Annotated in this window: 46 protein-coding genes and 1 pseudogene; 13 read left to right on the top strand and 34 right to left on the bottom strand. The window is 59.7% G+C overall.

From position 1 onward, the window contains the following. Positions 1–253 precede the first annotated feature (253 nt). A complete protein-coding gene (gmhB, locus tag AC4PR2_RS14590) occupies positions 254–817 on the bottom strand; it encodes a D-glycero-beta-D-manno-heptose 1,7-bisphosphate 7-phosphatase (protein ID WP_070913927.1) in 564 nt (187 codons plus the stop codon). A 188-nt stretch (positions 818–1005) separates the two neighbouring features. Here gmhB and metN point away from each other — a divergent pair, with 188 nt between their 5' ends. The 6 genes from metN to proS all read left to right on the top strand — a co-directional run bounded on the left by metN (position 1006) and on the right by proS (position 6600). Further along, entirely contained in the window at positions 1006–2037 is a 1032-nt protein-coding gene (metN, locus tag AC4PR2_RS14595; protein WP_004932012.1) for a methionine ABC transporter ATP-binding protein MetN, read from the top strand. Then, positions 2030–2683 carry a methionine ABC transporter permease MetI gene (locus tag AC4PR2_RS14600; protein ID WP_004932010.1) on the top strand — a complete coding sequence of 218 codons (654 nt, stop codon included), beginning with the start codon at positions 2030–2032 and terminating at the stop codon, positions 2681–2683. The genes metN and AC4PR2_RS14600 overlap by 8 nt, the downstream gene beginning before the upstream one ends. 39 nt (positions 2684–2722) lie before the next feature. Continuing rightward, positions 2723–3538 (top strand): MetQ/NlpA family lipoprotein, encoded by an 816-nt coding sequence (locus AC4PR2_RS14605; RefSeq protein ID WP_041036453.1) that lies wholly within the window; start codon positions 2723–2725, stop codon positions 3536–3538. Between the two features lie 114 nt (positions 3539–3652). After that, entirely contained in the window at positions 3653–4057 is a 405-nt protein-coding gene (rcsF, locus tag AC4PR2_RS14610) for an Rcs stress response system protein RcsF (RefSeq protein WP_033649823.1), read from the top strand. Then, positions 4054–4761, top strand: coding sequence for a tRNA (N6-threonylcarbamoyladenosine(37)-N6)-methyltransferase TrmO (tsaA, locus tag AC4PR2_RS14615; protein ID WP_033649822.1), 708 nt, complete (start codon positions 4054–4056; stop codon positions 4759–4761). Before rcsF ends, tsaA begins: the two co-directional genes overlap by 4 nt. A 120-nt stretch (positions 4762–4881) precedes the next feature. Beyond that, entirely contained in the window at positions 4882–6600 is a 1719-nt protein-coding gene (gene proS, locus AC4PR2_RS14620) for a proline--tRNA ligase (RefSeq protein ID WP_337046874.1), read from the top strand. A 60-nt stretch (positions 6601–6660) separates the two neighbouring features. Here the strand turns inward: proS and nlpE are convergent, their stop codons facing one another. From nlpE to AC4PR2_RS14635, 3 genes are read right to left on the bottom strand one after another with little or no spacing between them, the layout of a single operon-like run. Beyond that, positions 6661–7344 (bottom strand): envelope stress response activation lipoprotein NlpE, encoded by a 684-nt coding sequence (gene nlpE / locus AC4PR2_RS14625; protein WP_033649820.1) that lies wholly within the window; start codon positions 7342–7344, stop codon positions 6661–6663. A gap of 29 nt (positions 7345–7373) precedes the next feature. Further along, entirely contained in the window at positions 7374–7787 is a 414-nt protein-coding gene (gene arfB, locus AC4PR2_RS14630) for an alternative ribosome rescue aminoacyl-tRNA hydrolase ArfB (RefSeq protein ID WP_028127523.1), read from the bottom strand. Between the two features lie 3 nt (positions 7788–7790). Beyond that, positions 7791–8339 carry a YaeQ family protein gene (locus AC4PR2_RS14635; protein ID WP_033649819.1) on the bottom strand — a complete coding sequence of 183 codons (549 nt, stop codon included), beginning with the start codon at positions 8337–8339 and terminating at the stop codon, positions 7791–7793. A gap of 214 nt (positions 8340–8553) precedes the next feature. Between AC4PR2_RS14635 and AC4PR2_RS14640 the strand changes: the two genes are divergently transcribed. Continuing rightward, complete coding sequence (locus tag AC4PR2_RS14640; RefSeq protein WP_004931993.1) at positions 8554–8754, top strand: YaeP family protein; 201 nt, start codon at positions 8554–8556, stop codon at positions 8752–8754. Further along, complete coding sequence (rof, locus tag AC4PR2_RS14645) at positions 8741–9004, top strand: Rho-binding antiterminator (RefSeq protein WP_004931991.1); 264 nt, start codon at positions 8741–8743, stop codon at positions 9002–9004. The genes AC4PR2_RS14640 and rof overlap by 14 nt, the downstream gene beginning before the upstream one ends. Before the next feature lie 50 nt (positions 9005–9054). Here the strand turns inward: rof and AC4PR2_RS14650 are convergent, their stop codons facing one another. From AC4PR2_RS14650 to rpsB, 25 genes are all read right to left on the bottom strand, one after another. After that, the gene (locus tag AC4PR2_RS14650; protein ID WP_084827234.1) at positions 9055–9369 is read right to left on the bottom strand and encodes a c-type cytochrome; all 315 of its coding nucleotides are present in this window, start codon (positions 9367–9369) and stop codon (positions 9055–9057) included. Beyond that, positions 9369–10700 carry a tRNA lysidine(34) synthetase TilS gene (gene tilS, locus AC4PR2_RS14655; protein ID WP_197658936.1) on the bottom strand — a complete coding sequence of 444 codons (1332 nt, stop codon included), beginning with the start codon at positions 10698–10700 and terminating at the stop codon, positions 9369–9371. The genes AC4PR2_RS14650 and tilS overlap by 1 nt, the downstream gene beginning before the upstream one ends. A gap of 56 nt (positions 10701–10756) precedes the next feature. Next, a complete protein-coding gene (gene dtpD, locus AC4PR2_RS14660; RefSeq protein ID WP_033635723.1) occupies positions 10757–12208 on the bottom strand; it encodes a dipeptide permease DtpD in 1452 nt (483 codons plus the stop codon). Positions 12209–12276: 68 nt separating this feature from the next. After that, positions 12277–14415: a lysine decarboxylase CadA gene (gene cadA / locus AC4PR2_RS14665; RefSeq protein ID WP_033649815.1), complete on the bottom strand. Its 2139-nt coding sequence runs from the start codon at positions 14413–14415 to the stop codon at positions 12277–12279. A 95-nt stretch (positions 14416–14510) separates the two neighbouring features. Continuing rightward, the gene (cadB, locus tag AC4PR2_RS14670; protein ID WP_033649814.1) at positions 14511–15854 is read right to left on the bottom strand and encodes a cadaverine/lysine antiporter; all 1344 of its coding nucleotides are present in this window, start codon (positions 15852–15854) and stop codon (positions 14511–14513) included. Between the two features lie 369 nt (positions 15855–16223). Beyond that, on the bottom strand, positions 16224–17777 hold the full coding sequence (gene cadC / locus AC4PR2_RS14675; RefSeq protein ID WP_060429307.1) for a lysine decarboxylation/transport transcriptional activator CadC: 1554 nt from the start codon (positions 17775–17777) through the stop codon (positions 16224–16226). An 89-nt stretch (positions 17778–17866) separates the two neighbouring features. Next, a complete protein-coding gene (locus AC4PR2_RS14680) occupies positions 17867–18256 on the bottom strand; it encodes a VOC family protein (protein WP_060388405.1) in 390 nt (129 codons plus the stop codon). 104 nt (positions 18257–18360) lie between these two features. Continuing rightward, a complete protein-coding gene (locus AC4PR2_RS14685; RefSeq protein WP_492175258.1) occupies positions 18361–20505 on the bottom strand; it encodes a lysine decarboxylase LdcC in 2145 nt (714 codons plus the stop codon). Between the two features lie 110 nt (positions 20506–20615). Then, entirely contained in the window at positions 20616–21575 is a 960-nt protein-coding gene (gene accA, locus AC4PR2_RS14690) for an acetyl-CoA carboxylase carboxyl transferase subunit alpha (RefSeq protein ID WP_019455765.1), read from the bottom strand. Between the two features lie 12 nt (positions 21576–21587). Then, positions 21588–25076, bottom strand: coding sequence for a DNA polymerase III subunit alpha (gene dnaE, locus AC4PR2_RS14695; RefSeq protein WP_019455764.1), 3489 nt, complete (start codon positions 25074–25076; stop codon positions 21588–21590). A gap of 82 nt (positions 25077–25158) precedes the next feature. Next, a complete protein-coding gene (rnhB, locus tag AC4PR2_RS14700; RefSeq protein ID WP_197804236.1) occupies positions 25159–25752 on the bottom strand; it encodes a ribonuclease HII in 594 nt (197 codons plus the stop codon). Further along, positions 25749–26897, bottom strand: a complete 1149-nt coding sequence (lpxB, locus tag AC4PR2_RS14705) for a lipid-A-disaccharide synthase (RefSeq protein ID WP_060441360.1) — start codon at positions 26895–26897, stop codon at positions 25749–25751. The genes rnhB and lpxB overlap by 4 nt, the downstream gene beginning before the upstream one ends. 3 nt (positions 26898–26900) lie before the next feature. Beyond that, positions 26901–27689 carry an acyl-ACP--UDP-N-acetylglucosamine O-acyltransferase gene (gene lpxA / locus AC4PR2_RS14710; RefSeq protein WP_060441359.1) on the bottom strand — a complete coding sequence of 263 codons (789 nt, stop codon included), beginning with the start codon at positions 27687–27689 and terminating at the stop codon, positions 26901–26903. Positions 27690–27692: 3 nt separating this feature from the next. Continuing rightward, positions 27693–28148 (bottom strand): 3-hydroxyacyl-ACP dehydratase FabZ, encoded by a 456-nt coding sequence (gene fabZ, locus AC4PR2_RS14715; protein WP_004931962.1) that lies wholly within the window; start codon positions 28146–28148, stop codon positions 27693–27695. 160 nt (positions 28149–28308) lie between these two features. Further along, positions 28309–29331, bottom strand: a complete 1023-nt coding sequence (gene lpxD, locus AC4PR2_RS14720; protein WP_048234602.1) for a UDP-3-O-(3-hydroxymyristoyl)glucosamine N-acyltransferase — start codon at positions 29329–29331, stop codon at positions 28309–28311. Between the two features lie 3 nt (positions 29332–29334). Continuing rightward, positions 29335–29832, bottom strand: coding sequence for a molecular chaperone Skp (skp, locus tag AC4PR2_RS14725; RefSeq protein ID WP_004931958.1), 498 nt, complete (start codon positions 29830–29832; stop codon positions 29335–29337). Between the two features lie 156 nt (positions 29833–29988). Next, on the bottom strand, positions 29989–32415 hold the full coding sequence (bamA, locus tag AC4PR2_RS14730; protein WP_060441357.1) for an outer membrane protein assembly factor BamA: 2427 nt from the start codon (positions 32413–32415) through the stop codon (positions 29989–29991). A gap of 35 nt (positions 32416–32450) precedes the next feature. After that, positions 32451–33806, bottom strand: coding sequence for a sigma E protease regulator RseP (rseP, locus tag AC4PR2_RS14735; RefSeq protein ID WP_070913929.1), 1356 nt, complete (start codon positions 33804–33806; stop codon positions 32451–32453). Between the two features lie 27 nt (positions 33807–33833). Continuing rightward, a complete protein-coding gene (cdsA, locus tag AC4PR2_RS14740; RefSeq protein ID WP_047729987.1) occupies positions 33834–34676 on the bottom strand; it encodes a phosphatidate cytidylyltransferase in 843 nt (280 codons plus the stop codon). A gap of 9 nt (positions 34677–34685) precedes the next feature. Next, complete coding sequence (gene ispU, locus AC4PR2_RS14745; protein ID WP_049198255.1) at positions 34686–35444, bottom strand: (2E,6E)-farnesyl-diphosphate-specific ditrans,polycis-undecaprenyl-diphosphate synthase; 759 nt, start codon at positions 35442–35444, stop codon at positions 34686–34688. Positions 35445–35721: 277 nt separating this feature from the next. Further along, positions 35722–36918, bottom strand: a complete 1197-nt coding sequence (gene ispC, locus AC4PR2_RS14750) for a 1-deoxy-D-xylulose-5-phosphate reductoisomerase (RefSeq protein WP_159318546.1) — start codon at positions 36916–36918, stop codon at positions 35722–35724. A gap of 157 nt (positions 36919–37075) precedes the next feature. Further along, positions 37076–37633 carry a ribosome recycling factor gene (frr, locus tag AC4PR2_RS14755; protein ID WP_004931943.1) on the bottom strand — a complete coding sequence of 186 codons (558 nt, stop codon included), beginning with the start codon at positions 37631–37633 and terminating at the stop codon, positions 37076–37078. Positions 37634–37752: 119 nt separating this feature from the next. Continuing rightward, positions 37753–38478, bottom strand: a complete 726-nt coding sequence (gene pyrH, locus AC4PR2_RS14760) for a UMP kinase (RefSeq protein ID WP_004931940.1) — start codon at positions 38476–38478, stop codon at positions 37753–37755. A gap of 148 nt (positions 38479–38626) precedes the next feature. After that, positions 38627–39478 (bottom strand): translation elongation factor Ts, encoded by an 852-nt coding sequence (gene tsf, locus AC4PR2_RS14765; RefSeq protein WP_033635739.1) that lies wholly within the window; start codon positions 39476–39478, stop codon positions 38627–38629. Between the two features lie 129 nt (positions 39479–39607). Further along, positions 39608–40333, bottom strand: a complete 726-nt coding sequence (gene rpsB / locus AC4PR2_RS14770) for a 30S ribosomal protein S2 (protein ID WP_016929891.1) — start codon at positions 40331–40333, stop codon at positions 39608–39610. Between the two features lie 345 nt (positions 40334–40678). On the opposite strand from rpsB, the gene map reads away from it, so the two are divergent. The 4 genes from map (at position 40679) to AC4PR2_RS14790 (ending at position 45596) form a co-directional block, all read left to right on the top strand. After that, on the top strand, positions 40679–41473 hold the full coding sequence (gene map / locus AC4PR2_RS14775) for a type I methionyl aminopeptidase (RefSeq protein WP_004931936.1): 795 nt from the start codon (positions 40679–40681) through the stop codon (positions 41471–41473). A 73-nt stretch (positions 41474–41546) separates the two neighbouring features. Continuing rightward, the gene (gene glnD, locus AC4PR2_RS14780; protein ID WP_443013533.1) at positions 41547–44210 is read left to right on the top strand and encodes a bifunctional uridylyltransferase/uridylyl-removing protein GlnD; all 2664 of its coding nucleotides are present in this window, start codon (positions 41547–41549) and stop codon (positions 44208–44210) included. A gap of 42 nt (positions 44211–44252) precedes the next feature. Beyond that, positions 44253–45077: a 2,3,4,5-tetrahydropyridine-2,6-dicarboxylate N-succinyltransferase gene (gene dapD / locus AC4PR2_RS14785; protein ID WP_004931932.1), complete on the top strand. Its 825-nt coding sequence runs from the start codon at positions 44253–44255 to the stop codon at positions 45075–45077. Positions 45078–45206: 129 nt separating this feature from the next. Further along, entirely contained in the window at positions 45207–45596 is a 390-nt protein-coding gene (locus AC4PR2_RS14790; protein ID WP_004931929.1) for a DUF3461 family protein, read from the top strand. Between the two features lie 57 nt (positions 45597–45653). Here AC4PR2_RS14790 and AC4PR2_RS14795 read toward each other — a convergent pair whose 3' ends face one another. The 5 genes and pseudogenes from AC4PR2_RS14795 to AC4PR2_RS14815 all read right to left on the bottom strand — a co-directional run bounded on the left by AC4PR2_RS14795 (position 45654) and on the right by AC4PR2_RS14815 (position 55817). Continuing rightward, entirely contained in the window at positions 45654–46106 is a 453-nt protein-coding gene (locus tag AC4PR2_RS14795; RefSeq protein WP_033654121.1) for a flavodoxin, read from the bottom strand. 33 nt (positions 46107–46139) lie between these two features. Next, entirely contained in the window at positions 46140–46910 is a 771-nt protein-coding gene (truC, locus tag AC4PR2_RS14800; RefSeq protein WP_033654120.1) for a tRNA pseudouridine(65) synthase TruC, read from the bottom strand. 60 nt (positions 46911–46970) lie between these two features. Continuing rightward, a pseudogene (pbpC, locus tag AC4PR2_RS14805) lies at positions 46971–49319 on the bottom strand (penicillin-binding protein 1C). Positions 49320–49368: 49 nt separating this feature from the next. After that, entirely contained in the window at positions 49369–55347 is a 5979-nt protein-coding gene (locus AC4PR2_RS14810) for an alpha-2-macroglobulin (RefSeq protein WP_492175266.1), read from the bottom strand. Positions 55348–55490: 143 nt separating this feature from the next. Further along, positions 55491–55817, bottom strand: coding sequence for a YqcC family protein (locus tag AC4PR2_RS14815; protein WP_033638567.1), 327 nt, complete (start codon positions 55815–55817; stop codon positions 55491–55493). 178 nt (positions 55818–55995) lie between these two features. On the opposite strand from AC4PR2_RS14815, the gene AC4PR2_RS14820 reads away from it, so the two are divergent. After that, a complete protein-coding gene (locus AC4PR2_RS14820; RefSeq protein WP_126180087.1) occupies positions 55996–57234 on the top strand; it encodes an MFS transporter in 1239 nt (412 codons plus the stop codon). Positions 57235–57671 lie beyond the last annotated feature (437 nt).

A 57671-nucleotide genomic window follows, 5' to 3' on the forward strand; every position in this document is an offset into this window, starting at 1 on the left:
ATTGTCTGATAAATTGTTAAAGAGCAGTGAGTTAGGCGCTTTCGCTTGCTAACTCGAGGTGGCGTATATTACGCTTTCCTCTTTCAGAGTCAACCCTAATTTTCAGGATTTTTTCTCTGCGACCCCCGGATACTCTGTGAAGTTGTTCACATGTTCCGTGTCGATGGAGGCGCATTATAGGGAGCCGGTTCAGAATGACAAGCGATAATATGCATTTTTTATCTGACCGCTCACTATTCATTCGTAACGCCTATTAAACCCGCTTTTTGATGGCTGCCGGCAGGTCCGCCAGGCTATTTAGCACCCAATCGGCCAGCTGCTCGCCCTGCTCCGTCACCGGCTTACCGGTACGCACCAGCACTTTGGTGCCGACGCCGGCCGCGATCGCCGCCTGCATATCTTCCGGTTTATCGCCCACCATATAAGAAGCGGCCATATCGATGTTCAATTCCTGCTGCGCTTGCAGCAGCATGCCCGGCTGCGGTTTACGGCAGTCACACACCTGACGATACTCTTCTACTACTGCCTCCGGATGGTGCGGGCAGAAATAGATGCCGTCGAAGTCGACGTCGCGATCGGCCAGCGACCAGTCCATCCACTCGGTCAGGTACATAAATTGGTCTTCGCTGAACTTGCCGCGCGCAATGCCGGACTGGTTGGTCACCATCACCAACGCGAAGCCCATCTTTTTGAGTTCGCGACAGGCGTCAATCACGCCGTCAATAAAGTGGAAGTTGTCGATTTCATGGACATAGCCATGGTCAACGTTAATCGTACCGTCACGATCGAGAAAAATTGCTGGAACGCTTTGTGTCACCGCTTTGCTCCTGAGGGCCTGTATACGCTGACAGTATCGCATGTTTTACCCCGCACTGAGAACGCCGGAGAACGTCGTTGGCCGTTGACTTAGACGTCTAGACGCCTTAACATCTGATCCATACCTTGGTTCCACGCCGAGGTTTACTTTTATCTAGCCACGGGCAACCACGCTAAAATAAGAAGAATATGATTAAACTTTCTAACATCACTAAAGTGTTCCAGCAGGGTTCGCGCACTATTACCGCGCTCTCTGACGTGACCCTTCACGTCCCTGCCGGGCAAATCTATGGCGTTATCGGGTCTTCCGGTGCCGGCAAAAGCACGCTGATCCGCTGCGCCAACATGCTGGAGCGCCCAACGTCCGGCCAGGTCCTGGTCGATGGTCAGGATCTGACCTCGCTGTCGGAAAGCGAACTGACGCGCGCCCGTCGCCAAATCGGCATGATCTTCCAGCACTTCAACCTGCTCTCTTCCCGCACGGTGTTCGGCAACGTGGCGCTGCCGCTGGAGCTGGACAATACGCCGCGCGCCGAGATCAAAAAGCGCGTGACCGAACTGCTGGAGCTGGTCGGCCTGGCGGACAAGCACGACGCCTACCCGGCCAACCTGTCCGGCGGCCAGAAACAGCGCGTGGCGATCGCCCGTGCGCTGGCCAGCAATCCCAAAGTGCTGCTGTGCGACGAAGCCACCAGCGCGTTGGATCCGGCCACCACCCGTTCCATCCTGGAACTGCTGAAAGACATCAACCGCCGTCTGGGCCTGACCATTCTGCTCATCACCCACGAAATGGACGTGGTGAAACGCATCTGCGACCAGGTCGCGGTCATCAGCCAGGGGCAACTGATCGAAAAAGACAGCGTCAGCGAAGTGTTCTCACACCCGAAAACCCCGCTGGCCCAGCAGTTCATTCAGTCCACGCTGCATCTGGATATCCCGGACGACTACGCCGCACGCCTGTCGCCGGAACGTCAGGGCGACCGCCAGCCGCTGCTGCGCCTGGAATTCACCGGCCAGTCGGTCGATGCGCCGCTGCTGTCTGAAGCCGCTCGCCGCTTCAACGTGAACAACAACATTATCAGCGCCCAGATGGATTATGCCGGCGGCGTGAAATTCGGCGTGATGCTGGCGGAGCTGCACGGCAGCGACGAAGACGCGCTGGCGACGATTAAGTTCCTGCAAGAAAATCAGGTAAAAGTAGAGGTTCTGGGTTATGTCTGAGGCAATGATGTGGTTGATGGCGCGTGGCGTGTGGGAAACCGTCATGATGACCTTTGTCTCCGGCTTCTTCGGTTTCGTGCTCGGCCTGCCGGTCGGCGTGCTGCTGTATGTTACCCGCCCAGGGCAAATCATCGCCAACAACTCGCTGTATAAAATCCTGTCTGGGCTGGTGAACATCTTCCGTTCCATCCCGTTCATTATCCTGCTGGTTTGGATGATTCCGTTTACCCGCATGATCGTCGGCACCTCTATCGGTCTGCAGGCGGCCATCGTGCCGTTGACCGTGGGCGCCGCACCGTTCATCGCGCGCATGGTGGAAAACGCCCTGCTGGAGATCCCATCCGGTCTGGTGGAAGCGGCGCGCGCCATGGGCGCCACGCCGATGCAGATCATCAAGAAAGTGTTGCTGCCGGAAGCCTTGCCGGGCCTGGTCAACGCCGCAACCATCACGCTGATCACCCTGGTGGGCTACTCTGCCATGGGCGGCGCGGTCGGCGCCGGTGGTCTGGGCCAAATCGGTTACCAATACGGTTATATCGGTTATAACGCCACGGTGATGAATACCGTATTAGTATTACTGGTAGTTTTGGTTTATCTGATCCAGTTCTGCGGCGATCGCATCGTCAAAGCCGTTACCCATAAATAGTTTCACAGCATGTTAATGCGAGTCTAATGAGGAAGGGATATGTCGTTAAAATTTAAATCCATCGCGGCAATTGGCGCACTGATCGGTACTCTGGCTCTGGCGGGCTGCGGCCAGGATGAAAAAAATCCAAACCACATCAAGGTCGGTGTGATCGTCGGCGCTGAGCAGCAAGTAGCTGAAGTCGCTCAGAAAGTGGCGAAAGAGAAATACGGTCTGGACGTTGAGCTGGTGACCTTCAACGACTACGTGTTGCCTAACGAAGCGCTGAGCAAAGGCGATATCGATCTGAACGCCTTCCAGCACAAGCCATACCTGGATCAGCAAATCAAAGATCGCGGCTACAAGCTGGTGCCGGTCGGCAGCACCTTTGTTTACCCGATTGCCGGTTACTCCAAGAAAATCAAATCGCTGGACGAGCTGAAAGACGGCTCTCAGATCGCACTGCCTAACGATCCGACCAACCTGGGCCGTTCGCTGCTGCTGCTGCAGAAAGTCGGCCTGATCAAACTGAAAGACGGCGTTGGCCTGCTGCCGACCGTGCTGGACGTGACCGAGAACCCGAAAAACCTGAAGCTGGTTGAGCTGGAAGCGCCTCAGCTGCCACGTTCCCTGGATGATCAGCAGATCGCGCTGGCGGTAATCAACACCACTTACGCCAGCCAGATCGGCCTGACGCCGGCGAAAGACGGTCTGTTCGTGGAAGACAAAGACTCGCCTTACGTCAACCTGCTGGTTGCGCGCGAAGATAACAAAGATGCGGAAAACGTGAAGAAATTCGTGCAGGCCTATCAGTCTGACGAAGTCGACGCCGCCGCCAACAAAATCTTCAACGGTGGTGCGGTGAAAGGCTGGTAAGCGCTTATTCGCCAATTTTATTCCTATAATTGCAAGACGGGCCAAGGCCCGTCTTGTTATTTCCGCCATAGATTGCTTCAATAGCGCCACTTTCATTAAGGCAGAGGAATCTCAATGCGTGTTTTACCTCTCTGTTTGTTAGCGCTCGCGCTGGCCGGATGTTCATCGCAACGTATCGCGCCGTCCTCAACAAACAGCACCAGCAAGCCGACCACCACCAGCCCGGCCAAGACCACGCCGGCCGCCCGCCCTGCTCCGGTAAAACTGTACAAAAGTGCAGAAGAGCTCGTGGGTAAACCGTTCCGCGATCTGGGTGAAGTGTCCGGCGAATCGTGCCAAACCACCGTACAAGACTCCCCACCGAATCTGGCCACCGCCCGCAAACGCATGCAAATCCGCGCGTCTTACATGAAGGCCAACGCCGTGCTGCTGCACGACTGCCAGATTGTCAGCGGCGTCGCCGGTTGTTACCAGCAGGCCGTCTGCCAGGGCTCGGCGCTTAACGTCTCGTCCAAATGACCGAATTCGTTTTCGAGCAGATCGGCGTGATCCGCTCGCCGTATAAAGAAAAATTCGCCGTTCCCCGCCAGCCGGGGCTGGTCGAAGACGGTGGCGGCGAACTGCTGCTGCTGCCGCCCTACAACCAGGCGGAGGCGGTACGCGGCCTCAGCGATTTCAGCCATCTGTGGGTGATGTTCATTTTCCATCAAACCCTGGAAGGCGGCTGGCGGCCGACGGTGCGCCCGCCGCGTTTAGGCGGCAATGCCCGCATGGGCGTGTTCGCCACCCGCTCCACCTTCCGCCCCAACCCGCTCGGCATGTCCCTGATCGAACTGAAAGGCGTGCGGGTAAAAAACGGCGACGTGGTGCTGGAGCTGGGCAGCCTCGATCTGGTCGACGGCACCCCGGTGGTGGACATCAAGCCTTATCTGCCGTTCGCCGAGAGCCAGCCGCAGGCCCGCGCCGGCTTTGCCCAGGCCGCGCCCGCCGGCGACATGCCGGTGCGCTTCGCGCCGCAGGCCGAGCAGCAGCTGCAGCAACATCAGGCGCGTTACCCGCAATTAAGGCGTTTTATCAGCCAGGTGCTGGCACAAGACCCCCGTCCCGCCTATCGTAAAGGAGAGGACGTCGAACGGGATTACGCCGTCTGGCTGCTGGATTTCAACGTGCGCTGGCGCGTCGTGGACGGCCATACCGAAGTGTTGGCGCTCGACCCGCGTTAAAATTCCGCCGCCTCTCTTTTGGCGACCCGCTCGCGCTGGTAAACTAAACCACTTTTGTCACTTTTGGCCGCCACTCTGGCAGCCCGATGCAATTTGCAGTTCTAACGGAACCAAAACACCATGCGTACTAGCCAATATCTGCTCTCCACTCTGAAGGAGACACCTGCCGACGCCGAAGTGATCAGCCACCAGCTGATGCTGCGCGCCGGGATGATCCGCAAGCTGGCCTCCGGTCTTTACACCTGGCTGCCGACCGGCCTGCGCGTTCTGAAAAAGGTTGAAAACATCGTTCGCGAAGAAATGAACAATGCTAATGCGATCGAAGTGTCTATGCCGGTGGTTCAGCCTGCCGACCTGTGGCAGGAAAGCGGCCGTTGGGAGCAATACGGCCCCGAGCTGCTGCGCTTTGTCGACCGCGGCGACCGTCCGTTCGTGCTGGGCCCGACGCACGAAGAAGTGATCACCGATCTGATCCGCAACGAGATCAGCTCGTACAAACAGCTGCCGCTGAACTTCTTCCAGATCCAGACCAAGTTCCGCGATGAAGTGCGCCCGCGTTTCGGCGTGATGCGTTCCCGTGAGTTCCTGATGAAGGATGCCTACTCCTTCCATACCTCACAGGAGTCTCTGCAGGAGACTTACGACGCGATGTACGAAGCGTACAGCAAAATCTTCAGCCGCATGGGCCTGGATTTCCGCCCGGTGCAGGCCGATACCGGCTCGATCGGCGGCAGCGCCTCGCACGAATTCCAGGTGCTGGCAGACAGCGGTGAAGACGATATCGTATTCTCCACCGGTTCCGACTTCGCCGCCAACATCGAGCTGGCGGAAGCGGTCGCGCCGGCGGCTCCACGCGCGGCGGCCGGCGAAGCGCTGCGCCTGGTGGATACGCCAAACGCCAAAACCATCGTTGAGCTGGTCGAGCAGTTCCAGCTGCCGGTGGAAAAAACCGTGAAGACGCTGATGGTGCGCGCCACCGAAGAGAGCGGCCACAAGCTGGTTGCCCTGCTGGTGCGCGGCGATCACGAGCTGAACGAAATCAAGGCCGAGAAGCTGGCGCAGGTTGCCGCGCCGCTGACCTTCGCCACCGAAGAAGAAATTCGCGCCATCGTCGGCGCCGGCCCGGGTTCACTCGGCCCGGTCAACCTGCCGATGCCGGTGGTTGCTGACCGCAGCGTAGCGGCGATGAGCGACTTTGGCGCCGGTGCCAACGTTGACGGCAAACACTACTTCGGCATCAACTGGGAGCGCGATTTGCCGCTGCCACAGGTGGCCGATATCCGTAACGTGGTGGAAGGCGACGCCAGCCCGGACGGTCAGGGCACGCTGCTGATCAAACGCGGCATCGAAGTGGGCCATATCTTCCAGCTCGGCACCAAGTACTCGGAAGCGATGAAAGCGACCGTGCAGGGCGAAGACGGCCGTAACCAGGTGCTGACCATGGGCTGCTACGGCATCGGGGTCACGCGCGTCGTGGCCGCCGCCATCGAGCAGAACCATGACGAACGCGGCATCATCTGGCCGGACGCCATCGCGCCGTTCCAGGTAGCGATCCTGCCGATGAATATGCACAAGTCGTTCCGCGTGCAGGCGCTGGCCGAAGAGCTGTACAACACCCTGCGCTCCCACGGCATCGACGTGATCCTCGATGACCGCAAAGAGCGCCCGGGCGTGATGTTCGCGGATATGGAGCTGATCGGCGTGCCGCACTCTATCGTTATCGGCGACCGCAACCTCGACAACGAAGAGATCGAGTACAAGAACCGCCGCGTCGGCGAGAAGCAAATGATCAAAACCGGCGAAATCGTTGATTTCCTGCTGGGCCAGATCAAACGCTAAGCGACGAACGTCAGAAAATAAAAAACCCGCTCAGGCGGGTTTTTTTATATCCGAAATCGCTTATTTGCTGCTGCAGTTCTTGCTGCGGTCGAACGCGATTTTACCGTCCGGCACCAGCGCTTTTTCGGTCAGACCTTCCTCCATCGACGGCTGCACGCTGAAGTGCGCGCTGAACGTCAGGAATACCGGCTCACCGGCGGTCTTGTATGCTTTGGCGTAACCTTGCTCCAGCGCGATGTTGTTGTCCACCGGGAAGGTTTTGCCGGTAGCGCAGTCCTTGAAGACGGCCGCGTCCGCCATATAGGTGTAGCTGCCTTTCAACGTCATCGGCGTTTTAGGCAACGGTTTCTCAACCGGATCCAGGCGGTAATTCAGCTTGGACTCGATCGGCACGCCGCTGCGATCCAGCATTTCCAGGCTCTTGCCCACCGGGCGGAAGTAGCGTTTTTCGCCGTTGCTGTCGGTCAGCACCAGCTTATCCGCCGTGCGCGCCCATTTACCGTAATCGGCAAAGGTCTGATCGCCGTCTTTGGTGCCGCGATAGGTTTCCTGCAGCACGAAGGTGCCGTCCTCATCCAGGAACAGCGCCGTATCCAGACCGCCGCAATCGGCGCAAGGCAACACCCCTTGATAGCTCTGCGGCATCGGCTGCAGCGGTTGTTCCTTCGGTTGATAATGATTGTTGCATCCCAACAACGAGAGTGCGCCTGCCGCGAGGAACAGGGCTACCGTAATTTTTTTCACAGTTATTCTCCTACTGTGTTCATGTATTCCTAAGTGCGAACCTTGCCACGCAGCGCCTTGGTGGCGCCTTTACGCGCCTTGCCTTCCAGGCGACGCAGTTTGGCCCCTTTCGTGGGCTTGGTCGCCTTGCGCGTTTTTTCCACCACCATCGCCTGCCGAATCAGCGCGGCCAGCCTGGCCAACGCCGCTTCGCGATTCAATTCCTGGCTGCGATACTCTTGCGCCTTGATAATCACCACGCCATCAGCGGTAATAAGATGATGATTCAGCGCCAGCAGCCGTTCCTTATAATACTCTGGCAGGCTGGATGCCCGGATGTCAAAGCGCAAATGGATCGCCGTTGAGGTTTTGTTCACGTGCTGGCCGCCCGCGCCCTGCGCGCGGATCGCCGTCAATTCCAGCTCATTATCCGGTATGGCTACGTTTCTTGACAGTTCCAGCACCGGTCACACCTGTGCCTGCTGCCACTCGGCAAACTGGATTTCCAGACTATTCTGAGCATCGGACAGCCAAATAGTTCCCTCTTGCAACGTCGCCTGCAGCGTCATGGTGCGGCTGGCCAATGCCGTCAGGCGCGCCAGCTGTTCGTCGTCGAGAAAACGCACGCTCAGGTTCTTGTGGCCGGCCACCTTGCCCTGCATTCCCTGCCACCATACGTGCGCGGCGCGCTCGCCGTAAGCGTACAGCACCACGCGCGGCGACTGGTTGCAGGCCTTGCGAATGCGCTTCTCGTCGGGCAATCCCATCTCGATCCACATTTCCAGCCCATTGTGGTCGTTGCGCTGCCAGATCTCCGGCTCGTCGTCGGCGCTCAGCCCTTTGGTGAACACCAGCCGTTCGTCCGCATGGCAGATCCAGGCCAGCAAGCGCAGCATCATGCGCTGCTCGTTTTCGGACGGGTGTTGCGCCAGCGTCAGCGTGGCGTCGTGGTAGAAGTGACGATCCATATCAGCAATATTGACCGCGGCTTTATAAATGGTTGCTTTCAGCGCCATGGGTGACCTCGTTATTATCCGGCGACAGTGTACTTGATCAGGGCCAAACCCCGCCAGCGCAGCCCGGCCCGGCGCAGAACGAAAGGCGTGCCAGGGTGCTGATAACTCCATAACAGCTGTGCTATAGTCGTCTAGGATAGGATAAAACTCCGAGAGCCTGCGCCTCATCGCGAGAGCGGTCTTGATGATGCAGAGGTTCTTAAGGGAGGAAACTGTGCAACAATACTGTGAGTTAGTACGCCGTACTTACGCCGAGATTGGCAGTGGAGATCTTGGCTACGTGCCTGATGCGCTGGCTTGTGCGTTAAAGGCATTGGACGATGTCGCAGCGAACGACGCGCTACCGTCCTCCGTTAGGGAACAGGCGGCCTTTGCCGCCGCTAACTTATTGGTGAGCGACTATGTTGATGAATGATGAGTACCAACCCATCAATTGCGATGACTACGACAACCTGGAACTCGCCTGTCAGCATAAACTTATTCTGAAGCTGGAGTTACGCGACGGAGAAGTGATCGAGGCCAAGGCGATCGACCTGCTGCAAAAGAAACGCGTTGAGTATCTGACCATCGAACAGAACGGCCAACAGCGCGACCTGCGCCTGGACCATATCAGCAGTTTCAGTCATCCGGAAATCGGTACCGTGGTCGTCAGTCTGTCGGACTGAGCAGCGGTAACCCCATCCCAACAGGGCAGCCCAACGGCTGCCCTCGTCATTTAAGGCTTCAGGCTGGCGTAAAAGGCCGCCAGATCGGCGATATCGTCATCCGACAGCCCCGACACATAGGCCTTCATCACCTCGGCCTGGCCGCCGTTGCGCTCCCCTTTCTTATACGCCTGCAGCGCGTGCTGCAGGTACATGGCGTTCTGCCCGGCCAGATTCGGGTACATCGGCACCGTCACCTTGCCCTGCGCGCCGTGGCACGCCGCGCAGGCGGCGGCTTTCGCCTGGCCGGCGGCCGCATCCCCCGCCGCCAACGCCGGCAGGCTGAACAGGCCGGTGGCCAACAGCATGATCCCCACAAACTTCATCATTGCTCCTCGCTATTATGATTTTTTTCCCAGCGCAGCCGCCACGGGCGTTCGCCTTCCGGCACCTGCCCCGCTTCACAGACGAATACGCCCAGCGCGGCGATCAGCTGCTCATCATAATAAATCAACGGGATGCGTTCACGCTGCCAGGGCGGAATACCCAGCTCCTGCCACAGTTTTTTTATCGGCCGCGAATGGGCGCGCCCCACGATGCGCACCGCACCCTGCACGCCGCCGAACCGAACGCTGACCTGTTGCGATGGCTGCGGTGCGCGCAGCACCAGCTCGCCCTCACCGGGAATCAACTGCCCCAGCCCGTCCGGCAACGTCAGCGGCTGGTCAGGCTGCCAGGGCAGATGCACATCGCGCAGCGCCGCCAGCGGCGGCAACAGGTGCAACCGGCCGCGGAAACGGCGAATCTGATAGGCGCCGAGCTGCAGCTGCGGTTCGGCATCCTCCCGGCTGAGCGCCACCTCTTCCCACAGGCGTTGCAGCTGCTCACGCGCCGGCATGGTGACGTTAAACAATGCGATCCAGCGCCGCAGCAAGGCGAAGCGCCGCACCGGCGAACAGTCCGTCAGGCCGTCAATCGCCAATGAGCGATCCGCCGCCAACAGGTTTTGCAGCGGTTCCGCCAGCAGTTCGTCCAGCAGTTGCTCCTGCTCGGCGCACAGGCCGGCGCTGCGCGCCACCGCCGAGGCGAAGTGCGGCCAGCGCTGGTTAAGCTGCGGCAGCACCTGCAAGCGCAGGAAATTGCGATCGAAGCGCGTGTCCTGATTGCTGTCGTCATCGATCCAGGTTAAGGCGTGGCGTTGCGCGTAGCTTTCCAGCGTCTGACGCGAACAGCCCAACAGCGGCCGCAACAGCAGGTGCTCGCCCAACGCCGCGCGTGCCGCCATCGCCGACAGCCCCGCCGGCCCGCTGCCGCGCTTGAGCGCCAACAGGAAGGTTTCGCTTTGATCGTCGAGGTGTTGAGCGGTGAGCAGCGCTTCGCCCTCCGTCAGCGCGGCGCTGAAGGCGGCATAGCGCGCTGCACGCGCCGCCGCTTCGATACCGCCCTGGCGGGCGTCCACCTGCACGTGCGTCACCGTCAGCGGGATCTGCCAGTCGGCACAGCGGCTGCGGCAATGCTCAACCCAGCGGTCGGCAAAGGCGCTCAGGCCGTGATGCACGTGCAGCGCACGCAGCTGCAGCACCGGACGCTGGCGGCGCAACGCCGCCAGCACATGCAGCAGCACGCTGGAATCCAGGCCGCCGCTGAACGCCACCAGCAGCCGCTGCTGCGCGCCCAACTGGTCTGCCACCCGCGTCGTTAATTGATCAGTATTCATCGGTAGGCTTTGTCACTTCTACATAGCTGCACGTTAACCCCGCCTACCGTCATCAATCAAGCATTAACCGTCCGGGCCTGGCGCCGCGTCAGCAACCACCAGCCGCCCAGCACCGCGATCACCGCCAGCGCGCATCCGGCCGCTCCCCAGCCGATCTGAGCGAAAATGCGGCCATACGCCTGCATCGCCGCTCCCTCGATGTGATCCTCGGCGGTCTGATTGGCGATAATGCCCGCCAGGTAGTTGGCGATCGAGCCGGTCGCCAGCATATAGATACCGGTCAGCACGCCGGTGGCGCCGGGGATATTCAGCCGGGTGATCTGCGCCATCGCCACCGGATCGATAAACAGTTCGGCGAAGCCCATCACCGCCAGGCCGGCGATCATCAGCCCCATCGATCCCGGCCCGTGCAGCCGCGTATTGAGCGCCATCAGCGTAAAGCCGACGCCGATCAACAGCAGACCGAAGGCGAACTTGCACCAGATGCGCAGCGTGCGATCGCCCGTACCGTCGCCGCTCGCCAGCCATGCCAGCGCCACGCCGCCCAGCATCACCGCGCAGGCGTTAACCGACTGGAACAGCGCGGTCGGCACCGTCCAGCCGAACCAGCGCCGATCGACGAAGTGATCGATAAACAGGCTGATGGAGCTGCCGCCCTGCTGGGCGAAAGCCCAGAACAGCGTGCCCAGCAGCATCAGCACAACGATCTGCCACAGCCCCCGGCGCTGGCCGGCGTCCGCACGCAGCATAATGCGCGCCACCAGCACCACCGCCGCCACGCATACCAGCCCGAGCAAATAGCCGGCCCAGTCGTGCACAAACAGCAGCGTGAAGAACAGCGGCGATGCCAGCAGCGCCGCCAACAGCCAACCCCAGTGCGGCAAACCCAGGCTTTTGGCGCGCATCAGCGGTGCATTCACGCCGCGGGTATGGCGGAAGTGGCGCCCGCCGAGCAGGAAGATCGCCAGGCCGGCGAACATGCCGATCCCGGCCAACGCAAAGCCGACGTGCCAGCCATAGCGCTCGGCCGCCAACCCGCAGGCGATCGGCGCCAAAATGGAACCGACGTTGCCGGCGGCGTACAGCAGCGAGAAGCCCCCTTCGCGGCGCGAGTCCTGCGCCGGATACAGCTCGCCCAGCAGGCAGCTGATATTGGATTTGAACAGGCCGTAGCCGCAGATGATGATGGCCAGCGCCAGATAGAGCGACTGGGCGGAAACCGCACTCAGGCCGAGCACGATATGCCCCAGCGTCATCAGCGCCGCGCCGGCAATCACCGCGACGCGATTGCCCAACAGGCGGTCGGCGAGCCAGCCGCCCAAAATAGGAGTGACGTAAACTAACGAAGCGTAAGCGCTGTAGAGATCGATGGCGTGGCTGTCGGTATAGCCGAGTTGGTGGGTCAGATAGAGAATCAGTAACGCACGCATGCCGTAAAAGCTGAAATATTCCCAAATTTGTATGGCTACGACATAGTAGATTGCGCGCGGCTGTGAGGGTGTTTTCATGGAGGTCTCCCATCAGTCGGTGAACGACAAAGGGGAAGCGCGAGCGCCTCCCCTGTTATTGGCTGCGGTTATTTCGCCTTCAGCACTTTCACCCGATAACGTCCGTCCGCCTGACGATAGGCGCCGTGAATGTCGGTTTCAAAGCCCGGATAATGCGCGCCGATTTCGCACAGCATCTGCAGGAACTCCAGCACCGGCCGGCTCTCCTCGGTCAGCATTTCGCCCGGCATCACCAGCGGCACGCCCGGTGGGTATGGGAGGATCATATTGGCATTGACCTTGCCGACCATCTCTTCCAGATAGACTTCTTCCACTTCGCCGTGCAGCTCTTTCTGGAACGCCTGGTACGGGTTCATCACCATGGTTGGCAGCACTTCGAACGCGCGATACATCAGGTCCGGCAGGTTGTGTTGCTCCACCAGGCGGTGAATGTTCTGCGCCAGATCCTGAATGCGCATGTTTTCATAGAAATCAGGCGCTTCCTGATACAGCGAAGGCAGCATGTTTTTCACCCGCAGGTTCAGATCGAACGAGCGTTTGAAGTCGGTCATCGCGCGCAGCAGGCTGAGCGCCTTGGTTTTGTCGATGCCGATGCTGAACAGGAACAGCAGGTTGTACGGCCCGGTTTTCTCGACGATGATGCCGCGTTCGTCGAGGTATTTCGCCACGATGCTGGCCGGGATACCGAACGGCTGCATCTCGCCTTCCTTGCTCATCCCCGGCGTCAGAATGGTGACCTTGATCGGGTCGAGATACATGTGTTCGTTATCGATGTTCTTGAAGCCGTGCCAGGCACTGTCAGAACGCAGCGGCCAACATTCCGGCTCATCGATATGCTCCGGCTGCCAGACGTCGAAGAACCAGCCGTCGGATTCGACTTTCAGGCGTTTGATCTCTTTGCGGAACTTGATCGCGCGCTCGATAGAGCCATTGATCAGGCGCTTGCCGGCGTTGCCTTTCATCATCGCCGCGGCGGTTTCGGTCGACGCCACGATGCCGTAGTGCGGCGAGGTGGTGGTGTGCATCATGTAGGCTTCGTTGAAGGTTTCTTCGTTGATGTCACCCTTCACGTGAATCATCGAAGCCTGCGAGAAGGCCGCCAGCAGTTTGTGGGTGGACTGGGTTTCATAGATCACCTTGCCCTCCACGCGGCCACCGCTCATGCCGCACTTGCCTTTATAGATCGGGTGGAAGTTGGTGTAAGGCACCCAGGCGGAATCGAAGTGGATAGACTTCACGTCCAGGGTGTTCTTGATAAAGTCGGTGTTGTACAGCAAGCCGTCATAGGTGGAGTTGGTGATCACCGCGTGCACCGGCCAGGTGGCGTTCGGGGTCTCCTTCACGCGTTTGGCGATGGTGGCGCGCTGGAACTCGCTCTGCGGAATGCCGCCGAGGATGCCGTAGGCGTTGCGGGTCGGGCGGAAGTAGATCGGCGTGATGTCGCTCATCATCATCAGGTGAGTCAGCGACTTGTGGCAGTTACGGTCAATCAGCACCGTGCTGCCCGCCGGCGCCGAGTACATGCCGACGATCTTGTTGGCGGTGGAGGTGCCGTTGGTGACCATGTAGCTGCGTTCGGCGTTGAATACGCGGGAGATGTACTCTTCCGCTTCTTTGTGCGGGCCGGAGTGATCCAGCAACGATCCCAGTTCGGACACCGAAATCGAGATATCCGACTTCATGGTGTTCGGGCCGAAGAAATCGTAGAAGATACTGCCCACCGGGCTTTTCTGGAACGCGGTGCCGCCCATGTGGCCCGGCGTACAGAAGGTGTATTTGCCTTCGCGCACGTATTTGAACAGCGCCTTGGTCAACGGCGGCAGGATGGTGTCGATATACTCGTCGGTATTCTGTTTGATCTTGGCGGCGATGTCGGTTGCCGCGCCGAGCGCATATTCGAAGAAGCGCACCTGCATACGCAGATCGTTCAGGCTGACGTCGAGCGTGGAATAGGTGTTGGCGAACGCGTACAGCGGCATGTACTCGTTCAGCTGGCTGATCTCTTCGCACAGCTCCAGGTTGTATTTGTCCCAGTCGAAGATCACCCCGCACAGACGGGCGTTGTTCTCGATCAGTTTCAGCAGGTCTTCGCGATCGTTAGGGTAAACGATGCGGAAATCCAGACTTTCCAGCGCCTGATGCAGTTCACGGATAGGCTCTTCTTTGAAGTAGACACCCATGTGATTCATGATGGCGATAACGTTCATATGCATTTCTCCTGGCAAAGCAAGCCCCTTCCCGTCGCGGCTGACAGGTCGGAAAGAAAGGGGCTGGGTAAATTCAGTCGGTCAGCGGACGCGAATCAGTGCGCTTTGGCCGTGGTGTTTTCATCGACCGCCGCTGCGTTGGCAGCCTGGCGGGTATTCATTTTCCGGGCGTAGAACATCAGGATAATCAGGCTGATGATAAAGGTGCCGGACAGTTCGAATGAGTTGGCGCCCATCAGCGCGATGAAGCAGAAGCCGCAGCCGCACACCGAAGCGATCAGGCTCAGCAGGTTGCGCACGTTGACCCCTTCGAAGCGGATCAGGTCTACGCAGGAGTAGAAGTAAGGCAGCATGGTCAGCAGCACCGCGATGCCGGTCAGCTCGCCGAACAGGTCGGACGCTTTACCGCCGGCGGAGCTCATCAGGGTGATCAGCACCATCAGCGCGGTCATTTTGCAACCGGCCAGCAGCAGGCCTTTCTTCGGAATGCCGTTTTTATCCAGCTCGCCGTACACTTTCGGGAAGTTGCCGTCGTTGGCGGCACGGACCCCGGCCTGGCCAACCAGCATCATCCACGAACCCAGTGACGTCAGGCAGGCGAAGGCGGTGAAGGCGGAAACCATCGGTGCGGCCCAGTTGCCCATAATCGCCGAGGCGCTGATGGCGAACGGCGCGCCGCTGGCGGCCATTTCAGACGCCGGGAACATACCGCTGATCACCTGGGTGGCGGCGATGTAGATAATGCCCGCCAGGCCGGTGCCGAGCATGGTTGCCAGCGGCACGGTGCGTTTCGGGTTTTTCACCATGCCGGTGCTGACCGCTGCGGATTCCACGCCGATAAACGCCCACAGGCACAGCAGGATACTTTTGATGACCGCATGGCTGTCGGTGGTGCCGGAGGTATTCCAGTTAGCCTGATAGGTGGCGGCGTCAAACCAGTGCCAGCCGACGGTGGCAGTCACGATCACCGGGATCAGCACCAGCACCAGGCCCAGGGTGGTCAAACGGCTGACCCAGGTTCCGCCCAGCATGTTGACGAAGGTGAAGATCCACACGATAGCGATACAGGCGATGCCGGCAGGTACCGGGTTGTTCAGCGCCGGGAAGAAGGTGGAGAGATAAGAAACGGCGGTAATGCCGATGGCCAGGTTACCGATCCAGTTGGCATGGTAATAAAGCACGCCGGTCTGGAAACCGAAGGCCGGGGAAATTTCACCCGCGTAGGCGATAGGGCCGCCCTGCTGCGGGTTTTTGGTGGCGAGGCGGGCATACACATAGGCCAGCGACATCGCCCCGATAATCGAGATCACCCATCCCCAGATGGCGATAGATCCGAGACTCGCCAGGTTGGCGGGCAATAAGGCAATCCCGCTCCCCATCATATTACCGGCGACGACGCCGGTGCAGGCAATAAGCCCTATTTTCTTGGGTGAAGCCATGGTCAGTTTCTCCTGATTTACGTTTCTTATAAGCCACACCCATAAATAAAAGATTTTAATGAGCCGGCTTGATAGTCAGGATGCTAACCATCGGGGGGAATAAAGTCCTAAAGATAAAGTGAGATTACGCTCATGATCATACAAATGATAACCTGAGGTTTTTCATTAACACATCAAGATAAAAAGATAAGCTAAAGAAAAGATAAACATCATTTAAAAACAACAATATGAAAAGGTTAATGACGCATAACAAACGGCAAAAAAGAAATAATATCGCGCAGCAAAATAATACATTCACGCAACATGCCTTCACCAATAAATAACGCCGCCATGATTCCCGGAGAATAATGGCGGCGTGATATCGGTTAATTATTGGCGCTGATAGTTATTTAAATAAGGCACCACGTTGGTCAATGACGTCTGGAATACGCCGTTGGTGATCCAATGCAATGTGTCTTCGCCGGGGCGAAGATTGAATGCGGTAATATAAGAATCCGCCGCCAAATGGTTCTGCCCCTGCATTTCATACACCTTGCCCAGCAGCACATAATTCAGCCACGACATTTGCAATTCAATCCCCAGATCGATCGCTCGGTGCGCCTCGTCAATGCGCCCCTGCGTCAATGCATCTACCGCCAGAACTTGCTGCATGATTGGCGTGTTTTTCAATTCGGGGATCGTCGCCAGATGGCTGATATCGGCGCGCAATTGCGCCAGGGCCTGGCTGTCGAACGGTTGATAAGAATTACGCAGCAGATCCACCAGCGCCTTTTCGGCCAGCAGGTAATGGAAGTTCGGCGCGCTTTTAATCAGCTCGCTCAGCTGGGCGCTGGCGCGGGTCAACGAATCGGCGTCGCCGTGGATCAGCAACTGATGTGCCTGGTAGAAACGCTGCAGCAACGGCCCGTTGTCGGGCAGCAGCTGCGCCAGGCGCTGCTCCAGCTGTGGCGGCCAGGGCTGCTTCAGCGCAGCGGACAGGCTGGAGAGGAAGTCGGTCTGGATCTTCAGCTGGTTATCGGCGGTAATAAAGTAACGCTTGTCCAGCATGACTGAGCTGTCAGCGTTATCCACCAGCCGCACGGACAGGAAACACTGCTGGGCGCGGTAGTGGCGCTGATTGACGAACTCGATATACAGCGACTTGCCCGAGTTGCTGGGGCCGGAATAGTTGTAGTTGGTCTGGTCGTGTACCAGGAAGGTCGAGTAGGTGTTCAGCGAATCGGTGATCAGCTCGCTGACGCCCACCACATAAGAGAGCTGCGGCATCCAGTTACTGCAGCTCTCGCCGCCCTGGATGCGAATATCGATATCGCGCGGGTTGAGCAGCACCGGCATGGTGGATACCGGCACGCGCTGCGACAGCGTGGCGATGCCGACAAACGCCACGCAGACGCTGAGCGCCGCCAGAAACGCCAGCCACACCCAGAAGGTCGAGCGACGATAAAAACGCGGCTTCTTTTCGCCGGGCGCGGCAGGCGGTGCGCTTGTCCGGCGCGGCGGCACATACGGCGTCTCGTCTTCCTCGCTGCCGTCTTCCGGCTCATGCATGATCACCGCGATCTGCGGCGCCTGTGCGGGAGCGGGTTGCGTCTCCCCTTCTTCACACCAGATCACCGACGTCGCCAGCTTATACCCGCGCTTGGGCACGGTGATAATGTATTCCGGGCTGTCGCTGTCACCGTCTTTCAGGTATTTGCGCAGCTCTGAAATACATTGGGTCACCACATGGTTGGTGACGATATTGCGCTTCCAGACGTTGTCGATCAGCTCGTCGCGGCTCAGCACCACGTCGGGATGCCGGGCGAAATAGCACAGCATGTCGATCAGGCGCGGTTCCAGCGTTTTTTGGCGTCCGTCGCGGCTGATGGTGTTGTCGGCAGGGGTAACCAGCCACTCCCCGACGCGAAAAGCAGGCTCTTGCATGGCGGAAATAACTCTGTAGGCATGTAGGGCAAGGGCGCGATCATAGCATAACCGCCCCCGGCTGTGGCCGCCGGGAGGCGATTAAGCCGTTAACTCTCGTATAATTCTAACGGTAAACCATCGGGATCGCTGAAAAAGGTAAAACGAGATTGGGTATAAGGATCGACGCGTACCGGTTCGCAGGCGACGCCGGCCGCCTGCAGATGGGCGATGGCCTGGCCAATGTCGTCAACGCTGAACGCCAGATGGCGCAGGCCGCAGGCCTCCGGGCGGCTGACGCGGGCCGGCGGCGAAGGGAAAGAAAACAGCTCGATAGTGTATTGCCCGTTGAGCGCCAGATCGGCTTTCCAGGAGCCGCGCTCCTCGCGGTAGACTTCGCTCAGCAGGGTAAATCCGAGAATGTCGCAGTAAAAATGCTTACTGGCGGCGTAGTCCGCGCCAATGATCGCGATATGGTGTACCTGACGTAACGCCAGCATGGCGGCCTCTCCTGTTCGGTCTGATGAGGCAAGGTATCCGGCGGCGGCGATGCCGTCAATGAGAACGCCCGGCATATCTTCCAAACCGCCGGGCGTGTTATGCATTACGGCTGCGGGACCTTCAACACCTTCACCAGATAGCGTCCGTCCTCCGTCAGTTTGGCGCCGTGGATGTCGGTTTCAAAACCGGGATAGCGTTCGCCGATCGAGCACAGCATCAGCAGAAAGTCGAGCACTGCCCGGCTCTCTTCGGTGATCATTTCCCCCGGCATCACCAGCGGCACGCCCGGCGGATACGGCAGGATCATATTAGCCGCCACCTTGCCCACCAGCTGATCCAACTCACAGGTTTCCACATTGCCGCGCACCTGCTCCTGGAACATCTGGTGCGGCGTCAGCTTCATTTCCGGCAGCACGTCGAACGCCCGCTGCATCAGGCGCGGCAGATCGTGTTGGCAGATCAGGCGGTGAATGCCGGCGGCCAGATCCTGAATGCGCATGTTGCGGTAGAAATCCGGATCCTCGGCGTACAGATCCGGCAGCATGTTCTTCACCCGCAGGTTGAGATCGTAGGCGCGCTTGAAATCGGTCAGGCCGCGCAGCAGGCTCATCGCCTTGGTTTTGTCGATGCCGATGCTAAACAGGAACAGCAGGTTGTACGGCCCGGTCTTCTCCACCACGATGCCGCGCTCGTCGAGGTATTTCGCCACCAGCGCCGCCGGGATCCCCTCCTCCTCCAGCGCGCCCAGCTCGTTCATGCCCGGCGTCAGGATCGTCACCTTGATCGGATCGAGGTACATGTGATCGCGATCGGTCTGGCCAAAACCGTGCCAGTTGTCGTCCGGATCCAATGGCCAGCATTGCGCCTCATCGATCTCTTCCGGCTGCCAAATGTCGAAGAACCAACTGTCGCTCTCCTCGCGCAGCCGCTGCACTTCACGGCGAAAATGCAGCGCACGCTCCACCGAGCGGTTGATCAAGCGGCGCCCCGGATTGCCGCGCAGCATGGCGGCGGCGGTTTCCATCGACGCCACGATGCCGTAGTGCGGCGAAGTGGTGGTGTGCATCATGTAGGCTTCGTTGAAGGTGCTCTCGTCGTAATCGCCCTTGATATGAATCATCGAAGCCTGCGAGAAGGCCGCCAGCAGCTTGTGCGTCGATTGGGTTTCGTAAATCACCTTACCGGGCACCTGCTCGCCGCTCATGCCGCTTTTGCCGTCGTAAATCGGATGGAAGTTGGTGTAAGGCACCCAGGCGGAGTCGAAGTGGATCGACGGCACCTCCAGCGTCTGCTTGATGTAGTCGGTGTTGTACAGCAGGCCGTCATAGGTGGAATTGGTGATCACCGCATGCACCGGCCAGGTGGCGTTCGGGGTCTCCTGCACCCGGGCGGCGATGCTTTCGCGGGTAAACTCGCGCTGCGGAATGCCGCCGAGGATGCCGTAGGCGTTGCGCAGCGGGCGCAGATAGATCGGCACGATATCGCTCATCATCAGCAGGTGACACAGCGATTTGTGGCAGTTGCGGTCGATCAGCACCGTGCTGCCGGCCGGCGCCGAATACATGCCGACGATCTTGTTGGCGGTGGAGGTGCCGTTGGTGACCAGATAGCTCTGCTCGGCGTTGAAGGTGCGCGCGATATACTCTTCGGCCTCCAGGTGCGGCCCGGTGTGATCCAGCAGCGAACCAAGCTCGGTAACCGAAATCGAGATGTCGGCCTTCAAGGTATTGGCGCCGAAGAAATCGTAGAACAGGCAGCCCACCGGGCTTTTTTGAAACGCGGTGCCGGCCATGTGGCCCGGCGTGCAGAAGGTGTACTTCCCTTCGCGCACATAGTTGAATAACGCCTTGGTCAGCGGCGGCGTAATGGTGTCGATGTATTCCGCGGTGTACTGCTGGATGCGCTGCGCGATATCGTCTGCCGCATTCAGGCCATACTCGAAGAAATAGAGCACCATGCGCATTTCATGCAGGCTGACGTCGAAGGTAGAGTGGGTATTGATAAAGGCATACAGCGGCAGGTATTCGTTCAGCTCGTTGATCTCGCTGCACAGCTCCAGGCTGTAGTCGTCCCAGTCGAAGATCACCCCGCAGATGCGGGCGTTGGCTTCAATCAGCTTCAGCAGGTCGCCGCTGTTTTTGGGGTACACCAGCTGGAATCCCATGGCGGCCAGCGCCGCGTGGAGCTCGCGGATCGGCTCATCTTTGTAGTAGACGCCCGTCGGGCCCATGATGGCGATGATATTCATCGGCAGCTCCTGTCAGTTAACGGCCAAGTCTCTATAACACCACGAAAATCCGGCGGTGTGTAGCCAAAAAAAAACCGCCCGGAGGCGGTTTCTTGCTGCGAGCGCAGAACTCAGCAGTAGCCGTAGTTCATCAGACGCTGGTAGCGGCGGTTGAGCAACTCTTCGTCGTTCAGACCGTCCAGATCTTTCAGATCGGCCAGCAGCTGCGCTTTCAGCGCAGCGGCCATCGCCGGCACGTCGCGGTGCGCGGAACCGAGCGGCTCCGGGATCACCGAGTCAATCAGCTTCAGCTCTTTCAGGCGCGGCGCGGTGATGCCCATCGCTTCTGCGGCCAGCGGCGCCTTGTCGGCGCTCTTCCACAGGATGGAAGCACAGCCTTCCGGCGAAATCACCGAGTAGGTGCTGTACTGCAGCATGTTCACCTTATCGCCCACGCCGATCGCCAGCGCGCCGCCGGAGCCGCCTTCGCCGATGACGGTGCAGATGACCGGGATATTCAGACGCGACATCTCACGCAGGTTGCGCGCGATGGCTTCGGACTGGCCGCGCTCTTCCGCGCCCACGCCCGGATAAGCGCCCGGGGTGTCGATAAAGGTGATGAGCGGCATCTTGAAGCGGGCGGCCATTTCCATCAGGCGCAGCGCTTTACGGTAGCCTTCCGGCGCCGGCATGCCGAAGTTGCGGCGGATCTTCTCTTTGGTTTCACGGCCTTTCTGGTGCCCGATGATCATCACCGGGCGGCCATCCAGGCGAGCAATACCGCCGACGATCGCTTTGTCGTCGGCGTAAGCGCGATCGCCCGCCAACTCTTCGAAGTCGGTAAAGATGTGTTTGATATAATCCAGGGTATAAGGACGGCGCGGGTGGCGTGCCAATTGGGCAATCTGCCAAGCCCCAAGATCGGCAAAAATCTTGCGCGTCAGCTCAACGCTCTTTTCACGCAGGCGCTGAACCTCTTCGTCCAGATTAATATCTAATTTTTCGTCTTGACGGCTGACTGCAGTCAGCGAGTCAATTTTCGCTTCCAGCTCTGCAATCGGCTGTTCAAAATCAAGAAAATTCAGACTCATAGCATTCCTATTTTAGTCAAATTCCAAGTCCACCTGCTCATTGCCTACCAACGTCCGCAAGTCGATCAACAAGCGGTCGGTGGGCGTCACGCGCCAGGTTGCGCCAAAACGCAGCTTGGCTCGTGCATCTTCCCGTTGATAGTAGAGATGCACTGGAATCGTCCCCGATCGATGGGGTTCCAACGACTGACGGAGACGGTTCAAAAGCTGGTCATCAATTTGCCTGTCAGTCAGCGAGATAGCAAGCCCGCGAGCGTATTTTTCCCGGGCTTCACTGATGTCCATTACCTCGCGGGCCATCATTTTAAGCCCGCCGCTAAAGTCATCAAAGCTGACCTGTCCACTGGCGATAAGGATACGGTCTTTTTCCAACAAATGCTGGTATTTTTCTAACGCTTCGGTGAATAACATCACTTCCAGGCGGCCCGAACGGTCATCCAATGTACAGATACCGATGCGGTTGCCGCGCTTGGTCACCATCACCCGCGCGGCGACCACCAGCCCGACGGCGGTGGTCATTTTGCCCCGATCCGTCGGGTGCATGTCTTTCAAACGCTGGCCACCGGCGTAACGTTCGATCTCCTTCAGGTACTGGGTGATCGGGTGGCCGGTCAGGTACAGCCCCAGCGTCTCCCGTTCACCGTCCAGCACCACCTGCTCCGGCCAGGGGGCGATATTGGCGTAGGACTGCTCCACCTGCTCCGGCGCCTCCGCCAGCACGCCGAACATATCTACCTGGCCGATAGCTTCGGCTTTCGCATGCTGATCCGCCGCTTTCAACGCGTCGCCGAGCGAATTCATCAGCGCGGCGCGGTGCGGCCCGAGGCGATCGAACGCGCCAGACATGATCAGCTTTTCCAGAATGCGGCGGTTCAGTTTCTTGATGTCGGAGCGCGCACAGAGATCGAACAGGTCTTTGAAGTAACCCTGTTCGCCGCTGTTGCGCGCCTCGATGATGGCCTCGATCGGCCCTTCCCCCACGCCTTTGATGGCGCCGATGCCGTAAACGATCTCGCCGTCGTCGTTGACGTGGAAGTGATACAGGCCGCTGTTGATGTCCGGCGGCAGGATCTTCAGCCCCATGCGCCAGCATTCGTCCACCAGCCCCACCACTTTGTCGGTGTTGTCCATATCGGCGGTCATCACCGCCGCCATAAACTCGGCCGGATAGTGCGCCTTCAGCCACAGCGTCTGATACGACACCAGCGCATAGGCGGCGGAGTGCGATTTGTTGAAGCCGTAACCGGCGAACTTCTCCACCAGGTCGAAAATTTTCACCGACAGTTCGCCGTCGATGCCGCGTGATTTCGCGCCGTCTTCAAAGCCGCCGCGCTGCTTGGCCATTTCGACCGGGTTCTTTTTACCCATCGCACGGCGCAGCATGTCCGCGCCGCCCAGGGTATAGCCGGCCAGCACCTGGGCAATCTGCATCACCTGTTCCTGATACAGGATGATGCCGTAGGTCGGTTCCAGCACCGGCTTGAGCGACTCGTGCTGCCACTGGATATCCGGGTAGGAGATCTCTTCGCGGCCGTGCTTGCGGTCGATGAAGTTATCCACCATGCCCGACTGCAGCGGCCCCGGACGGAACAGCGCCACCAGTGCGATCATGTCTTCGAAGCAGTCGGGCTTCAGACGTTTGATCAGGTCTTTCATGCCGCGCGATTCAAGCTGGAACACCGCCGTGGTTTCCGAGCGCTGCAGCATGTCGAAGCTTTTCTTGTCGTCGAGCGGAATGGCGGCGATGTCGATCGGTTCCAGCCCGGTCTTGGCGCGCCGGGCGTTGATCATCTCCAGCGCCCAGTCGATGATGGTCAGGGTACGCAGACCGAGGAAGTCGAACTTCACCAGCCCGGCGTATTCCACATCGTTCTTGTCGAACTGGGTCACCGGATGGTGCCCTTCGGCGTCGCAGTACAGCGGCGCGAAGTCGGTGATTTTGGTCGGCGCGATCACCACGCCCCCGGCGTGTTTACCCGCGTTACGCGTCACCCCTTCCAGCTTGCGCGCCATGTCGATCAGCGCCTTGACCTCTTCGTCGGCCTCGTAAATTTCCGGCAGCTGCGGTTCGGCGGCGAAGGCTTTTTCCAGCGTCATGCCCGGATCCGGCGGCACCAGCTTGGAGATGCGATCAACGAAGCCGTACGGATGCCCCAGCACGCGGCCCACGTCGCGGATAACCGCTTTCGCCGCCATGGTACCGAAGGTGATGATCTGCGATACCGCTTCGCGGCCGTACATCTCCGCCACGTGCTCAATTACCTGGTCGCGCTTCTCCATGCAGAAGTCGACGTCGAAGTCGGGCATCGAGACACGTTCCGGGTTCAGGAAGCGTTCGAACAGCAGGTCGAATTCCAACGGATCGAGGTCGGTGATTTTCAACGCATAGGCCACCAGCGAACCGGCACCGGAGCCGCGCCCCGGGCCCACCGGCACGTTGTTGTCCTTCGACCACTGGATAAACTCCATCACGATCAGGAAGTAGCCGGGGAACCCCATCTGGTTGATCACCTTCAGCTCGACGTCCAGACGCTCGTCGTATTCCGGGCGGCGCTGCGCGCGCACTTCAGGATCGGGGAACAGGAACTCGAGACGCTCTTCCAGCCCCTCTTTCGATTTGAGTACCAGGAAGTCCTCGGTGCTCATGTCGCCGGTCGGGAACTGCGGCAGGAAGTATTCGCCGAGGCGAATGGTGACGTTGCAGCGCTTGGCGATCTCGACGCTGTTCAGCAGCGCTTCGGGGATGTCGGCGAACAGCTCGCACATCTCGTCTTCGCTGCGCATGTATTGCTGCGGGCTGTAGTTGCGCGGCCGCTTGGGATCGTCCAGCGTAAAGCCGTCGTGTATGGCGACGCGAATCTCATGGGCGTCGAAATCGTCTTCCACCAGGAAGCGCACGTCGTTGGTGGCCACCACCGGCAAACCGCGTTCGGTGGCCAGCGCCACCGCCGCATGCAGGTAGTTCTCTTCGTCCGGGCGGCCGGTGCGGATCAGTTCCAGGTAGTAACAGTCCGGAAAGTGCTGCTGGTAGAAGTCCAGACACTGATCCACCTGCGCCTGGTTGCCGCGCAGCAGAAACTTGCCGACGTCGCCCTGACGCGCGCCGGAGAGCAGAATCAGCCCTTCACGATGTTCAATCAGCCAGTCGCGATCGATGGTCGGGCCGGCGGCCCCGTAGCCACGCTGATAGGCGCGGGAAATCAGCAGCGTCAGGTTCTGGTAGCCTTCGTTGTTGCTGGCCAGCACCGTCAGCTGAGCCAGCTCGTCGCCCAGCTCTTCGCTTTGCACATGAAAATCCGCGCCGATGATCGGTTTGATCCCGGCGCCGTGCGCGCTGCCGTAGAACTTCACCAGCCCGCACAGGTTGGTGAAATCGGTGATTGCCAGAGCAGGCATGGCTAACGCGGCGGCTCTTTTCACCAGCGGTGCCGTCTTGGCCAATCCATCAATCATGGAGTAGTCACTGTGGACGCGCAGGTGAATAAAACGAGGTTCGGCCATCTCCAGATACCTGATTGAAGGGGCTCAGCAGGCTGAGCCCGGGTTAATGCTATCGTCGAGCCTGGTCAACCAGGCCCGCAGACTACAGCGCCAGCGCCCTTTTCACCGGCGCGAAGCTGCGGCGGTGGTGCTCGGTGGCGCCCAGCGCGGCCAGCCGCTCCAGGTGGAGGGCGGTCGGGTAGCCTTTATGCTGCGCGAAACCGTAGTCCGGGAACTCGCTGTCCAGCTCGGCCATTTCGCGATCGCGCGTGACCTTCGCCAGAATGGACGCCGCGCTGATCTCCGCCACGCGGCTGTCACCCTTCACCACCGCCTGCGAACGCATCGGCAGCTTCGGGCAACGGTTACCGTCGATTAAAACCATGTCCGGCGCGATATGCAACCCGGCCACCGCGCGCTGCATCGCCAGCATGGTGGCGTGCAAAATGTTCATCTGGTCGATTTCCGCCGGCTCGGCGCGCCCCAGGCTCCAGGAGAGCGCCTTGGCGACGATTTCGTCATACAGCGCCAGGCGGCGTTTTTCACTGAGTTTCTTGGAGTCCGCCAGCCCGACGATCGGCTGCGCCGGATCGAGGATCACGGCGGCGGTGACCACCGCGCCAACCAACGGGCCGCGGCCCACTTCGTCCACACCGGCAATCAGCGTGGCAGCGGGATAGATAAAGGGTTCAATCATGCTTTCGCCAGCTCCAACACAGCCTGAGCGGCCTGTTCGTCCGCACCGCAACGGATGCTTTGGTGCAAAGTAAGGAAAGTCTGTTTCAGCGCTTCGGTTTGCGGGCTCTCTTCCAGCAGCGGCATCACGGCGGCGGCCAGTTTGTCCGGCACGCAGTCATGCTGCAGCAGCTCGGTGACGATCTCGCGCCCCGCCAGCAGATTCGGCAGCGAAACGTAAGGCGTTTTCACCAGCCTCTGCGCCAGCCAGAAAGTGAACGGTTTCATGCGATAGCCCACCACCATCGGGCACTTGGCCAACATGCACTCCAGCGCCGCCGTGCCGGACGCCAGCAGCGCCGCGTCGCTGGCAATCATCGCCTCGCGCCCCTGGCCGTTCAGCAGGTGTACGGTCAGGTCCGGCGCCACTTCCGCCTTGATGCGCTCAAACTGCTCGCGCCGTTTGGCGTTAACCAGCGGCACCACCACTTCAAGCTCAGGATAACGCGTGCGCAGCAGCTGCGCTGTTTTGAGGAAGTCGGCGCTAAGCATCTCGACTTCGGCGCCGCGGCTGCCCGGCAGCAAGGCCAGACAGCGCGCCTGCGGATCGATGCCAAGCTGGGCGCGCGCCGCCAGCCGATCGGGCTGTAACGGCATGGCATCTGCCATGGTATGGCCGATAAACCGGCAAGGCACGTTGAAGCGATCGTAAAACGCTTTTTCGAAAGGGAGAAAGGCCAGCACCAGATCGGTGGCTTTGCCAATTTTGAAAACGCGCTTTTGCCGCCAGGCCCACACGGAAGGGCTGACGTAGTGAATGGTGCGGATGCCGCGCTGCTTGAGGCGGCCTTCCAGCGTGATGTTGAAGTCCGGCGCGTCGATACCGACAAACACGTCCGGCCGCAGCTCGCCGAAGCGGCGGGTGAGATCCTTGCGGATCTTCAACAGGCGTGGCAAACGCTCGAGCACTTCCACCACGCCCATGACCGCCAGCTCTTCCATTTCGTACCAGGCTTCGCAGCCTTCGGCCTGCATCAGCGGGCCGGCGACGCCAACGAAACGCGCGTCGGGGATCTGCGCCTTGAGCGCGCGGATCAAACCGGCGCCGAGAATGTCACCGGAGGTTTCTCCGGCGACCAATCCGATAGTCAATGGACGATTCGACATAACTCAGCGAATGATGCCACGGGTGGAACGGGTGAAGAAATCGAGGTACAGCTGCACCACCGGCTGCTCTTTGGCCAGGGCTTCGATTTCCGCTTTCGCTTCATCCAGCGTTTTCTCGCTGCGATACAGGATCTTATAGGCGTTACGAATCGCCTGCATTTCATCCTTATCAAAACCGCGACGCTTCAGGCCAATCGCATTGACGCCGAACGGTGTCGCGTGGTTGCCCTGAGCGATGACGAAAGGAGGCACGTCCTGAGCGACGCCGGAACAACCGCCTACCATCACATGCGCACCGATAATGCAGAACTGGTGGATCGCCGTCATGCCGCCGATGATGGCGTGATCGTCGATTTCCACGTGTCCGCCGAGCGTAGCGTTGTTGGCCAGCACACAGAAATTGCCGACCACGCAGTCATGCCCGATATGCGTATTGACCATCAGCAGGTTATCGTTGCCCACTTTAGTCAAGCCGGTGCCCTGCGCGGTGCCGCGGTGAATGGTGACGCTTTCGCGGATGCGGTTGCGATCGCCCACTTCAACGCGCGTCGGTTCGCCCGCGTATTTCAGATCCTGATTCACTTCACCGATGGAGGCGAACTGATAAATCTGGTTATCGCAGCCGATCTTGGTAATGCCGTTCACCACCACGTGGGATTTCAGCACCGTGCCGGCGCCGATTTCCACCTGGGAACCGACGTAGCAGAAAGGGCCGATATGCACGTTGGCGCCGATCACGGCGCCTTCTTCGACTATCGCGCTAGGATGGATAAAGGCGGTTTGGTCAATCACGGATTAAGCCTCCCGGCTGCGGGCACACATCATGGTTGCTTCGCAGACAATTTTACCGTCAACGGTCGCCACGCCTTTGAAGCGAGTCAGGCCGCGGCGAGTTTTCTCGAAGGTGACTTCCATGACCATCTGATCCCCTGGCACCACAGGACGCTTGAAGCGTGCTTCGTCGATACCGGCGAAGTAATACAGCTCGCCCGGCTCCAGTTTGCCGACGCTTTTAAACGCCAGGATACCGGTGGCCTGCGCCATGGCTTCCAGGATCAATACGCCTGGGAAAATCGGTTTGCCAGGGAAGTGGCCCTGGAAAAACGGTTCGTTCACCGATACGTTCTTCACCGCACGCAGATATTTGTGCTCTTCAAACTCGAGGACGCGGTCGACCAGCAAGAACGGGTAACGGTGAGGAAGCAGATCCAAAATTTCTGCAATATCCAGAGTATGAGTGTCAGTAGTCAAAATACTCTTCCTGTCTCTAAAAACTGATGGCATCAACAACACGGCCTGCGCTGACCCCAAAAGGAGATCATCATGCAGGCCGCAAATTAACATCTCTTTGCGCTTTTGGTCTCACGACCAACGCGTTTCGTTTTGTCCCCGCCAGGGCGGGCGGCAATGATTAGTCTTTTCCGACTTTACGTTCGACAGCTTTCAAGCGCTTGCTGATCTCATCGATATTCATCACCAACGCAGCGGTTTTACGCCAAACCTTGTTAGGCTGCAACGGAATGCCCGAAGAGTATACCCCAGGTTCGGTGATTGGTCGCATAACCATTCCCATTCCGGTAACAACAACCTTGTCGGCAATCTCCATGTGACCGTTGATCACGCTGGCACCGCCGATCTGGCAGTAGCGGCCGATTTTCAGGCTGCCGGCCATGATCACGCCGCCGGCGACGGCGGTATTGTCGCCAATCACGACGTTATGTGCAATCTGGCATTGGTTGTCGATGATAACACCATTCCCGATTTGGGTGTTATCCAAAGCGCCGCGGTCAATGGTGGTGCAAGCGCCGATTTCGACGCGATCGCCGATAATCACCGTGCCCAACTGAGGGATTTTGATCCACTCGCCGCGCTCGTTCGCATAGCCGAAACCGTCCGCGCCGATCACGGTGCCGGACTGGATCAGGCAGCGCTGGCCGATTTCAACCGCATGATAAATCGTGACGTTCGCCCACAGACGCGTTCCCGCGCCGATGCGTGCGTGTTTGCCAATGAAGCAGCCCGGGCCGATAACCACGTTATCGCCCAGCACCGCACCCGACTCGATCACCGCGTTCGCCCCAATGGCGACGTTGTGCCCCAGCTGCGCCTCAGGCGAGATCACCGCGCTTGGCGCGATATCCTGCGCCGGTGCCGGCGTGGTGTCCATCAGCTGCGCCATGCGCGCGTAGGTCAGGTAAGGGTTCTTAACCACCAGCGCCGCAGCACGGCAGTGTGGTAAATCCGCTTCGGTAAGCACCACGGCGCTTGCCTGGCAGGAAGACAGCTGCTCTTGATAGCGGCTGTTTGACAAAAACGTGATTTGGCCAGGCTGTGCCGAATGCATAGAAGCAATGCCGGTGATGACGAGATCGCCATCACCGTGCAATTGTGCATCCAACTGCTGCGCTAAATCAGCCAGTCGAATTGAAAGCATGTGTTATTTAACCTGTTTCAGCACGTCAGCAGTGATATCTTTGGAAGAGTCTGCATAGGCAACGGCGTTGGCGTCGATCACCACGTCATAACCGCCTTTGCTGGCAACAGATTTCACAGCGTCCTGGATACGGCTCAGGATCTTGTTACGCTCTTCCATCTGGCGACGACGGTTGTCCTGCTCGAAAGCCTGCGCTTTCTGAGAGAACTGCTCGCGCTGTGCCATCACGTCTTTTTCCAACTTGCTGCGGTCGCTGGCTTTCATGGTAGCGCCGTCACGCTGCAGACGTTGCATTTTGGTCTGCAGGCTACGTTCCATGTTCTGGAGTTCGCTTGCACGGCCTTTAAACTCGTTTTCCAGCTGTTTAGCGACCGCTTCGCGGGCCGGCAGCTGTTGGAAAATGCTGGAGACGTTAACGACAGCGATCTTATCTGCTGCCTGAACGCCAGCTGAAGCAGCCATTGCTAAACCGAGGCCTGCGGCACACAACCACTTTTTCACTATAAACTCCTTACCATCACCCATTTGTGTCATATGACACTGAAGTACACAATTTGCCAGACTTATCCCACCAAACAATGAGAATCATCTCCCTCTGCCGGCGGGCGCCTGGCCATTGCGATTCTTAATAACTGTTATGCCCAGAGGCGAGACCCGTTACCAGGTCTTACCGATGTTAAACTGGAACTGTTCGGACTTGTCGCCTTCGTATTTCTTGATCGGGTTGGCGTAAGAGAACACCAACGGCCCCAGCGGCGACATCCACTGCAGCGCGATACCGGCGGAGGAACGAATATTGCCCGCTTTACTGTAGTCAGGCACGCCGTACATCAGCGTTTCGTCGGTATTCTTCCACTTGGTATCCCACACGGTACCGGCATCGATGAACAGCGACGTCCGCACGGAGTTGGCGTATTTCTCGCTGATGAACGGCGTCGGAGTGATCAGCTCCAGGCTGGCCACCGCCATGGCGTTACCGCCCACCGCGTCATCCGAGCTACAGATGCTCTGACGCGTGGTGGTGCTGCCGGCGTTGAACTGGCACTGGTACGAGTTGGAGTTGTAATACACCGCCTTCGGACCGATGGTGTTGGACTGGAAGCCACGCACGGTGCTTGAACCACCGGCATAGAAGTTCTCATAGAACGGCATTTCCTTGCCGCCCAGCCCATCCGCGTAACCCAGACGGCCACGGCCCAACAGCACCCAGGTGCGATCGTCATTGATCGGCACGTACTGAACGCTGTCCAACGTCACCTTGTAGTATTCGTTGTCCGAGCCCGGAATGGTGACCTTGCCGTTCAACGTGGTGCGGTTACCCGACGTCGGGAAGTAGCCGCGGTCCAGGTTGTTGTAGGTCCAGCCCAGGTTCAGGGTAAAGTCGTCCGTCGAGTAGCTGGCGCGGTCAGTCTTGTTCGCATCCACGCCCATCGAGTCGAGATAACGCCACATGGCGATCTGCGGCTGCATGTTCGACAGACCGTTGTGGACGTAGCCCAGGCCGGTACGCAACGAGTTGTTTTCGTTGATCGGGAAGCCCAGCGTGCCGTCAACACCGTAACTCTTGTTGGTGTAGTCGGACAGGTCCGCGTTATCCGCTTTAAAGTCGTTGTAGAACACGCGGCCGCCCAGGCTCACACCGTCAACGGTGAAGTACGGGTTGGTGACCGAGAATTCGGTATAGGTTTGGTAGTCGTTCTTGGTGCCGCTGATGCCGACCGAGTAGCCGGTACCCAACCAGTTGTCCTGCTGCACGCCGGCCTGGAAGCTGACGCCGCTCTCGGTGCCGTAGCCGACGCCGAAGTTAAAGGTACCGGTGTTGCGCTCTTTCACCTTGTAGGTTACGTCGACCTGATCGGCGGTGCCCGGCACGCGCTGGGTTTCCACGTCAACCGTTTCGAAGTAGCCCAAGCGGTTCAAGCGTTCTTTGCCCTGCTCGACCTGCTCGTTACCCAGCCAGGCGCCTTCCATCTGGCGCATTTCGCGACGCAGTACGGAATCCTTGCTGGTGTCGTTGCCTTCGAACTTGATGCGACGCACGTAGAAGCGGTTGCCCGCGTCGACGTTGACGTGCAGCTTGACGGTTTTATCCGCGTCGTTGATCTCCGGCTGAGTACCGACGCGCGGGTAGGCGTAACCATAACGGCCCAACATCGTTTTGATGTTGTCTTCCATTTTGGTCACCTTGCTGCCGTTATACAGCTCGCCCGGTTCGATCTTGGTGATCTGAGCAACTTCCGCCGAGTGGCCGGCCAGGTTGCCGTTCACGACAACATCGGAAAGCTTGTACTGATCGCCTTCGGTGATGTTGATGGTGATGTAGATGCCTTTTTTATCCGGCGTCAAGCTCACCTGGGTAGAATCGATGTTGAAGCGGGCATAGCCGCGATCCAGATAGAAGCTGCGCAGGGTTTCGAGATCGCCCGCCAGTTTTTGCTTCTGGTATTTGCGATCGCCGACCAGGTTCCACCACGGCACCTCATCACGCAGCTGGAAGCGCGAGATCAGTTCGTCGTTGGTGAAGGCATGGTTGCCGACGATGTTGATTTGTTGAATCTTGGCGGAGACCCCTTCCGTGAACACCAGCTTCAGGTCGACACGGTTGCGCGGCAGCGGCGTGACCACGGCTTTCACCGAGGCGCTGTATTTACCGACGCTGTAGTAGAAGTCTTCCAGCCCTTTTTCAATGCTGGAGATCGTGGTGCGGTCGAGCGCCTCGCCCACCCGGACGCCGGAGGCTTCCAGGTTCTGCTTGAGCATGTCATCCTTCACCGACTTGTTGCCGGAGAAGGTGATGCTGGCGATGGTAGGACGTTCCTTCACCTGCACGATCAACGTATTACCATCGCGCAGTACGCGCACGTCCTCGAAGTTGCCGGTGGCAAACAAGGCTCGGATGGTATTACTGATGTCATCGTCAGTGACGGTATCGCCGACGCGAACCGGCATGTTGAGTAACGCCGCACCGACGGCGACTCGCTGCAGGCCTTCGAAATGAATGTCTTTCACTACGAACCCGTCTGCACCGTATACGGTGGCGCTGCCAAACAGCAGCGACGCTATGAGCAACTTTTTCATCGCCATCGTTGTTATGCGTTCTTCCTAACCTATCCCCGCCCCTAGAGGCGGGAAAAATCATTGAAAAGTGCAAGACCCATCAACAACACCAGCACGATCGAACCTATGCGGTAGCTGTAGTCCTGTACTCGCTCGGAAACCGGCCCACCCTTCAGCTTTTCTATCGCCAGGAAGAGGAGATGCCCACCATCTAACACCGGTAATGGGAACAGGTTGATGATCCCCAGGTTGACGCTAATCAACGCCAGGAACATCAGATAATACACGAACCCGACTCCGGCTGACGCCCCTGCTCCCTGTGCAATCGAGATCGGGCCACTCAGGTTGTTCAGCTTTACATCACCGGTTATTAATTTGCCCAGCATGTTAACCGTCAGCCGCATCAGCTGCCAGGTCTTGTCGCCGGCCTGATACAGCGCCGGGAACGGTCCATACTGGCGAATCGTCTTATACTCGTCCGGCAGCGGCAGCACCTTTGGAATGATGCCTGCAAAACCCACCGATTTGTCTTTTCCCACCGGCTTTGTATCCGGTATCAGCGTCAAAGACAAGGGGGCGCCGTTTCTTTCAATCTCCAAAGCCAGCGGTTGCCCCGGGCCATCGTGGATACGCTTCACCAGCGTCTGCCAACGACCCAACGGCTGACCATCGACTTTAACGATCCTGTCCCCCGCTTGTAAACCCGCCTTTTGCGCCGCCGAGTCAGGCTGCACTTCCGCCAACACGGATTCAATCTGCGGGCCGCGCGGCATAATGCCCAGCGCGACAACGGGATCCTGCTTGTCCGGCTCAAAGTTCCACTGGCGCAAATCCAGGGTTTTGGTCACTACCTGCGAAGAGCCGAATGGCGCAACGCCGACTTCGGTTTGTGCATCGCCAATCTTCGCCACCAGCGCCAGACGAACTGACTCCCAATCAGGCGTTTCGATGCCGTCAACCGACTTTAGTTCCATGCCAGACGAAATTTCGGCCTTGGCGGCGATGGATTGCGGCGCGATTTCGCCGATCACCGGGCGGAAACTCGGCACGCCGATGATGAACACCAGCCAGTAGGCAAGGATAGCAAACAGGAAGTTGGCGATGGGGCCGGCGCTGATGATGGCCGCGCGCTGCCAGACGGTTTTGTTGTTGAAGGCCTGATGGCGCATTTCCGGCGCCACCGACTCCACGCGCTCGTCCAGCATCTTCACGTAGCCGCCGAGCGGAATCAAGGCAATGACGTACTCGGTGCCCTGGCGATCGGTGCGGCGCCACAGCGCGCGACCGAAGCCGATGGAGAAACGTTCAACGCGCACGCCGCAACGGCGGGCAACCCAAAAGTGTCCGAACTCGTGCACGGTTATCAAGATACCGAGCGCAATCAGAAACGCCACCAGGTTCCAAAGCACGCTGACCATCATCCCTCACTTTCCGTCATCGACGGATTAAAACACCAACAGCATCAGGCAGGCAAACACCGGCACCGCCGCGGTCAGGCTGTCGATACGATCCAGTATGCCGCCATGACCGGGGATCAAATGACCGCTGTCCTTGATGCCCGCTTCGCGTTTGAACATGCTTTCGGTCAAATCGCCCAGCACCGAAGCCAGCGCGGCGAGCACCGAACAGGCCAACAGGGTGGTCGGCACCACGTTCAGTGGCGCATAGCGGCCGAACAGCCAGGAGATTACCGCCGACGTCAACAACCCGCCGATCAGCCCTTCCCAGGTTTTGCCCGGCGAGACCTTCGGCGCCAGCTTATGCTTGCCGAACAGCTTGCCGAACATGTAGGCGCCGGAATCCGCGCCCCACACCAGCAGCATCACGTACAGCAGCCACCAGGCGCCGGTAAACGGGTTTTGCTCGTAGCCGTACTGGCGCAGCGCCAGCATGCCCCAGAAGAACGGCACGATGGTCAGCAGGCCGAACAGCAGGCGCAGCGGGCGCGAGTTGCGCCAGATAGCGGCCGAGCCGGGGTAGAACAGCACCAGCAGCAGCGCCGCCAGCCACCAGACCAGCGACAGCCACAGCGAGCCGCTCACCTGCGGCACGGATTGATGGTACGCGGGAACGCTGAGCATCATCAGCGCCAGCAGAAAACCGCACAGTATCGCCAGCCAGATGCGCTGCGAACGGGAGGTAAAACCGGCCAGTTGGCCCCACTCCCAGGCTGCTAACATGCACACGACGAGCGTTACCAGAGCAAAGGCCAGCGGCGGCAACAGGAACAGCGCCGCGATAACGATCGGGATTAAAATCAGAGCAGTTATGAGGCGATACTTCAGCAAAAGTTCTCCCTAGGACGCATCGGCGCCGATAGGTGTTGTTCCCCCGAAGCGGCGCTCACGTTGTGCAAATGCATTCAGCGCACCTTCAAAGACAAGTTCATCGAAATCAGGCCAGAGCACATCCGTAAAGTAAAGTTCAGCATAGGCGATTTGCCACAGCAGGAAGTTACTGATGCGATGCTCGCCACCGGTGCGGATAACCAGATCCACCGGCGCCAGGTCGCTCATGCAAACCCGCTCGCTCAATAATTCCTCGCTGATCTGATCCGGGTGCAACTCTCCCACCCGTACCCGTTCGGCCAGCTCCCTTACTCCCTGAATGATATCCCAACGGCCGCCGTAGTTGGCAGCGATATTGAGCGTCAGGCCATCGTTATTTTCCGTCAGCGCTTCAGAGCGGCGGATCCGCTCCTGCAAACGCGAGCTGAACCGGCTGATATCGCCGATCACCCGCAACCTGACGTTATGTTTATGCAGGCTTTTTACTTCACTATCCAGAGCACGGACAAAAAGCTCCATCAGGGCGGAGACTTCCTGCACCGGACGGTTCCAGTTTTCGCTGCTGAAGGCATAAAGCGTGAGCGCATCTAAATGGTGGCTGGCGGCAAAACTGACCGCGCGGCGAACCGATTTCACCCCTGCTTTATGACCGAAGACACGTAACTTGCCCTGACGTTTGGCCCAGCGTCCGTTACCGTCCATGATGATGGCGACATGGCGCGGCCCCGGGGAAGATGGATTAGCCTCTTGTTGGTTTGCGGACGACATAACTCGTACTTATTTCCTCAATAGAAATATAACTGCCTTTCCGGAACATCAGGCCCTTACGCGCAAAAAAAGCCGTGTGCCCGACACGGCTTTCAGCCTGCCCTCGCGATGCCCGGCGCAGCCGGGTCGCCATTGACGCACAGGGCGCCAATCGGGCCATAATTCAACGGTATAACCGCTGACAGGTGGCGCAGACTATACCACCTCAGCGGAGCATGAACAAACGGCCCCGCTGCGGCATACGCGAATTACGAGCAAAATCGGATAATCGCCGTGCTCAACCGCGCAACGCGCGAACGCGCTCCTCGGCGGCGGCGCGCGCCTGGCGGTCAATGTCTAAGACCGCTTCGATGCACGTCGGTTCCGGCAGCGCGAGGCGCTCGACGACCTGCCTGTTGACCGCGGCAATGTCGGTAAAGCGAATCTGCTGCTGCAAAAATGCCGCCACGGCGATTTCATTCGCCGCGTTCAGTGCGGTGGTCGCCGCCTGGCCGGCGTCGAACGCTTCGATCGCCAAATACAGGCAAGGATAGCGCTCGCGCTCCGGTTCGGCGAAGGTCAGCGAACCGATGCGGCAGAAGTCCAGCGCTTCCACGCCGGAGTTTACGCGCTGCGGATACGCCATCGCATGTGCGATCGGCGTGCGCATATCCGGCGTACCCAGCTGCGCCAGCACGCTGCCGTCGGCATAGCGCACCATCGAGTGAATCACCGACTGCGGGTGCAGGATCACTTCCATTTGCTCGGCCGAGGCGTTAAACAGCCAGCGGGCCTCAATGTATTCCAGACCTTTGTTCATCATGGTGGCGGAGTCCACCGAGATCTTGCGGCCCATCGACCAGTTCGGGTGGGCACAGGCTTGATCCGGCGTCATCGCGGCGAACTGCTCCAGCGGCGTGGTGCGGAACGGGCCGCCTGAGCCGGTAAGCACGATGCGCGAAACGCCATGACTGTCCAGGGAAGAGTATCCCAACTGACGCTGAATGCTCTCAGGCAAACTCTGAAAAATCGCGTTGTGTTCGCTGTCGAGCGGCAGCAGCTGCGCCTGGCTTTGCCGAACCGCGTCCATAAACAGACGGCCGCAGGTGACCAGCGACTCCTTGTTGGCCAGCAACACCTGCTTGCCTGCGCGGATCGCCGCCAGCGTCGGCAGCAGCCCTGCGGCGCCGACGATGGCCGCCGTCACTTGATCGACGTCATCCAACGCCGCCAGTTCGCAGGCCGCTTGTTCCCCGGCCAAGACCTCGGTAGCGACGCCGTTTTCCGCCAGAATGGCGCGCAGCTCGCGAGCGGCGCTTTCCTCAGCCATCGCGGCGAAGGCGGGCCGGAATTCCATGCATTGCTGCGCCATGACCGCGACGTTGCGGCCGGCCACCAGTGCTTTGATCGCAAAACGGTCGGGATTCGCCCTGACCACGGCCAGGGTGCTGGTCCCTACCGAGCCGGTCGAGCCAAGAATGGTCAGTTGCTTCATGAGTTCACTCTGAATAACTGTCTGATGAGATCGGAGGTGCTCCAGTGTGGAACCTTGGACACCGCTTGTCCATGATCTTTCAGTACGATGAAACGGGATCTGCGCCACAAAAAACAAAGCGCCGCCCAGGCGACGCTTTTTTTCTGCGCGATGCTGATTAGAAATCCATCAGCTCTTTTTCTTTCTCTGCCAGCGCGGCATCGACCAGCTTGATGTAAGCGTCGGTCATTTTCTGAATCTCGTCTTGTGAACGACGTTCTTCGTCTTCGCTGATCTCTTTGTCTTTCAGCAGCGCCTTGACCTTGTCGTTAGCGTCGCGACGCACGTTACGCACCGCTACGCGGCCCTGCTCGGCTTCGCCGCGTACGATCTTGATCAGATCCTTACGACGTTCTTCGGTCAGCGGAGGCAGCGGAACGCGAATGTCAGAGCCGGCGGAAGACGGGTTGAGGCCCAGATCGGAGCTCATGATCGCTTTCTCAACGGCCTGGCTCAGGCTGCGGTCGAACACGTTGATTTTCAGCGTGCGGGAGTCTTCCACGGTCACGTTGGCCAGCTGGCGCAGCGGCGTAGCGGCGCCGTAGTATTCCACCATGATGCCGTCCAGAATGCTTGGAGAAGCGCGGCCGGTGCGGATCTTGCTGATTTGGTTTTTGAATGCTTCTACGCTTTTTTCCATGCGTGAATCAGCATCTTTTCTGATTTCATTAGTCACGTTGCAAACCCTTGGAAGCTGGTTACTTGGCAGGCGATACTCAAGTATAGCCCGTAATCGTACTCGGAGAGCGCGCGGCGCCTGGCGTCACGCGCACCGAAAAAGGGGTGTGAACAGCCTTATTTGCTGATCAGCGTACCTTCGTTCTCACCCATCACCACGCGGCGCAGCGCGCCAGGCTTGTTCATGTTGAACACGCGGATCGGCAAGCCGTGATCGCGGGCCAGCGTAAACGCCGCCAGATCCATCACTTTCAGCTCGCGCTCCAGCACGTCCTGATAGGTTAATTGTTCATACAGCGTCGCATCCGGGTTTTTCACCGGATCGGCGGAGTATACGCCATCCACTTTGGTGGCTTTCAGCACCACGTCCGCTTCGATCTCGATACCGCGCAGACAAGCGGCGGAATCGGTGGTGAAGAACGGGTTGCCGGTACCGGCGGAGAAGATCACCACGCGGTTGTTGCGCAGCAGGCTGATAGCCTCTGCCCAGCTGTAATTGTCACATACGCCGTTCAGCGGGATCGCCGACATCAGGCGGGCGTTCACATAGGCACGGTGCAGTGCATCACGCATAGCCAGGCCGTTCATCACGGTAGCCAGCATTCCCATGTGGTCGCCCACTACGCGGTTCATGCCGGCTTGCGCCAGGCCCGCGCCGCGGAACAGGTTCCCGCCGCCAATAACTACACCGACCTGAATTCCCAGTTCGACCAGCTCTTTCACTTCCTGAGCCATGCGATCCAAAACGCTGGCGTCGATACCAAAACCTTCTGCACCTTGCAGGGCTTCGCCACTCAGTTTAAGCAGAATACGCTGATATACGGGTTTTGCATTGGTTGCCATGGTGTTCTGTCCTAAGAAGCAGTATTAGTATTGGGGATTTCAGCCGATGAAACGCGCCTGAGGTGAGAATCACGCTGCAGGGCCTGCCACCGGTGTAATTCTGGCTGGATAGTATGGAACCGCCAGACGGCGGTTCCATCGACAGTCATTAAGACTGTTTGCTCATCGCGGCAACTTCAGCAGCGAAGTCGGTTTCGACTTTCTCGATGCCTTCGCCCACTTCGAAGCGAATGAAGTTGGTCACGTCAGCGTTGTGCTCTTTCAGCACCTGAGCAACGGATTTGCTCGGATCCATAACGAAAGGCTGACCGGTCAGAGAAACTTCGCCGGTGAATTTCTTCATGCGGCCTTCAACCATTTTCTCTGCGATTTCTTTCGGCTTGCCGGACTGCATGGCGATGTCCAGCTGAACCTGGTACTCTTTTTCTACCACTTCAGCAGACACGTCTTCTGGCTTCACGAACTCTGGCTTGCTTGCCGCAATGTGCATTGCGATTTGCTTAACCAGCTCTTCGTCAGCGCCTTTAGCCGCAACCAGTACGCCGATACGCGCGCCGTGCAGATAGCTGCCCAGCACTTCGCCTTCCAGGGAAGCAACGCGACGAATGTTGATGTTTTCGCCGATTTTTGCCACCAGCGCTACGCGCTCTTCTTCGAACTGTGCTTTCAGCACGTCAACGTCAGTGATTTTGCCGGCCATAGCGGCATCCAGCACTTTGTCGGCGAACGCCTGGAAACCGGCGTCTTTTGCTACGAAGTCAGTCTGGCAGTTAACTTCCAGAATGATGCCGTAGTTGCCTTCGATCTTGGTTTTGATCACGCCGTCAGCAGCCACGTTGCCTGCTTTTTTAGCGGCTTTGATCGCACCGGACTTACGCATGTTTTCGATTGCCAGTTCGATGTCGCCGTTGGATTCAACCAGCGCCTTCTTGCAATCCATCATGCCAGCGCCGGTACGCTCGCGCAGTTCTTTTACCAGGGCAGCGGTAATATCAGCCATTTATTTTTCCTCGGTTATCTCGCGTGGAGACAGTTCTCATTCAGATAAGCAAAGGGGGCCTTTACAGGCCCCCCTAACCAACATATGTCAATACCTGGTTAATAAGGGCTCAGTGACGAGCTTGCCTTATTATTCAGCTTCTACGAAGCCTTCTTCCGCCTGAACGGCCAGATCTTGAGAACGACCTTCACGCACAGCGGCAGCAACGGCAGTCAGGTACAGGTTTACTGCACGGATTGCGTCGTCGTTACCAGGGATGATGAAGTCAACGCCGTCTGGGTTGGAGTTGGTATCAACGATAGAGAATACCGGGATACCCAGGTTGTTGGCTTCTTTGATCGCGATGTGCTCGTGATCGGCATCGATAACGAACAGTGCGTCTGGCAGACCGCCCATATCTTTGATACCGCCCAGGGAGTTTTCCAGCTTGGCCAGTTCACGAGTGCGCATCAGCGCTTCTTTCTTGGTCAGCTTGTCCAGGGTGCCGTCTTGAGACTGGATTTCCAGATCTTTCAAACGCTTGATGGACTGACGAACGGTTTTCCAGTTAGTCAGCATGCCGCCCAACCAGCGGTGGTTCACGAAGAACTGGTCACAGCTGTTAGCAGCGTCTTTTACCGCTTCGCTTGCTGCGCGCTTGGTACCAACGAACAGGATCTTGCCTTTACGGGAAGAGATCTTGCTCAGTTCAGCCAGAGCGGCGTTGAACATTGGTACAGTCTGCTCCAGGTTGATGATGTGAACCTTGTTACGAGCGCCGAAGATGAAAGGCTTCATTTTCGGGTTCCAGTAACGGGTCTGGTGACCGAAGTGAACACCAGCCTTGAGCATGTCGCGCATGGAAACAGTTGCCATGATTAAACCTCTATAGATTAATTGGGGTTATGCCTCCACGTATCCCATAACGCCGACCCTGGCGGCGACAAGTCACCTCAGGGCACCCCGGCGGATGTGCCGATACGTGTGTGTTATTTACACAAAATGAGTGCAGTTAAAGTATTTTCGGCCAATTCCTACCAGGTCACAAGAACCAAGTCGCGGATCGCCGGCGCGCTTTATACCATAAACCCGCTGCAGACACCAACTTTTGTTGCTTTACGCCGGGCATCGGGAAATGAAATTTGGCAGCCTCCGGCCGGGCTGATACCATAAGTCACTGCTTCTTATTGTCGACGATAACGACACCTGCGGACGAATTTCATGGCAATCTCAATTAAAACACCTGATGACATCCAAAAAATGCGCGTGGCCGGCCGCCTGGCCGCCGAAGTGCTGGAAATCATCGAGCCGCACGTCAAACCTGGCGTGACCACCGGCGAACTGGACCGTATCTGTCACGAGTACATCACCAACGAGCAGCAGGCCATTTCCGCCTGCCTCGGCTACCACGGCTTCCCGAAATCCGTGTGCATCTCGGTGAACGAAGTGGTGTGCCACGGCATCCCGAGCGATGACAAAACGCTGAAGGACGGCGACATCGTCAACATCGACGTGACCGTAATTAAAGACGGTTTCCACGGCGACACCTCGAAGATGTTCATCGTCGGCAAACCGACCATTCTGGGCGAGCGCCTGTGCCGCGTCACTCAGGAAAGCCTGTATCTGGCGCTGAAGATGGTCAAGCCGGGCATCCGCCTGCGCACCCTGGGCAAGGCTATCCAGCAATTCGTCGAGGCCGAGAAGTTCTCCGTGGTGCGCGAGTACTGCGGCCACGGCATCGGCGAAGTGTTCCACGAAGAGCCGCAGGTGCTGCACTATGATGCCGATGACGGCGGCGTGGTCCTGCAGGCGGGCATGGCCTTCACCATCGAACCGATGGTCAACGCCGGTGATTACCGCATCCGCACCATGAAAGACGGCTGGACGGTAAAAACCAAAGATCGCAGCTTGTCGGCGCAGTATGAGCATACTATTGTGGTCACTGATAACGGCTGCGAGATAATGACGTTGCGCAAGGATGACACCATCCCCAACATCATTACGCACGAGATGTAAGCACCGCGGCGAACGCCGCGTGCAGAATATCACCAGGCCGGCTTTTGCCGGCCTTTTTTATGGGCTGCGCACTATGTCTGACAATCTCCTTCAACAAGCGGCCCCGGCCGTGCCGATGCCGCCCGCCTCCCCCAGCACCTACGGCAACGACGAGCTCACCTGTCCGGTGCTGAAACAGCGGCTGGAGCAGTTCCAGCTGTGGCTGGCGGCAGCGTTCGACGCCGGTGCCAGCGCCGAAAGCCTGGTGGCGGCGCGCAGCGACTTCATCGATCGCCTGCTGCGCCGGCTGTGGACCTTCTACGGCTTCGAAGATATCCCGGAAACTGCGCTGGTGGCGGTCGGCGGCTACGGCCGCGGCGAGTTGCACCCGCTGTCGGACATCGACGTGCTGGTGCTCAGCCAGCGCCGGCTGACGGAACAACAGTCGCAGCAGGTCGGCGAATTCATCACCCTGCTGTGGGATCTCAAGCTGGAAGTGGGCCACAGCGTGCGCACCCTGGAAGAATGTCTGCTGGAGGGATTGGCGGATCTGACCGTGGCCACCAACCTGATCGAATCGCGCATGATCTGCGGCGACGTCGCGCTGTTCCTGCAGATGCAAAAACATATCTTCAGCGACGGCTTCTGGCCCTCGCCGCAGTTTTTCCACGCCAAGGTCAACGAACAGCAGGAGCGCCACCAGCGCTACCACGGCACCAGCTATAACCTGGAGCCGGATATCAAAAGCAGCCCTGGCGGCCTGCGCGACATCCACACCCTGCTGTGGGTGGCGCGGCGCCACTTCGGCGCCACCTCGCTGGACGAAATGGTCGGCTTCGGTTTCCTCACCCAGGCCGAGCGCAACGAGCTGAACGAGTGCCAGAGCTTCCTGTGGCGCATCCGTTTCGCATTGCATCTGGTGCTGCCGCGTTACGACAACCGCCTGCTGTTCGATCGCCAGCTCAGCGTGGCGCAGCTGCTGCGCTATGAAGGCGAAGGCAACGAGCCGGTCGAACGCATGATGAAAGACTTCTACCGCATGACGCGGCGCGTCAGCGAGCTGAACCACATGCTGCTGCAGCTGTTCGACGAAGCCATCCTGGCGCTGGACGCCACCGAGAAGCCGCGCCCGCTGAACGACGATTTCCAGCTGCGCGGCGATCTGATCGATCTGCGCGACGAGACGCTGTTTATCCGCGAGCCGCAGGCCATCATGCGCATGTTCTACCTGATGGTGCGCAACCGCGAGATCAAGGGCATTTATTCCACCACCGTGCGCCAGCTGCGCCACGCACGCCGCCATCTGAAACAGCCGCTGTGCACCATTCCGGAAGCGCGCGATCTGTTTATGGCCATTCTGCGCCATCCCGGCGCGGTCTCGCGCGCGCTGGTGCCGATGCACCGTCACAGCGTGCTGTGGGCCTATATGCCGCAGTGGGGCAAGATCGTCGGCCAGATGCAGTTCGACCTGTTCCACGCCTATACCGTCGATGAACACACCATCCGCGTGCTGCAAAAGCTGGAGAGCTTCGCCGATGCGCAAACCCGGCCACGCCATCCGCTGTGCGTAGAGCTGTACCCTCGCCTGCCGCACCCGGAATTATTACTGTTAGCGGCGCTGTTCCACGATATCGCCAAAGGGCGCGGCGGCGATCACTCGATCCTCGGCGCGGAAGACGTGGTGGAGTTCGCCGAACTGCACGGCCTTAACTCGCGCGAAACCCAACTGGTGGCCTGGCTGGTTCGCTGGCACCTGCTGATGTCGGTCACCGCGCAGCGCCGCGATATCCAGGATCCGACGGTGATCCAGCAGTTCAGCAGCGAAGTGCAGAGCGAAACCCGCCTGCGTTACCTGGTGTGCCTGACGGTGGCGGATATCTGCGCCACCAACGAAACCCTGTGGAACAGCTGGAAGCAGAGCCTGTTGCGCGAGCTGTACTTCGCCACCGAGAAGCAGCTACGCCGCGGCATGCAGAACAGCCCGGATCTGCGCGAACGCGTGCGCCATCACCGCCTGCAGGCGCTGGCGCTGCTGCGCATGGACAACATCGACGAAGAGGCGCTGCACCGCATCTGGAGCCGCTGCCGCGCCGATTATTTCCTGCGCCACTCGCCGAATCAGCTGGCCTGGCACGCCCGTCACCTGCTGGCCCACGACTCCACCCAGCCGCTGGTGCTGGTCAGCCGGCAGGCGACGCGCGGCGGCACCGAGATCTTTATCTGGAGCCCGGATCGCCCCTACCTGTTCGCCGCCGTCGCCGGCGAGATGGATCGCCGCAACCTGAGCGTGCACGACGCGCAGATCTTCACCAACCGCGACGGCATGGCGATGGACACCTTTATCGTGCTGGAGCCGGACGGCAGCCCGCTGGCGCAGGATCGCCACGCGGCGATCCGCCAGGCCTTGCTGCAGGCCATCACCCAGCGGGAGTACCAGCCGCCGCGCGTGCGCCGGCCTTCTTCCAAGCTGCGTCATTTCAGCGTGCCGACCGAGGTGACCTTCCTGCCGACCCACACCGATCGCCGCAGCTACCTGGAGCTGATCGCACTTGACCAGCCCGGCCTGCTGGCGCGGGTGGGCGAAGTGTTCGCCGACCTGGGGCTGTCGCTGCACGGCGCGCGCATTACCACCATCGGCGAGCGGGTCGAGGACTTGTTTATCCTGGCCGACGGCGAGCGACGCGCGCTCGATCAGGAAACGCGCAGAAAGTTGGAGCAACGGTTGACAGAGGCCCTCACCCCAAACGATAAAATGTGATACAAGTAACTTTTTACCGACAACATCAGGAAAGAGAACAGCATGCAGCAATTACAGAACGTTATTGAAAGCGCCTTCGAGCGCCGTGCGGACATCACCCCGGCGAACGTAGACACCGTAACGCGCGAAGCGGTAAACCAGGTGATCGGCCTGTTGGACAGCGGCGCCCTGCGCGTCGCCGAGAAGATCGACGGTCAATGGGTCACCCATCAGTGGCTGAAGAAAGCCGTGCTGCTCTCTTTCCGCATCAACGACAACAAGGTGATGGACGGCGCGGAAACCCGCTACTACGACAAGGTGCCGATGAAGTTCGCCGACTACGACGAAGCGCGCTTCCAGAAGGAAGGTTTCCGCGTCGTGCCGCCGGCCACCGTGCGCCAGGGCGCGTTCATCGCGCGTAACACCGTGCTGATGCCGTCTTACGTTAACATCGGCGCCTACGTCGACGAAGGCACCATGGTCGACACCTGGGCCACCGTCGGTTCTTGCGCGCAGATCGGCAAAAACGTTCACCTGTCCGGCGGCGTCGGCATCGGTGGCGTACTGGAGCCGCTGCAGGCCAACCCAACCATCATCGAAGACAACTGCTTCATCGGCGCGCGCTCCGAAGTGGTGGAAGGCGTGATCGTGGAAGAAGGCTCGGTGATTTCGATGGGCGTATACCTTGGCCAGAGCACCCGTATCTATGACCGCGAGACCGGCGAAATCCATTACGGCCGCGTACCGGCGGGTTCGGTGGTGGTTTCAGGTAACCTGCCGTCGAAAGACGGTTCTTACAGCCTGTACTGCGCGGTGATCGTCAAGAAAGTCGACGCCAAAACACGCGGTAAAGTCGGCATTAATGAGTTATTGCGCACTATCGACTAAATTGAAATAGCGGGTGATTCACCCGCTATTTTTTTGTCTGCGTTTCGCTGGCAGTCACAGTCGCAGATCTCGCTTTCCGCCATAATTGCAGTCGTGGAATATAACGATCACATCTAAAGAGGGCGCAGTATGTACGATAACTTGAAGAGTTTGGGCATCAATCAACCGGAAGACGTCGATCGCTATAGCCTGCGTCAAGAGGCCAACAACGACATCCTCAAGATCTATTTCCGCAAGGACAAGGGCGAGTTCTTCGCCAAGAGCGTGAAGTTCAAGTACCCGCGCCAGCGTAAAACCGTGGTGGCGGACAACGCCGGCCAGGGCTACAAGGAAATTCACGAGATCAACCCGAACCTGCGCTACGTGATCGACGAACTGGATCAGCTGTGCCAGCGCGATCAGGTGGAAGTGGATCTGAAGCGTAAAATCCTCGACGACCTGCGCCATCTTGAAGGCGTGGTGTCGCACAAGATTGCCGAGATCGAAGCCGATCTGGAAAAACTCACCCGCGGCAAATAATGCGGATCGGTTGACCCGCATCATCGCCAAGGCGCCCTTTCGCGGCGCCTTTTTACTTTACGATTGCAGCAGCGTGCCCCACTGCTCGACCCACGGGCAGGCGGCCACTTCCGGCTCCGGCTGTTCCATCGCATCGATCTCCAGCACTTCGCTCACACGGGTGGCGCCCTGCTCTTGCAGCAGCGCGTCGAACGCGCGCCCGGCGCCGCAGAAGTTGTCATAGCTGCTGTCGCCGAGGGCGATCAGCCCATAGCGCAGCTCCGGCTGGTAGCCGACCTGATCGCGAATGGCGTGGAACAGCGGCGCGATGCTGTCCGGCAGATCGCCCTGCCCGGTGGTGGAGGTGATCACCAGCGCGTAGTGCTGACGATAAAACTGCCAGGCCTCCAGCGTGCCCTCTTCGAACAGTTTGACCTCATGGCCCTGCTCGCTGAGGATGTTTTGCGCCTCTTCCGCCACCAGCAGCGAATTGCCGTAGACCGTTCCCACGAAGATACCAACCTGAGCCATGGCTCCTACTCCCTTCATTACCTTTAAAAATTGTCAGCTATCCTGACCGTTAGCCGCGCTAAACTCAACCCCGGCAAGTTCAGGGAATACCCCCGCCCAGCCGAACTGCGCCATCACCCCTTGCCAGTCTTCGTCCCAGCGCGCCGTCACCCGCAGCGGCTCGCCGGTCACCGGGTGCGTCAGCTGCAGATGACTGGCGTGCAGCATCAGACGCGGGCAGCCGAAATGCTGCGCCATACCGCGGTTCTGCCGCAGATCGCCGTGCTTGCTGTCACCGATGATCGGATGGCGAAGATGCGCCATGTGGCGCCGCAGCTGGTGCTTGCGGCCGGTTTCCGGCTGCAGCTCCACCAGGCTGTAGCGCGCGCTGTCGTAGCGGCCGACGGCCACCGGCATCTCTACCTGCGCCAGCGGCCGGTAGTGCGTCACCGCCGGCTGCGGTCCCTTATCGGCATCGGCATGTTTATCGGCGATTTTGTCCAGCTCCGCCGTCAGCGGGTAGTCGAGGGTCGCCCCCTCCTGCACATAGCCGCGCACCACCGCATGGTAGGTTTTCTGCACCTGATGCTGCTCGAACTGCTGCGAGAGCAGGCGCGCCACCTCGCTGGAGAGCGCCATCAGCAGCACCCCGGAAGTCGGGCGATCGAGACGGTGCACGGTAAAGACGTGCTGCCCGAGCTGATCGCGCACCGTCTGCATCATAAAGCGAGTTTCATGACGGTCCAGCCAACTGCGGTGCACCAACCAGCCCGACGGCTTGTTCACCGCCACCAGGTGTTCATCCTGATACAAAATCTCAATCACATCGCTTTCCCAGGTAAATAGCCGTTTCGGGCGCGAGTATAACAGGCGTGCGGCTCAGCGCTAGTTCACCCATTCGATGGTCACCAGGCGCGTATCGGCGCGGCCGCGATCGTCCACCGCCCGAATACGGTAGCGCCCGTTGTTGATCGGCCGCCAGTCGATCGGCTTTTTACTGGCGCTGCTGCCGAGATAGATATCGTCGACGAACCAGTACACCGTCTTGCTGTCGGCGTCCGTCACCGCGTTGAAGGCTATTTTATCTCGCCCCTGCTGCGACTGGCGCAGGGTATAGGTGGTGTTTTTCAGCGGCGAAGTGATGCGCGGCGCGTTGCCGCCGACGGCGACGCCGTTGTCCTTGCAGCGATTGACCGGTGGCGCCCGTTTCGGCAGCCCGGCCTGGGCGAACACGTTGGCCAAATCGGAAGGCCAGAACTCAAAGATTTCGGTGCGGGTCTGCGCCGCGTCATACGGCGGGCAGACGACCTCGCCGCTGTGAATATCCAGCACCACCGGCCGGTAAACGCTGTCGACCTTGATCGGCGACTTGCCGGGAATGAACCAGGTCTTGCCCTTCTGCTGGCACCATGGCGTGGGCAGATCGCCGCTGGCGAGACAGATCTCCACCCGCCGCAGCCGTTGGGGGAACGGGTGCTTCGGTTCACGCAGGCCAGGATAGCTGGCGTTGACGCTGTCGATGATGTTGAAGAACAGCGGCGCTGCCGCCTCGGCGCCGACCAACGCATTGTTGCCGCGCCCGTCGAAATTGCCCTCCCACACCACCAGCACGTAAGGGCCGAAAATCCCGACGCTCCAGGCGTCGCGAAAGCCCCACGAGGTGCCGGTCTTCCAGTACACCGGCAGCGAAGAAGAACGCTGTGCCAGCGTATCGCCCGGCCGCCGGTGCTGGCGCAGCATATCCAGCGTGATGAAACTGGCCTCCTCGCTCAACAGCCGAACCGGCGTCGATTCGGCCTCGTTCAGCTGCATGCGCAGCGGCCGCAGCTCGCCGCGGTTCGCCAGCAGCGCATACAGCTTCGCCAATTCCTGCGCCGTCACCTCGCCGCCGCCCAGCACCAGCGACAACCCGTAGTGGCTCTCGTTGGCCATATTGGCCACGCCGGTCAGACGCAAAAACTGATAAAAGGTCGGCTGGCGCAGCTGCGAGGCGACATACACTGCCGGGATGTTGCGGCTGAAATTCAGCGCATCGGTGGCGGTCACCGGGCCGAGAAAGCGCCGGTCAAAATTTTCCGGCGCATAGGCGCCGAACGACGAAGGCACGTCTTTCAGGATGGTCATCGGATGCAGCACGCCCTGCTCCATGCCCAGCGCGTAGATAAACGGCTTCAGCGTCGAACCCGGCGAGCGCTTGGCGTTGGTACCGTTTACCTGCCCCTGGATCGGCCGATTGTAATAGTCCGCCGATCCCACCAGCGCACGCACCCCCATATCGCGGCTGTCCACCAGCAGCACCGCGGCGTTTTGGATGCCGCGGCTGCGGTTGCGGGCGATAAACGCGTTGACCTGCCGCTCGACCAGCCGCTGCAACCCGGCGTCCAGCGTGGTATCGACGCGCGTATCGCGCTGCATCAGTTGCTGCGTCTGCAGCCGTAACTGCTCGATAAAGTGCGGCGCGATATAGGGCACTTGCTCAGGCTGTCGCAGCGCCAGCGGCAGGCGGAACAGCGTTTGCTGGCTGGCGTCGGTGGGGTAAACCCGCTGCCAGCGCTGGAACAGACGGTTGCGCGCCTGCGTCAATGCAGCGCCGAGCACGCCGGTTTTCGGCTCCAGACGGTAGCTGGGCGACTGCGGCAGCACCGCCAGCGTCAGCGCCTCCGGCAGGGTCAAATCCTTCGGCGACTTGGCGAAATAGATCAGGCTGGCAGCGCCGATGCTTTCGATGTTGCGGCCGTAAGGGGCGTAATTCAGGTAGGCTTCCAGGATATCGTGCTTGGAGTAGCTGAGCTCCAGCTACACCGCGCGCAGCACCTGCAGCAGCTTGCCGCCCGGCGTGCGGGTGTTGAGATGCCAGCGCATGCGCGCCAGCTGCATGCTGATGGTCGACCCGCCCTGCATTTTGCCGCCGGCGACATAGCTGCGCCAGAAGCCACGCATCAGGCTAACGGGGTTAAAGCCGGGGTTGTAGTAGAACCAGCGGTCTTCGTGCAGCAGCAGCCCACGCACCGCCAGCGGCGACACCTGCTCCAGCGGGGTCCACAGCCGGTAGCGGTCGTCGTTGGCCAACGTGATACGCAGCAGCGCGCCGTGCCTGTCGTAATAGACGGAAGACTGCGGCAGCCCCTGCCACAGGGGCGGATGCGGCCACAGCCGAATCGCGGTCAACAGCAGCGCCAATAAAAACGCCGCCATCAAGCCGTTTTGCAGCACGCGCCCGGTCAGGATCTTCATACGTTCTCACCGCCCCGGCGCCAGACGCTGGCCTGGCACCGGATCCGGCCTAGTCGTTGCCCGCCGGCACCACCACCAGCTTGCCACCGCCGGCCGACATCGCCTGTACTTCACGGTCGTACATGGCTTCGCCATAGGCCGGTGGAATAATAAAGCTGCCGGTATTGGTGGCCTTGATCTGGTAGACGAACTCCTGCACCTCGGTGCCGGCGCTGCCGTAGATAATCACCCGATCTTCACGGATATCGCTGTAATCCGGCGCCCAGGTGGAGCCGGTAGCGGCCAGCGGCGACTGCCAACCGCCGCGGTCTTCGCTCTCCTCGCCAGCGTCGGCCGGTTCCGGCGGCGTCTGCTGCACCACTTCGAACCCGCCCGGCAGCAGATCGACGATCGCCAGGTTGCTCTGCCCCTCTTTCGAGTTGGCGCGCACCTTCAGATGGACGTTGATCTTCTGCCCCAGCGTCACCTGCGTCACCGGTTTGCCCTGTTCGTCGGTGTAATCGCGAACGATCTCAATCCCGCGCGACAGCGCTTTTTGCGGCGCATTCAGGTCGTAACCGGCCTGCGTCACCACATACCAGGCCGGCGCATTGCCGCCGTTGGTGAAGCGCACAGCGGTAGCATCGGCGTTGAACTGCCCCTGCACGAACAACCCCTGCAGCTCACTGATGCGCTGCGGCTCGCCGCCGGCTTTGCCTACCTGCACGATGCCCAAGGCATCCGCATTGGCGGATTGCGCCGCCACCTGGGCCGAATAGCTTTCCAGCGCCAGAATGCTCATCGCGGAAGAGTAGGTGGTGTAACGCTCTTCTTTCAGCGCCTTGACCATATTCTCCAGCACCTGCGGCGGGATCGACGCCACCTTCTCCGGGAAGTGACGGGTAATCAGATACAGCCGAGTCGCATCCTGCACCAGCGGATCGAAATAATTCTGCGTCCACCAGGCACTGTCATACGCCTTGCTCAGCTGCTGCCAGCTCGGTTGCAGCAACGCGGCGGCTTCGTCGTCCATCTTCAACAAGCGGTAAGAAGAAGCCAGATACAGCGCACTCAGATCGGTTTTCCACCCTTCGCCATAGCGTTTTTGCAGCGTATCCTGCACCGCCGCCAGCGAGTTGGTGGTCACTTCGCCCTGCAGCGTCAGCAGGTAAACCGCCCAGCTGCGCAGGCGCAGCAGATACAGATCGTCGAATCCGCTGGCCGCCAGCTCGCGCAATGCGCCGTTGGCCTCGTCCAGCATGCCTTCCGGCAGGGCGTAGCCCGCCGCTTTGGCTTCGAGCAGATACTGCACCACATAAGGCGTGACGAAAGGATCGGCATCCGGCGACGAACGCCAGGCGCCGATCGCCCCGCTGTCGTTCTGGCGCGCGCGCAGCACGCCAAGCAGGTTGCGCAGCTGCTTGCTGACTTCCGCCTGGCTCAGGCTGCTTTTCATCTCTGGGTGGCGGCTCTGCAGCATCAGCGGAATGGAGCGGCTAACGATCTGCTCGGAACAGTAATACGGGTAATCCGCCAGGTATTGCGCCAGCCCGCTGGTCAGCACCAGCGGCGAATTCGACACCGCCGCCCGGCGCTGCGCGAAAGCGTCGAACATCTGGCGCAGGCCATCGACGTTCTGGCTGCTGCCGCTCATGCGCCCCATCACCGACTGGGTGCGGTACGGCGCCGCCGGCCGCACCGAGGTGCTGACGGTGCGGCGGCTGGCCTGGTCGCCGTAACGGGCGTCGAACACCAGCGGTGCATCGCCCAGCGCGGATTTGGCGCGCAGACGGAAAGTGATCACACCCTCGCGTTTTTCCGCCAGCGTCAGGCTTTGCGTCGCGTTGCCCACCACCTCCAACTGCGGCGGCGGCGTCAACAGAACGTTGATGGCCACCGACTGGCCGTTCAACCCTTCGAGGTTGTTGCTGACGCCCACGCTGACGTCGAACTCGTCGCCCGGCGCCACCATCGCCGGCACGTTCGGCGTCATGATGAAGTTGTCGCGCACCGTGGCGGCGGTTTGCGCCTTGCCGATTTTCTCCGGCGTCACCGAAATCGCCATCACGCGGATCTTGCCGTTAAAGTAGTCCGGCACCGGGTAGACGAACTGCTTCTCGCCGCTGACCTCGGTAATGCCGGACCAATAGGCCACCGGCTTGTCGCGTTTGCGCTTGAACGGGTTGAGGTTGAGATCCAGCCCTTCGCCCGCGTCGCCGCCCGGCGCCGCGGTCAGCGCCATCAGCTTGCTGAACTCCGGCAGGATCAGGTCGAGGATCTGCGAGCTGCTCACGTTCAGTTCACGCTTGCTGAAGAAGAACTCCAGCGGATCCTTCAGGCGGTAGCGCGCCACCTGCAGAATGCCCTCATCGACGGCAAACAGCGCCACCTGCTGCGGCGCATCGGTCTTGACCGTCATCGTCAGATTTTGGCCCGGCTTGATGACCTCCGGCGCCGTCACCTCGAGGCTGTTTTGCCGCGCCTGGGTGCTGATCTTGAACGGCATCACGCCATAGCTCAGCGGGCTCATGAAGATTTCACTGGAGTTGATGTCGCGCACGAACTGCACATTGATGTAGCCGTTGCCCTCCATGCCGGCCGGCACGCGGATCTTCTGCACCGAGCTGGTGGTATCGGTGTGGAACCACTGCCAGGCGTAAACCTTGTCCTTCTCGATGGTGATCAAGCCGCTACCGGTATAAGGCGCGTTGATCGCCACCTCGATCTCCTCGCCCGGCTGATATTCCGCCTGGTTCAGTTTCAGCTTCAGTTCGGCGTTGCGATCCAGCGAACGGCTCAGGTTGGCGTTGCCGGCCACGCTGTAGGCGACGCGGTTGAGCGTTTTGCCCTGCGCATCTTCAATCACCAGCACGAAGTCGCCCGGCTTATCGGTCGCCAGCCGCAGATCCGCGCCCTGCTCGCTCAGCGCCAGCGGCTGTTCCGACAGCTGCACTTCCTTCATCTTCGACTGGTATTTGTAAACGCCCGAATCCTGTTTGGTCAGCACCGAGATGTATTTCTGCTCGATCAACACCTGCTTCAGGTTCGGCATGGCGATCTGCTGCAGATTCGGATCGATGGCGATCACGTTCAGATGCCGCTCCGCGTCGCGGTTGATGTAGCCCAGATCGCCGTCCGCCTTCACCCCAATCAGGTAATCGTAAGGCGAAACCAGCGTGCGGGCGGTAGCCGCCACCGAGCGCCCGCCGCCGGCGACGAACGCCTCCGACAGCAGCTGCAGCTGATAGGTCGCGTCGGCATAGGATTTCAGATCGAGCGGAATATCGGCCACACCATGCTCATCGGTGGTGCGATCTTCCAGCTCGGTTTCGAACCCATCGCTGTTTTGCCGGTTTTCATAGAACGCATAATCCGGGAAGCGATCGAAGCTCGGATACATCGGCCGCAGCGTCAGCCTGGTGGTCACGCGGCGATCCTGCGCCGGGGTACCGAACAGGTTCTGCACATCGATGCTGGCCTTCAGCTCGGACGGTTTGACCCAGCCTTGCTGGCGATTCGGCGTCAGCGCCAGCTTCACTTTCAGCTGATCTGGCTCGAACTCCTTCACATTGACCGCGGTATGGCCGAGCAGCGTGGAGGTATCGTTGTTTTTGCCGATCAGATACAGATAGACGTTCCACTCGCCGGTGGGCGAGTTTTCATCGGTGGTATAGCTCAGCTCGTTGAAACCGCTGGCGCCCAGCGTCAGCGGCACGGTGGTCATCAGCTTGTCGCGCGGATCGCGGACTTCGGCGCGCACCGGCACGCCGGCCAGGCCAACGCGCCAGTCGGCGGCGCGGGTGATCAGGCCAATATTGAAAGTATCCCCCGGTCGATAAACGCCGCGATCGGAGAACAGATAGCTGCCGAGCGTGCGCGGATCGGTCGGCGTTTGTTCACCGGCGACGTCGAAGCGCGAGAAGTCCAGCCCGCGATCGTTATAGCTGCCGGTCGGCAGGAAGGAGACATCCCCTTCCTTTTCCACCAGGAACATCACCGGCTGGCGCTCGTTGGTGTACACGTCGAGCGCCGGGAAACGCACGTGGCCGTCGGCCCCGGTGGTTTGGCTGAGCAGCGTCACGCCGTTTTTGGCCACTACCGACACGTTGGCGCCGCTGACCGGCGCGCCGCTTTGAATCGACTGCACGAAGACGTCGCGCGTCTTATCCTGCGAGCTCTTGGCGACGATGCCCAGATCGGTCACCACCACAAAGCGCGAATCGCCAACGTCGGGCTGATCATCTCCGGTGCTCTCGTCCGGTTCCTGTTCTGGCTCGGCACCCGCCTCTTCCGCCGCCGGTTTCCGGTTCGGCTGCCATTCAGACAGCGTCAGCAGGAACACCCCGCGATGGGAACTGGCGTTGGTGGAGAGATAACGGGAGAGGTCGATGCCCTGATAGTTCACTTCCCCCGGCCGCTCGTTATTGAGCGCCGTCTGGTATTTGAAATGCTCGGTGAAATACTCATCGTTGAGCCGGTTGAATTCCGTGGACGAATATTCCCGGCTTTTGAAGGAGACGATGTGCTGCAGCTGGCTCGGGATCACCCGCTTGATGTCCAGCCGCAGGCCCGCCACGTTGCGCGCCGCCACGCTGATCTGTTTGTCGCCGTTGACCGACAGCAGCGAGCCTGCGGACATGAACTGCAGCGATTTCGGGAACTCCGGCACTTCGACCACCCGATAAACCTTCTTCGGCATTTTGTAACCGCCGACGGAGACCAGCTGGTTGTCTATCTCGATCAGCACGAAGCGGTGCGCCGGAGCTTCAAAGCGGAAGCTGAACTGCGGCTGGTAGGCCTCTTCCGCCTCGTTAAGCGTCAATGGCAATGCCGTCGCCTGCGCCAGCACGTTTTTACCAACGCTGTCGACCGTCCATTGATAGAAATCTTCGGCATCGTTGGCGGCCTCGGCATCGTTCGGATCGTGCTGCGGCAGCAGCCAGGCTTTGGTGGCCCGCGCCAGCTCTTTATCCTTCACCGCATCGCTGAAGCCGACCACCAGCGCACGCTGCCCTTGGCCGCCGTCGGTATCCACGACCTGGGCACTGGCGTCGCTTAGCGCCAGACTGTACAGCGTCGGGACTTTAACCCAGTTGCTTTTCGCCTCTTCGACCGCATTGCCGGCCGCCGTCGATTTGACGCCCTTGCCGACGGTCAGATGCACAGCGCCGCCCTGATCCAGCGCCTGCAGCGGCTCGGAATGCACCCAGGCGTTCAGTTTTTTCTCGTCATAGACCAGAGAGAAGTTCAACTTTTTCTCGGAGGAAGTGCTGCCTTCTTTCAACCCCAGCGAAATCTGTTTTTCAAAGCTGGCGACGTCGACCGGCGCGTTGAACTTCAGATTGAAAATCGCGCTGCGTTTCTGCGCATCTTGCGGATCGCGGTAATACTCGGCCTGCCCCAGGCGGTAATCGAACGCGGGCACGGTGAAGGCATAGCGGGTTTTGGCCAGTTTGATCTGCGGTGCCAGCAGGGTGGCGGGCTCAAGGGTCACGTCATACTTCGCGCCCATCGGCAGCGGCTTTTTCGGCGTGAACAGCAGCGTCGACTCATTGCTCCATGCCCACTGCCCTTCCGCCGTCGGTTTCAGAGTGATGCCGGCGCTCACGGTTTTACCCACTGCGGCGATCGGCGCGACCGACCCGCTGAAGGTCAGGCTCACCGTTTGCGGCACCTGCCGGGCGGCGGCGTAATCTATTGGCTCGGGGTTGGCAAGCGATGCGCTGACCTCCTGAACCACCATCGGTGCAGGTTCGATAGGCTGAGGCCGGTTTTGCCACCAGTGCCAGCCGTAAAATGCGCCGCCTGCGGCGCCAGCCAACAGCAACAGGCCTAAACCGATCGCTTTCGGGTGTTTATCCACGCCGCTTTCGAGCCGCAAGAAACCGCGCGGCAGCGCAGCCCACCAGGCCGGCGCACGCCAGCTGAGGTTGCCGACCAGCGGTCTCAGCAACCGCCCCAACAGCGACAACGCCCCACCCAGCAGGCGACAAACGCCCTTAACCAGGGTAAAAGGCAAACGCAGGATAAACCTTAATAAATCCTTTATTGCAGCACCTCATCATCCTAATGCAGCCCCCGGTCAACCGCCGCGGTTCAACCGAGCCGAAAGACGCCGTCGGCTCTCCTGCCCGGCATCCGCGCGAGTACTCTACACTGCCGGGCGGCAAAAATCTGCGCGCCGCCGGCGAATTACGGCTCTTTATTCAACATCAAATCCAGCTGTTGCAGCAGCACCAGCAGCGGCAGGCTGCTCGGTTCACGATCTTTCAACGCCTCTTCGAAATAAGGCGTGATGGCGAAGCGCGTCGGCAGCGGCGCTTCGGCATCCAGCAACGCATACATGCGCGGCAAGAACACCCACTGCAGCCAGGCTTCGGCCGACATGCTATCGATGCAGAACGGCTCGGTGCTGGAGAAAGCCTCATGATCAGGCGGCGCGGCCTGCCACAGCGCCAGATCGCGCATGGATTGTTCAATCGCCTGCAAACTGCGGCGCACCTGGTTATGTATACTCATCTGCATTCCCGATCTCTTGTCATCATGGTATTCAGCGCGCTGGCTGAAAGGCGGCAAAGCATAGCATTTTTATAGCCCAAATTCGGCGCGCCTGAGACAGCTCACCGTTTTTATCTGGTGGCGTTCGCCGCCGCGCGGCACAATAGGCCCACCGAATTCACCACACAGATAAAGATTCATGTCCGTAATAACAGAGAAAAAAAACCACGCGACGCCCGGTAAGGCCATGCTGGCTTCGGTCACCGGTTATGCCATGGACGGGTTTGACCTGCTGATCCTCGGCTTTATGCTGCCGGCCATCAGCATCGAATTGGGATTAACCTCATCGGCCGCCGGTTCACTGGTCACCTGGACGCTGATCGGCGCGGTGCTGGGCGGCGTGATTTTCGGCCACCTCAGCGATCGTTTCGGCCGTATCCGGGTGCTCACGATCACCATCCTGATGTTTTCCCTGTTCACCGGCCTGTGTGCCGTGGCGCAAGGGTATTGGGATCTGCTGGCCTATCGCACCCTGGCGGGCATCGGACTGGGCGGCGAATTCGGCATCGGCATGGCGCTGATCGCCGAAGCCTGGCCGGCGGAGAAGCGCAACCGCGCTTCGGCTTACGTCGGCATGGGCTGGCAATTGGGCGTGCTGGCGGCCGCCTTCCTGACGCCGCTGCTGCTGGAACACATCAGCTGGCGCGGCATGTTTTTGGTCGGCCTGCTGCCGGCGCTGGCGTCATTCCTGATCCGCCGTACCCTGGGCGAACCGGAAGCATTCGTGCGGCAGAAAGATGCCGGGCAACCGCTCTCCTTCCTGCAGCGTTTGCGCCTGCTGTTTAAGGATCGCGCCACCAGCAGGGCCAGCATCGGCATCTTCATTCTCTGTTCGGTGCAGAACTTCGGTTACTACGGCCTGATGATCTGGATGCCGACTTACCTGGCGAAAAACTTTGGCTTCTCGCTCACCAAATCCGGCCTGTGGACGGCGGTGACGGTGGTCGGCATGACGTTCGGCATCTGGCTGTTTGGCATGCTGGCCGACCGCTTCGCCCGCTGGAAGATCTTCGTGCTTTATCAGATTGGCGCCGTGGTGATGGTGATCGGTTACGCCCAGTTGAGCGACCCGACGCTGATGCTGTTCGCCGGCGCCGTGATGGGCATGTTCGTCAACGGCATGATCGGCGGCTACGGCGCGTTGATTTCCGATACCTATCCGGTGCAGGCGCGCGCCACCGCGCAGAACATCCTGTTCAATCTGGGGCGCGGCGTCGGCGGCCTGGGGCCATTGGTGATCGGTGCGCTGGTGACGCAGGTGTCGTTTACCGCGGCCATCAGCCTGCTGGCGGCAATTTACCTGCTGGATATCTACGCCACGCTGTTCCTGCTGCCGAAAAAACAGGGCGCAGGCGATACGCTGGGCGCGATTGGTTAACGCTGAAGAGGGATTAAGGCGGGGCGCACGCGCAGCGGGATAAAACAAAAAGTTGGGGGCACTGCGTTAACAGTGCCCCCGGTTCGTTTTATAGCTATCCCGCTACACAGCGTGCTCCCTGCTCAATCCTTGAAAACTTTTCCTGCGGCCATCCTGACCAAGTGGTCCTTGCATCATCCTGCAGCATCGTCCTGACGCGGTTCCTCAGCCTTCCTGACCCGCCGACAGTCCTGTGCCGGCTCTCAATCTCCGTCCTGGAGGTGTCCCTGGTTTCTATCCTGAAACATCCTGGGCATCTCCTGACGCCATCCTTCGCTCTTGCCTGAGCGCATCCCTTTCTTCTTCCTGAAGCTGCATCATCCTGATGCTTTCCTGCTCCGCCGGTTCCGTTCCGGTAACGATAAGATCGCTTAAATTCCCCGGAATCACAAGGGTTT

Source organism: Serratia sp. A07, from assembly GCF_058725505.1.

Excerpts from the sequence above, each read along its gene's own strand:
- AC4PR2_RS14600 (WP_004932010.1), top strand. The coding sequence starts at position 2,030 with ATGTCTGAGGCAATGATGTGGTTGATGGCGCGTGGCGTGTGGGAAACC.
- AC4PR2_RS14790 (WP_004931929.1), top strand. The coding sequence starts at position 45,207 with ATGTACGATAACTTGAAGAGTTTGGGCATCAATCAACCGGAAGACGTC.
- accA (WP_019455765.1), bottom strand. The coding sequence starts at position 21,575 with ATGAGTCTGAATTTTCTTGATTTTGAACAGCCGATTGCAGAGCTGGAA.
- AC4PR2_RS14650 (WP_084827234.1), bottom strand. The coding sequence starts at position 9,369 with ATGAAGTTTGTGGGGATCATGCTGTTGGCCACCGGCCTGTTCAGCCTG.
- tsf (WP_033635739.1), bottom strand. The coding sequence starts at position 39,478 with ATGGCTGATATTACCGCTGCCCTGGTAAAAGAACTGCGCGAGCGTACC.
- tsaA (WP_033649822.1), top strand. The coding sequence starts at position 4,054 with ATGACCGAATTCGTTTTCGAGCAGATCGGCGTGATCCGCTCGCCGTAT.
- ispC (WP_159318546.1), bottom strand. The coding sequence starts at position 36,918 with ATGAAGCAACTGACCATTCTTGGCTCGACCGGCTCGGTAGGGACCAGC.
- rcsF (WP_033649823.1), top strand. The coding sequence starts at position 3,653 with ATGCGTGTTTTACCTCTCTGTTTGTTAGCGCTCGCGCTGGCCGGATGT.
- rpsB (WP_016929891.1), bottom strand. The coding sequence starts at position 40,333 with ATGGCAACTGTTTCCATGCGCGACATGCTCAAGGCTGGTGTTCACTTC.
- proS (WP_337046874.1), top strand. The coding sequence starts at position 4,882 with ATGCGTACTAGCCAATATCTGCTCTCCACTCTGAAGGAGACACCTGCC.
- dtpD (WP_033635723.1), bottom strand. The coding sequence starts at position 12,208 with ATGAAAACACCCTCACAGCCGCGCGCAATCTACTATGTCGTAGCCATA.
- metN (WP_004932012.1), top strand. The coding sequence starts at position 1,006 with ATGATTAAACTTTCTAACATCACTAAAGTGTTCCAGCAGGGTTCGCGC.
- rseP (WP_070913929.1), bottom strand. The coding sequence starts at position 33,806 with ATGGTCAGCGTGCTTTGGAACCTGGTGGCGTTTCTGATTGCGCTCGGT.
- AC4PR2_RS14820 (WP_126180087.1), top strand. The coding sequence starts at position 55,996 with ATGTCCGTAATAACAGAGAAAAAAAACCACGCGACGCCCGGTAAGGCC.
- dnaE (WP_019455764.1), bottom strand. The coding sequence starts at position 25,076 with ATGGCCGAACCTCGTTTTATTCACCTGCGCGTCCACAGTGACTACTCC.
- AC4PR2_RS14685 (WP_492175258.1), bottom strand. The coding sequence starts at position 20,505 with ATGAATATCATCGCCATCATGGGCCCGACGGGCGTCTACTACAAAGAT.
- rof (WP_004931991.1), top strand. The coding sequence starts at position 8,741 with ATGTTGATGAATGATGAGTACCAACCCATCAATTGCGATGACTACGAC.
- rnhB (WP_197804236.1), bottom strand. The coding sequence starts at position 25,752 with ATGATTGAACCCTTTATCTATCCCGCTGCCACGCTGATTGCCGGTGTG.
- cadB (WP_033649814.1), bottom strand. The coding sequence starts at position 15,854 with ATGGCTTCACCCAAGAAAATAGGGCTTATTGCCTGCACCGGCGTCGTC.
- AC4PR2_RS14605 (WP_041036453.1), top strand. The coding sequence starts at position 2,723 with ATGTCGTTAAAATTTAAATCCATCGCGGCAATTGGCGCACTGATCGGT.
- cadC (WP_060429307.1), bottom strand. The coding sequence starts at position 17,777 with ATGCAAGAGCCTGCTTTTCGCGTCGGGGAGTGGCTGGTTACCCCTGCC.
- AC4PR2_RS14680 (WP_060388405.1), bottom strand. The coding sequence starts at position 18,256 with ATGCTGGCGTTACGTCAGGTACACCATATCGCGATCATTGGCGCGGAC.
- cadA (WP_033649815.1), bottom strand. The coding sequence starts at position 14,415 with ATGAACGTTATCGCCATCATGAATCACATGGGTGTCTACTTCAAAGAA.
- AC4PR2_RS14795 (WP_033654121.1), bottom strand. The coding sequence starts at position 46,106 with ATGGCTCAGGTTGGTATCTTCGTGGGAACGGTCTACGGCAATTCGCTG.
- glnD (WP_443013533.1), top strand. The coding sequence starts at position 41,547 with ATGTCTGACAATCTCCTTCAACAAGCGGCCCCGGCCGTGCCGATGCCG.
- lpxB (WP_060441360.1), bottom strand. The coding sequence starts at position 26,897 with ATGTCGAATCGTCCATTGACTATCGGATTGGTCGCCGGAGAAACCTCC.
- AC4PR2_RS14815 (WP_033638567.1), bottom strand. The coding sequence starts at position 55,817 with ATGAGTATACATAACCAGGTGCGCCGCAGTTTGCAGGCGATTGAACAA.
- bamA (WP_060441357.1), bottom strand. The coding sequence starts at position 32,415 with ATGGCGATGAAAAAGTTGCTCATAGCGTCGCTGCTGTTTGGCAGCGCC.
- lpxD (WP_048234602.1), bottom strand. The coding sequence starts at position 29,331 with ATGCTTTCAATTCGACTGGCTGATTTAGCGCAGCAGTTGGATGCACAA.
- pyrH (WP_004931940.1), bottom strand. The coding sequence starts at position 38,478 with ATGGCAACCAATGCAAAACCCGTATATCAGCGTATTCTGCTTAAACTG.
- tilS (WP_197658936.1), bottom strand. The coding sequence starts at position 10,700 with ATGAATACTGATCAATTAACGACGCGGGTGGCAGACCAGTTGGGCGCG.
- AC4PR2_RS14635 (WP_033649819.1), bottom strand. The coding sequence starts at position 8,339 with ATGGCGCTGAAAGCAACCATTTATAAAGCCGCGGTCAATATTGCTGAT.
- dapD (WP_004931932.1), top strand. The coding sequence starts at position 44,253 with ATGCAGCAATTACAGAACGTTATTGAAAGCGCCTTCGAGCGCCGTGCG.
- ispU (WP_049198255.1), bottom strand. The coding sequence starts at position 35,444 with ATGTCGTCCGCAAACCAACAAGAGGCTAATCCATCTTCCCCGGGGCCG.
- map (WP_004931936.1), top strand. The coding sequence starts at position 40,679 with ATGGCAATCTCAATTAAAACACCTGATGACATCCAAAAAATGCGCGTG.